This is a genomic window from Collimonas arenae (genome assembly GCF_000786695.1).
Taxonomy (GTDB): domain Bacteria; phylum Pseudomonadota; class Gammaproteobacteria; order Burkholderiales; family Burkholderiaceae_D; genus Collimonas; species Collimonas arenae_A.
The window spans coordinates 2,305,056-2,362,726 of record NZ_CP009962.1 but is presented as its reverse complement, the minus strand read 5'-3'; the positions used below and the strand labels follow the sequence as shown (position 1 = coordinate 2,362,726).

Here is a 57,671-nt window from a genome sequence, read left to right as displayed (position 1 = left end):
ACTAACTGAAAACAGGACAACAGCCGGCTGATATCGTCTGGCTACCGAACTCAGGAACGATCAAGGCGACGCCGCTTAGTCAGAATCTGACTGGCGATCCCGCGCAAGATATTGACCTCCTCGGTTTCCAGCTGGGCGCGGGAAAACAGGCGCTTAAGGCGCGGCATCAGTTTTTTCGGGCTGACAGGATCAAGGAATTCAATCTCGATCAAGGCCTGCTCCAGATGTGCAAACATGCCATCGATATCGCTCAGGCTGGCGGCATTGCCCTGGAAGCCAATTTCACTGCCGACCGGCAAAGGCAAATCCTCGCTGGCAGCTACCCGGCATTCATAAGCCAGCACTTGTACAGCCTGCGCCAGATTCAGCGATGAATATTCAGGATTGGCAGGAATATTCAGTAAGACATTGCACTTTTCGACCACTTCATTCGGCAGACCGTAGCGCTCGCTGCCGAACAGCACCGCAGCGTTCAGGCTGGCATCAGCGGCCAACTGGGCGGCCAACGCGCGCGGGGCAGTCAAAGGCGGGGAAAATTCGCGCAAGCGTGCGCTCAGCGCCGCAGCAAAGTTGCAGCCCTCCAAAGCCTCTTCGACAGTAGCAACGATCCGCGCTGAAGCCAGGATGTCTTGTGCGCCGCTGGCAAATGCAACGGCCTCATCTCTTTGCAACACATCGGGGAAGCGCGGATTGACCAGGACCAGCTCGGAAAAACCCATGGTTTTGATAGCGCGGGCAGCCGCACCAACATTGCCAGGACTACTGGTTTCGACCAGCACAAAGCGCAGGCGGTTGAAAAGAGACGTATTGATTTTGGCCAGCTTCATTTAAAATAGCGCCATAACGCGGATTTCTGCGACTAAAAGCTGCTTATTTATCAAAATATTCATCTGCACGTCCGCATCGTTCATTATTATTAATCATAGTGGTGGTTCTGTTCCCGGTTGGCACAGTGCCGCCATTTTAACGGAACCCTACCTCGATTATGCATCCAATGCTCAATACGGCCATCAAGGCCGCCCGTCGCGGTGCCCAAGTCATTTCGCGCGCCTCTTTCGACCTCGATCTGCTGAAGGTAACGAAGAAACAGCATAACGACTTCGTCACCGAAGTCGACCAGGCTGCCGAAGCGGCGATCATCGACGTCTTGAAGAATGCCTACCCGGATCACGCAATCCTGGCCGAAGAATCTGGCGCCTCCGCCAATCTGCATGACGACAACGAAAACGTCTGGATCATCGATCCGCTGGATGGCACTACCAACTTTATCCACGGCTTCCCACAATACTGCGTCTCGATCGCATTGCAGCACAAGGGCCAGATCACGCAAGCGGTGATCTACGACCCAACCCGCAACGATTTGTTCACCGCCACCAAGGGTTCCGGCGCCTATCTGAACGACAAGCGGATTCGCGTAGGCAAGCGCGACAAGATCGCCGACGCCCTGATTGGTACCGGCTTCCCGTTCCGTGAAACCGAAGGTCCGGCCATGGATGAGTACATGAAGATGTTCCGTATCATGACCCAAAATTGCGCTGGCCTGCGTCGCCCCGGCTCAGCCGCTCTCGACCTGGCCTACCTGGCCGCAGGTCGCCTCGACGGCTTCTTCGAAAAAGGGCTGAAGCCTTGGGATATCGCTGCCGGCTCACTGCTGATCAGCGAATCGGGCGGCATCATTGGCGATTTCAGCGGCGAATCCGACTACCTGTACAAGGGTGACGTACTCGCCGGCAGCCCTAAGGTATTTGCCCAGATGGTTGGTTTGTTGTCACCGTTTGCCAAGAAATAATAGAACGCCGGTTACAGCACGGCCGTTACTGCAGAGCGCTTCCGTCACGGTAATTTTGCGGTAACCGGTAAAACTGTTTTTTGCCATTTCAACTCTGCGGTTGAGAGACTACAATGCATGCGCAGCAGCGCAACTGGGTACTCTCAAGACCATCTCTCAACCCGCAGGAGAGCAATATGGCAGTCAAACCTATCCCCGACGGCTACACCAGTGTCACCGCCTATCTCGCTATTGACGGCGCAGCCGAAGCAATAGCGTTCTATCAAAAAGCTTTCAACGCAGTCGAGATTATGCGCATGGAAGGTCCCGACAAGAGAATCGGCCATGCCGAAATCCAGCTCGGTAACGCGCGCGTCATGCTGGCTGATGAATTTCCCGAAATGATGATACGCAGCCCAAAATCGCTGGGTGGAGCCGGAGTCAGCCTGATACTTTACGTCGACAATGTGGACGTAACATTCCCACAGGCAATTGCCGCCGGCGGCACCGAAATCAGGGCGGTGCAAGATCAGTTTTATGGCGACCGCTCCGGCTCGCTCAAAGATCCGTTCGGTCATACCTGGACCATCAGTACCCACATCGCCGATTATTCTGAAGAAGAGCTCCGCGAGCGTGCCGCAGCCGCGATGAAATAGGCGCGCCTCACCTCTGGTTGCATCCATATCGCCAACAACGCGGCCCACTCTGCTTTCTGGAGCGGGCCGCAGACAGTATTTTGTCCAGCCTAGACTTGAATACAGCAGAAACGCTTGCCTGTAGCCCGTCATTGTTATACTCTGCGGCGACACAGCAAATTCTCCAGTCAAATACTGCTGTCAAGGATGTTATCGGACTCAGGCATCGTTCCTCAGTCAGGGTAGCTCCAACCTCCTCTAATCCCGTTTGCCTGCGACTGGCGCCTTACACAAGGCGACAGGCCGATATTATTCTATTGAGCTGTCATGTCTTTTTCTGAACTCGGCTTGTCCGAAGCCATCGTTCGTGCCGTAACCGAACACGGATACACTACCCCTACCCCAATCCAGACCCAGGCGATTCCTGCCGTGCTGGCAGGCGGCGATTTGCTGGCTGGCGCCCAGACCGGCACCGGCAAAACTGCCGGCTTTACCCTGCCTGTGCTGCACCGCCTGTCAAATTCGGCCACCAACCCGACCGGCAGCCAACGCCCGATTCGCGCCCTGGTGCTGACACCCACCCGCGAACTGGCGGCCCAGGTCGAAGAAAGCGTGCGCCTGTACGGCAAGTATCTGAAACTGACTTCGGCCGTGATCTTCGGCGGCGTCGGCATCAATCCGCAGATTAAAGTGCTCAAGCATGGCGTCGACATTCTAGTGTGCACACCCGGCCGCCTGCTGGACCATATGCAACAAGGTACTGTCAACCTGAACCACGTCGAAATCCTGATTCTCGACGAAGCCGACCGCATGCTGGACATGGGCTTCATCCGCGATATCAAGAAGATTCTCGCAGTGCTGCCGAAGAAGCGCCAGAACCTGCTGTTTTCCGCTACGTTCTCGGACGAGATCAAGATCCTCGCGGACAATTTGCTCAACTCGCCGGCCATGATTGAAGTCGCGCGCCGCAATTCAACCGTGGAAGTGATCCAGCAAAAGATCCATCCGGTTGACCGCGACCGCAAGCACCCGCTGCTGGCCCACCTGATCAAGACCCACCAGTGGTCGCAAGTATTGGTATTCACCCGCACCAAACACGGCGCCAACAAGCTGGTCGAGCAACTGGAAAAAGACGGCATCAGTGGCATGGCAATCCATGGCAACAAGAGCCAATCGGCCCGCACCCGCGCACTGGCTGAGTTCAAAGACGGCAGCCTGCAAGTACTGGTAGCGACCGATATCGCAGCCCGTGGCATCGACATTGATCAGTTGCCGCACGTAGTCAACTACGATTTGCCTAACGTACCAGAAGATTACGTCCACCGCATCGGCCGTACCGGCCGTGCCGGCGCAACCGGCGAAGCTGTATCACTGGTATGCGTAGATGAACATCAGATGTTGAAAGACATCGAAAAACTGATCAAGCGCGAACTGCCGAAAGAAATCATCGCCGGATTTGAACCAGACCCTAACGCCCGTGCCCAGCCAATCCAGCTGCGTAGCGGCGGTGGCGGCGGCAATCGCGCCGGCGGAGGTGGTGGTGGACGCGGCCGCTCGTCTGGCGGTGCGCCAGGCGGCGCCAAACCGGCTCAGGGCCCGTCCCGCGGCCATGGCGGCGGCAATGGTTCGCAAGCACGTCCAGCAGCGCCACGCCGCTCTGGCGGCCGAGGTCGTTAAACGTTAGGCATCTCTAGAACCAGCATGGAGTCGCTACCAGGTTCCATGCTCTCAAGAAGCGTCGATTGATCACGCCAAGCTAAGCCTGTAAGCACGGTCAGTCGGCCACATCATAAGCCTGATCTCAAAACCACCTCGCGCAGACACGCCCAGCCTCCGTGTATCAGAACACGGATTGCTACATGTTCGCGACACGGGAAAATACACTCAAACGTACCTCTGGGTAATCAGGATGTTTGTGCAGCCCGAGATTTTCCGGCATATTCAATATTATTGGCAATGGTCCACAGCCACAGGCCACCGCCTTCTTTACTCTCGTCATTGCTTCTTCAAGCATCCCCATCGACAGTAGTGCCCCTGTATATATGGCGTGAATGCCGGCGTCTTCTTTAGATTCTTTTGAAATAATTTCAAGAGCCCCGGCATGATCTCCGCACCGTGCAAGAATATATGAAATAGCACCGGACGCAAGCGCCCACGTTGCACGAGTTCGCGCAAAATGTCGTGCCGCATGTGCAATTTCAGGTTGCGGATCCTTCGTCGCCAATGTGCATAGCAAATATAAATAAGTTTGCACACTGTCTTTATGAGAAAGGTATGTGGCTCGAGCCAATGCGACAGCCTCGGCCACATCTCCACTGGCTAAAGCACCTGCACGAGCGAGTATTACCGCCAAATGCGGCGAGAAAGGGTTTAACTCAACTGCGGTGCGAAATACGGCTACGGCATCCGAATAAGCACCCTCAATGAGCAGGTGCAATCCATAATTCAAGTTTGCCGTGGCGTCGTCGGGAAACATGGCCAACGCCCTTTTATGCCGAAGGCGGGCTTCGTGAAAATCCCATTTGCAATCCAGCAAACGTCCTATTTGCGATTGCAAGCCAGGTGTTTGAGGCGCTATATCCTCAACCCATTCAAGCATCGTCAAGCCTTCATCTATTACAGATCGCTTTACGTCAGCACCATAGTTTATTTTACTCACTGCGCACTGTGCAAAAAGTAATTTAGCAGCCACGTAATCGGGTGCGCTTGCAATTGTGTTTCGTAAAACCAGTTCAGCTCGATCAATCGCTTCCAGGGAGCGTTGCTCAAGCAATTGCCGGGCGTACGTACACGCTTCAATCAGTGCAGGATCAACTTTTTCGGGATCCAATGGGCGAGCATGGATAGTTGATCGCGAAACGACCGGGGCGCTTGCCATCACCTCTTCAGGCACAATCGTTAATCGATATCCGCCCTTATAAAATGAATCTATATGAGCTAATTTAAACGGCGCCAACGAGTGTCGAAGTCTGGTTATGCAACGAGCAAGGCCACCGTCTGACATGCGTCCTGCCCATATATTCTTAGAAAACTCCGCTTTGGAAACCACATTCGGCCACGCCTCAAGCAACAAGCGGAATGCGCCGCGTTCTTTTGGTGACAGAAAAAGAAAAGCGTCTTTAAAGAAAACAAAGCCATCCTGATCAACTATAAATCCGGCGACGTGTGGACTAATTTCTGAGGTCGCATGTAATTTGATATTCATTTTTACTACTTCAACAACTTATTTTAATTTTGTATTTATCGAAAATAGCACCCTACTCGCCTAATCGTTTTCACAGCGGCTTTCGGGTCAATGTTTTTGACTTCATTAAAAGATTCTGCAACCCGAACCGCAGGCATTCTCTTACTTAGCCGTTTGACGGTATGAATGGCTTCAGCCATTCCGCGATCTGCGGTCGGTACATTGCATGCAAACCGTCGCTAAAGCTGAGAACCCGCAACTCGAAGCGCGCCGCCAGCGCGGTCAACGCCTCCAGCGTATAGAAGGAAATATGGCCGTTGCGAGGCGCGCAATACCACCAGTTGTGCAAGCCTCCATCAACCGCTTGTGGTGTACAGAGCAAAGTGCTGAACAGCACCGCGCCATCAGGGCTGAGGAATCTGTTGATGTCCTTGACGAGGGCTATCGGGTCCTGCACGTGTTCGAATACTTCGAAGCAAGTCACCATGTTGAACTGTCGATCAGGACGCCGGGTGGAGGAGAACGGATCGAAGCTGGCAACGGAGTCAAAGCCGTTTTGTTCGAGAATTTCAGTCATCAAGCCCATGCCTGAACCATAGTCGAGCAAGCTGGTCCGCTCCCTAACGCTCCCCATGTTGTGCATGATTAGATCAGCATTGGAGCGTGGCCTGGCGCCAAGGTAATCCGGATCATGGCGGACGTAGTCGTCGTTGTAAATGTGCGTAGCAAAATCTTCGGCGCTCCAGTTGTCGAGCGCCCGGGTGAAGGTGAAGCCGCAAGCACCGCAGCGGTAAAAGTACACCGGCCAGCCCGCATAGGGATCAACCTTCTTACCCGCATGTACATCCGCGCCGCATCTGGAAAAATCAACCACGCCAACCAGCGTTGAAGTCTGAGCACAACATTTGCACGAGGTGATTTCTGGAACTTTATTGCATGCGTAAGGATTATGATTCATAGGGGAGTGAAATGTGAAAAGACGGCCATTGGGAACGCCATCCCTGGATGGTCATCCTGGTAAACTCTTGTACTTTGACGAGGATTGCTGAGTTGAGCCCCTGAGAAAATTACCCCATCATTGAAGAAAAAAGCATTCCGCTCGCGACAATCTTGACTAGCCTCGTACATATGATGTCACCCAGTTTCACAACAGCCTCTTAATAGCCATTCCAGACGATTGGGAGTATTTGTCCATGGTCGAATTAGACTCTGCTCCAAAATTTCTATCACTGCCAACCTGACTTGTCGTCTTTTACAAGCAATGCCGCGCTCATTTCAGCAATCGTTGGCTGCCAATCTCCCAGCGTGGTTTGGCGGTACAGGCGCATAGAGGAATACCAAGGTGTGAAGCGCAGCCAGTCGCACCATCGATAATCACACGCCTGCGATAACAACAGCCAGACAGGACGATTACGCGCACCAGCCAGATGCGCAGGTGCTGAATCAATCGAAATGAGCAAGTCGAGATGTTCCAACACATGTGCGGCATCTTCGAACGAACGCAGATGTGCTCCCAGGTCGACAACCTTATAACGCTCCATCAAGGCGCTTTCCTGTTCGTTCAGATCGCCCACTTGCATTGAGAAAAACTCTACGGATGCCGTCGCCAGCAGTGGCTCCAATACGCCTAAGTCCAAGGATCGGAACGGCTCGTGACGCACCGTGGTTTCGCTGCGCCATACCAGTCCGATCTTTTGTCTGCCCTCCGTTTTTGTATGCAATTTTTCTTGAATGATGTCCGGCAGTTGATAGCCGCTTGATAGCGCCAGATATTCCTTCGCAAAATTTGGAAAATATGGGCTCTTTTGATAACGGGTAAATAATGCGAAGGGCCACGTGATGAAATCACAATCGCGCATCAGGTCATGCGTGTTGTCAACGATGATGATGGGAAGCCCGCTATTTTCCAACAGGCCGTGAAGTGCTCGCGGCGCCTGGCAATAAATAACCGTAGCCCCCTCTTGCCGCAGATTTTCCATGTATCGAGAAAATTGCAGCAGATCGCCGATACCCCCTTCGCCGGCGACCAAAATACTTTTGCCTGCCACCGATTGATCGCAGAGAACCTTATCCTTGTATGGCAAAAACCAGCTATTGTCCCGGTTGAATGAGATCAGTCGCGTCCAAACTTCACACCATTCAGGCTCATGAAGTGACTTTTGCAGCAAATGAGCTTCATGATATTTTCCCAGACGGTATTTCACAAACGCTAATTCCAATTTGATCTGGTAGTAGGTTTCCGGGTTGGATTCCAACAACGGCAGCACATCTCGCAGCACAACTTCGGCCTGCTCGAACATGCCGAGACAGCTTATGTCGTAGCCAAGCTGGGCGCGACATAGAGGCGTGTCTGCTCTTGCCAGCCATTTATTGGCAAGAACGATGGCTTCATCAACTTTTCGAGCACTGCGCAATTTACGGATAAGTTCCAGCGCGGTGTCAAAATTAGTCTCGCTTTGATAAGCAATGTAAGCGGTAACCAGATCCTGAGTACTCATATTTTTGTGGCTGCAAGGACTCGTTTGTAAAAACGGGCAATCAACCTAAATTCCCCAATTGGCCCTGTATCTCAGCACTAATCTACTAATGACAACCAGTGTAAAGTCGAAACGTCAGTCTCGGAACTGATTTCTTCATTGATAGGAGCCTGGGCGAAACTTGAGTTATAAACTTCCCGATTGGTTTTCCTTAATGCCTTCCGCACTGCACTTACTTTTCTGCAGTTCCCGAAATCAGCGATCTTTTTTATTGCGCCATATAGCTCGTCGTCATCGGCCATATCTTCAACGAGTTGCTGCCAGATGCCACTTTCATTCCAACGCTTAAAGCGCATATAAACGGTATTCCATTTCCCGAATTTCGAGGGCAACTTGCTCCATAATACGCCCGTCCCTCCCAGCACATACCACAGTACTGCATCGATAAATAGACGGTTGTCGCGTCCGCTAGCCCCCGAATCGCCCTGCCTACCTAACAGTAACGGCTCTAGTCTTCTCCATTGATCGTCTCGAAGAACCATGATGAACTCCAATACTAATTTACATATCTAAAAAATCGCCGCATTAAAGTCATGAATGCTTCTTTGCGGCGACACTTCCAATGCCATTCAATTTTTCAAATAATTGTGCTTTAATAAATTCAAAGAACAACTTTCGATCATGATCAGCCCCACACCTGCATTATTACGGTGGGGCATCCATGACAAGCTTCAAAGCGTCAAGACTGACGTCCTGATCACCATGAAAATCCAACGCCGGCGTTAATCAACGTATGGCTGGCAGATGTTGTGCTTACGCCCAATTTGATGACGGTGTTTTGATTCACCCGAGCACTTGCACCAATCGCAAGCGCCGTGTATCCGGCGTAACTTCCCATCCCCGCACCCAACGCGAATGTCTTGCCATAATCTACTTGTGGTATGCCGGCCAGCGCTCCCGCCATCGCCACCCCGCTGTAGGCGATACGTTGAACATTGCCGACCTGATTTTGAACGTTAGTCAATTGCGAGACATTCACAGCATCGGTCGGATTGACGCCAGCGGCCACGTTAGTGATACGACGCTCACTGCCAGGAGCACCTACAGACACCGTATTGTCCTGATCGGCTATGGAACCGGCACCCAGCGCTACGGAATTGGTGCCGGTTGCTTGCGCCCCTGCCCCCATCGCCACAGAGTTATTGCCGGCGGCAAGCGAGTTATAGCCGATTGCCACGGTAGGATCGCCGGTCGCCTGGGCGTTATAACCGAGCGCCACAGCACCAGCCGAGGAGGCCAACGCGCGGAAACCAACCGCAGTGGTATTGGTAGCGGTCGCTTGCGCGTTGGAGCCAAGCGCTGTGGCGCCATCTTTTGTCGCTTGCGCGCACAGGCCTGTTCCAGTTGCATCAATGCCGCTGACGGTAGTACAGGTTGAAGGGGTAACCGTCTTCACGACAGCACCACTGGTGCCGAGGGTCTGGACTGTGCCGTCGCCGTTGGAACCACCCATGATGGTTCCACCCAGCATGGCGCCATTCGCGGCAGCAGCATTCGACGCATCCGCCAGTGGCTTCAGCGCTGCATTTCCAGCCACCGCAGCCACCAGGCCAGTTGACAGAGAGCCAATTTGACTTAGCCCCGTCGACAAGGACAACAATCCCGTCGACAACGACGCCACGTTGCTGTTGGTGCTGCTCAAACCGGTGGACAACGAAGAAATACCACTTGCAGCAGTGCTGAAGCCAGTTGAAGTTGCTGTGGACAGCGATGACATATTACTGTTGGTATTACTCAAACCAGTCGACAGCGATGTCACGTTGCTGTTAGTCGTGCTCAAGCCGGTCGACAAGGAAGCGATGCCGCTTGTCGCCGTACTCAGGCCGCTCGAAGTCGATGTCGACAGAGACGATAACTGACTGAAATTGACCGCATCTGTTGGCTTCACACCAGCCGCAACGTTAGTCAACGTCACCGGTGTAGTCGCGCCGACTCCACCCAATGTAACGCTGGTGTGACCAGGATTGTCGTACTGAACTGAATTTGCAACACCAGTAGACAAGGAAGCGAACCCCGTTGATGTCGACGTCGACAATGAAGTCAAATTGCTATTCGTTGTGTTCAGGCCAGTGGACAAGGAACCGATATTGCTGGCGTTGGTGCTGATGCCGGTCGAGGCAGAAGTCGACAACGAGGTCACGTTGCTGTTGGTCGTGCTCAGGCCAGTGGACAGCGAACCAATGTTGCTGGCGTTGGTGCTGATCCCTGTCGACGTCGACGTCGACAGGGAAATCACATTGCTATTGGTGGTGCTCAAACCAGTCGACAGCGAACCGATGTTACTGGCGTTCGTGCTGATCCCTGTCGACGCCGAAGTCGACAACGAGGTCACGTTGCTGTTCGTTGTACTCAGACCTGTCGACAGCGAACCGATATTGCTGGCGTTAGTGCTGATGCCGGTCGAAGTCGATGTCGACAGCGATGTCACGTTGCTGTTGGTGGTGCTCAAGCCAGTGGACAAGGAACCGATATTGCTGGCGTTGGTGCTGATCCCTGTCGAGGTCGACGTCGACAACGACGTTACGTTGCTGTTGGTGGTGCTCAAGCCAGTCGACAACGAACCGATGTTGCTGGCGTTGGTGCTGATGCCGGTCGAGGTCGACGTGGACAACGACGTCACATTGCTGTTGGTCGTGCTCAGGCCGGTCGACAACGAACCGATATTGCTGGCGTTGGTGCTGATGCCGGTCGAGGTCGACGTGGACAACGACGTCACATTGCTGTTGGTCGTGCTCAGGCCGGTCGACAGCGAACCGATGTTGCTGGCGTTGGTGCTGATTCCGGTCGAGGTCGACGTGGACAACGACGTCACATTGCTGTTGGTCGTGCTCAGGCCGGTCGACAGCGAACCAATGTTACTGGCGTTCGTGCTGATCCCTGTCGACGTCGAAGTCGACAACGAGGTCACGTTGCTGTTGGTCGTGCTCAAGCCTGTTGACAAGGAACCGATGTTGCTGGCATTCGTGCTGATGCCAGTCGAGGCGGACGTCGACAGCGAGGTCACGTTGTTATTGGTCGTGCTCAGGCCCGTGGACAACGAACCGATGTTGCTGGCGTTCGTGCTGATGCCTGTCGATGTCGACGTAGACAACGACGTCACATTGCTATTGGTCGTGCTCAGGCCGGTCGACAACGAACCGATGTTGCTGGCGTTGGTGCTGATGCCGGTCGAAGCCGATGTCGACAGCGACGTCACGTTGCTGTTGGTCGTGCTCAAGCCGGTGGACAGCGAACCAATGTTGCTGGCGTTGGTGCTGATACCGGTTGAGGTCGAGGTCGACAGTGAGGTCACGTTGCTGTTGGTCGTGCTCAAGCCGGTGGACAGCGAACCAATGTTGCTGGCGTTGGTGCTGATCCCCGTCGAGGTGGACGTCGACAGCGAGATCACATTGCTGTTGGTTGTGCTCAGACCGGTCGACAACGAACCAATATTGCTGGCGTTCGTGCTGATGCCTGTCGATGTTGAGGTCGACAGCGACGTCACGTTGCTGTTGGTCGTGCTCAAGCCAGTTGACAACGAGCCGATATTGCTGGCATTGGTGCTGATCCCTGTCGATGTTGAGGTCGACAGCGATGTCACGTTGCTGTTGGTGGTGCTCAGACCTGTCGACAGCGAACCGATATTGCTGGCGTTGGTGCTGATCCCTGTCGAGGTCGAAGTCGACAGCGAGGTCACGTTGCTATTGGTGGTGCTCAAGCCAGTGGACAGCGAGCCAATGTTGCTGGCGTTGGTGCTGATCCCTGTTGATGTCGACGTCGACAGCGAACCAATGTTGCTAGCGTTGGTGCTGATGCCGGTCGAAGCCGATGTCGACAGCGATGTCACATTACTGTTGGTGGTGCTCAGGCCGGTCGATAAGGAGCCGATGTTGCTGGCGTTGGTGCTGATGCCGGTCGAGGTCGAGGTCGACAACGACGTCACGTTGCTGTTGGTCGTGCTCAGACCGGTGGACAAGGAACCGATATTGCTGGCGTTGGTGCTAATCCCTGTCGAGGTTGACGTCGACAGCGAGGTCACATTGCTGTTGGTGGTGCTCAAACCAGTCGACAGCGAACCAATGTTGCTAGCGTTGGTGCTGATCCCTGTCGAGGTCGAAGTCGACAACGACGTCACGTTGCTGTTGGTCGTGCTCAATCCTGTCGACAGCGAACCGATATTGCTGGCGTTGGTGCTGATCCCTGTTGATGTCGACGTCGACAGCGAACCAATATTGCTGGCGTTGGTGCTGATGCCAGTCGAGGCGGACGTCGACAAGGACGTCACATTGCTGTTGGTGGTGCTCAAGCCAGTCGACAACGAGCCGATATTGCTGGCGTTGGTGCTGATCCCTGTTGATGCTGAAGTCGACAGCGACGTCACATTGCTATTGGTGGTGCTCAGACCAGTCAACAAGGAACCGATGTTGCTGGCGTTGGTGCTGATGCCAGTTGACGTAGACGTCGACAGCGAATCAATGTTGCTGGCGTTGGTACTGATCCCTGTCGAGGTCGATGTCGACAGCGAGGTCACGTTACTGTTGGTGGTGCTCAGGCCCGTCGACAACGAACCAATGTTGCTGGCGTTGGTGCTGATGCCGGTCGATGCCGACGTCGACAGCGACGTCACATTGCTATTCGTTGTGTTCAGGCCGGTGGACAGCGAGCCGATATTGCTGGCGTTGGTGCTGATGCCCGTCGAGGTCGATGTCGACAGCGAAGTCACGTTACTGTTGGTGGTGCTCAGGCCAGTCGACAAGGAGCCGATATTGCTGGCATTGGTGCTGATACCGGTCGAAGTTGATGTCGACAGCGACGTCACATTGCTGTTGGTGGTGCTCAGACCTGTCGACAGCGAGCCGATGTTGCTGGCGTTCGTGCTGATGCCGGTCGAGGCAGAAGTCGACAGCGAGCTCACATTACTATTGGTCGTGCTCAGACCAGTCGACAACGAACCGATGTTGCTGGCGTTGGTACTGATCCCGGTCGAGGTTGACGTCGAGAGCGACGTCACATTGCTGTTGGTCGTGCTCAAGCCAGTGGACAAGGAACCGATGTTGCTGGCGTTGGTGCTGATTCCTGTCGAGGTTGACGTCGACAGCGAGGTCACATTGCTGTTAGTCGTGCTCAGGCCAGTCGACAACGAGCCGATGTTGCTGGCGTTGGTGCTAATCCCTGTCGAGGTCGAGGTCGACAGCGAAGTCACATTGCTGTTGGTCGTGCTCAGACCCGTCGACAGCGAACCAATGTTACTGGCGTTGGTGCTGATGCCGGTCGAGGTCGAGGTCGACAGCGAGGTCACGTTGCTGTTGGTCGTGCTCAGGCCAGTGGACAACGAACCGATGTTGCTGGCGTTGGTGCTGATCCCTGTCGAGGTTGACGTCGAGAGCGACGTCACATTGCTGTTGGTCGTGCTCAAGCCAGTGGACAGCGAGCCGATATTGCTGGCGTTCGTGCTGATGCCGGTCGAGGCAGAAGTCGACAGCGAGCTCACATTACTATTGGTCGTGCTCAGACCAGTCGACAGCGAACCGATGTTGCTGGCGTTAGTGCTGATGCCGGTAGAAGTCGAGGTCGAGAGCGATGTCACATTGCTATTGGTCGTACTCAGGCCGGTCGACAACGAGCCGATATTGCTGGCGTTGGTGCTAATGCCGGTCGAGGTCGAGGTCGACAACGAAGTCACATTGCTGTTCGTGGTGCTCAGGCCGGTCGACAACGAGCCGATGTTGCTGGCGTTGGTGCTAATCCCTGTCGAAGTCGATGTCGACAGCGAAGTCACATTGCTGTTGGTCGTGCTCAAACCAGTCGACAAGGAGCCGATGTTGCTGGCGTTGGTGCTGATACCAGTCGAGGTCGAGGTCGACAGCGAAGTCACATTGCTGTTGGTCGTGCTCAGACCCGTCGACAGCGAACCGATGTTGCTGGCGTTCGTGCTGATACCTGTCGAGGCAGAAGTCGACAACGACGTCACATTGCTATTGGTCGTGCTCAGGCCAGTCGACAAGGAACCGATATTGCTGGCGTTGGTGCTGATGCCGGTCGATGTTGACGTCGACAACGACGTCACATTGCTATTGGCCGTGCTCAGACCGGTCGACAGCGAACCGATATTGCTGGCGTTGGTGCTGATGCCGGTCGATGCCGAAGTCGACAGCGAGGCTACGTTGCTGTTTGTTGTGCTCAGGCCAGTGGACAACGAGCCGATGTTGCTGGCGTTAGTGCTGATCCCTGTCGAGGTCGACGTCGACAACGAAGTCACGTTGCTGTTGGTGGTGCTCAACCCCGTTGACAAGGAGCCAATGTTGCTGGCGTTGGTGCTGATCCCGGTCGATGCCGAGGTCGACAGCGACGTCACGTTGCTATTGGTCGTGCTCAGGCCCGTTGAAAGCGAAGTGATACCAGTCGAAGTCGAAGTCGACAACGACGTCACATTGCTATTGGTCGTGCTCAGCCCCGTTGACAGCGAAGTGATACCAGTCGAAGCCGAGGTCGACAACGACGTCACATTGCTGTTGGTCGTGCTCAGACCCGTTGACAGCGAAGTAATACCAGTCGAAGCCGAAGTCGACAGCGAGGTCACATTGCTATTGGTGGCGCTCAAACCAGTGGACAACGAGGTAATGCCCGTCGACGCCGAGGTTGACAGCGACGTCACATTGCTATTGGTCGTGCTCAAGCCAGTAGATAACGAAGTGATGCCAGTCGAAGCCGATGTCGACAGCGAGGTCACATTGCTATTGGTGGCGCTCAAACCAGTGGACAACGAGGTAATGCCCGTCGACGCTGAGGTCGACAACGAGGTCACATTGCTGTTGGTCGTGCTCAGCCCCGTCGACAACGAACCGATGTTGCTAGCGTTGGTGCTGATGCCGCTCGATGTCGAAGTCGATAGCGAGGTTAGTTGGCCAAAATTCACTCCGTCAGTTGCTACCGTGCCGGCGGCGACATTAGTAAGCTTATTTCCTGCCAGACTTGCTCCGCCGTTAAACGTCGCAAGACCACTACTGGAAAATGTCCCGGTCACAGCCGTGTTGCCTTTTAAATTTATACCTGCCGGGCCATAAAGTGTGATGGCTCCAGTAATAGTACTCGTCGTACCAGTCCCCGATTGACCAACCTGCAGATACGCAGTTGTTCCAGTGCCATTTCCACCGGGAGCCTCTGATAAGATCACCCCTGTTGCCGTGGATGCACAAGCCCCTTCACCGACATTAGCTGCCCCGGCGGTCCAGCCGCTACTAACACCCCAGAGTTGCCAAACATTACCGCCGTTTCCTGGGCAATTCGCCATGTAGCCAGCCCACGCCGTATCCGTCAAAATACCTAAAAGAAAGATAGCCGCAATATTTCTAGCTATGACCTTCACAGAAAAATTCCGCTCCACCGCTTCAGATATTTTGCTGGATTGCGACACCGAAATATTACTCTTGCCCTTGCCCCCACTTTTTGCAAATTCACCCACCACGCAATAGTCGCCCGTGATTTTGCTCCAGATAACCCGATAGATCTTGTTCATTTTTACACTCCCGCGATACGCGCAATAAGATTGAAATTCAGACTCAGCCAGCCATGAGAAATGGTGTTTTTGCTGCCGGTAAATTGGTCCAATTTCCTCTATCAACGCTCAAGAAATTGAACCTGCGACACGACGCTTACGGAGCTCCAAGGAATTATTCCCAGGTGAATCGCCCATCGACGGCGCTATGAATGGTTGGAAGTGTAGAGGGGATTTTTAGAAAAAATACACTACTGGACAATGCTTAACCAAATGGTCAACAAGCCGCCAACATTCGTTGCTTTGCTGTTTGCGACCGTCAAAATTTCGCCAACATTCAGTCAGCATTTGTTGCTTTAAATTTACACATTATTGCCGCAGTGACATCTAACTTCACATTGCGCCTACTGAGGAATTGGGAGAAAAACAAAGGAAGAGACGCTGTCGCTGCAGTTTAAATAGCCCAGGAGAAACAACGCCGCACACCTGCATCAGCCGAAATACCTCGTGGCCGCGATGAACCAGATCTGGAGCATGAGTTTCGTCGCGGATGCTCGGTTCGACGGACGATGCCCGATGGCAATGACTGTCGTTGACAATCAATTACAAACGCGAATACCTGGCGATCGAGGTCGGACAAAGTTAAAGGGAGAAGATGTCATCAATGCATTGAATCGCATCGCTGCGCAGCGCGGCTTGCCGGCAACGATCAAGGCCGACAACGGTAGCGCATTCATTTCCAAGGTGATGGACCGATGGCGTATGAACGTGGTGTTGAGCTAGACTTCAGCCACCAGGCACGTCGACCGACAACGCACAGATCGAAAGCTTTAACGGACGGTTCCGTTGGGAGTGCCTGAATACGCATTGGTTTCTGTCGCTTGACGACGTCAGCGACAAGATTGAAGAATGGCGTCAGGACTGTAATGAAAGCCACCCTCACTCTGCATTACAATGGGCGACGCCGGCAGAATTCACCGTCAGGCAAGGAAAAGCACCATGTCTGACGGGGCAATGGAGTCGGAAATTTCTACTAAAAGCTGAGACGGATTCAACCGATCAGTTTCGCCCGTGCGACTTCTCGGTTCAGTATTAATTTAAGGAACAGGTCAATCACGTTGATTTTTCCGATTCGCCCTCCACATCTGCTAGCAAATCATTTCGTCCCTATATGCAGCAATTGTCTGCATGAATGCCTGCAATTCTGGCATCGTGCAAATCCCCTGCTAAACGACGCCAGACGCCACTTCCATTCGATCGCTTGAAGCGCATATAAACGATGTTCTATTTCCCAAACCTAGCAGACAATTTGCGCCAAGCACATTGCTCAACCACTCGCCATAGCACTGCATCGATAAATAGATGCTTGTTACGACCATGAGTCCTACAGCCCTCCCCCTTTTCCCGCCAGGAGTGGTTCCAGCTTTTCACACTGCTTTCCTTGAAGAATTCCGATCATTCTCCAAGGTTGAACTAACTAAATTGATTTCAAACGATTACCTCGACTCAAAAATAACCGTTAGTCGAACTAGTAGCGTTTGCTTGAAAATGTGAATATCGCTGTGCGTAAAATACGTGCGGGCATGGGAGATCACACCCGCACAGATATGCTTCCAATAGAAATTTTTATTTCCACTTGAAACCGAAACCAACGTTGACGCCTACGCCACCGCTGGTAGTCGTACTAATACCGCCGCCCCAGGCACTGTTGCCGCTCTTGCTGACAGCCTTGAACTGCAGAGCCACCGAACTATAGCCTTGGTAGGAGCCAAGACCGACGCCAACACCTTTGTCACCGGCCTCCAGCGTCGGCATGACCGCACCTGACATCGCCATGCTCATGGCAATACCCGAATAAGCGATGCGTTGAACATTGCCGACCTGATTTTGAACGTTAGTCAATTGCGAGACATTCACTGCATCGGTCGGATTGACGCCAGCGGCCACGTTGGTGATACGGCGCTCACTGCCAGGAGCACCTACAGACACCGTATTGTCCTGATCGGCTACGGAACCGGCACCCAGCGCTACGGAATTGGTGCCGGTTGCTTGCGCTCCTGCCCCCATCGCCACAGAGTTATTGCCGGCGGCAAGCGAGTTATAGCCGATTGCCACGGTAGGATCGCCGGTGGCCTGGGCGTTATAACCGAGCGCCACAGCACCCGCCGAGGAGGCCAACGCGCGGAAACCAACCGCAGTGGTATTGGTAGCGGTCGCTTGCGCGTTGGAGCCAAGCGCTGTGGCGCCATCTTTAGTCGCTTGCGCGCACAGGCCTGTTCCAGTTGCATCAATGCCGCTGACGGTGGTACAGGTTGAAGGGGTAACCGTCTTCACGACAGCACCACTGGTGCCGAGGGTCTGGACTGTGCCGTCGCCGTTGGAACCACCCATGATGGTTCCACCCAGCATGGCGCCATTCGCGGCAGCAGCATTCGACGCATCCGCCAACGGCTTCAGCGCTGCATTTCCAGCCACCGCAGCCACCAGGCCAGTTGACAGAGAGCCAATTTGACTTAGCCCCGTCGACAAGGACAACAATCCCGTCGACAACGACGCCACGTTGCTGTTGGTGCTGCTCAAACCGGTGGACAACGAAGAAATACCACTTGCAGCAGTGCTGAAGCCAGTTGAAGTTGCTGTGGACAGCGATGACATATTACTGTTGGTATTACTCAAACCAGTCGACAGCGATGTCACGTTGCTGTTAGTCGTGCTCAGGCCGGTCGACAAGGAAGCGATGCCGCTTGTCGCCGTACTCAGGCCGCTCGAAGTCGATGTCGACAGAGACGATAACTGACTGAAATTGACCGCATCTGTTGGCTTCACGCCAGCCGCAACGTTAGTCAACGTCACCGGTGTAGTCGCGCCCACTCCGCCCAATGTAACGCTGGTGTGACCAGGATTATCGTACTGAACTGAATTTGCAACACCAGTAGACAAGGAAGCGAACCCCGTTGATGTCGACGTCGACAATGAAGTCAAATTGCTATTCGTTGCGTTCAGGCCAGTGGACAAGGAACCGATATTGCTGGCGTTGGTGCTGATGCCGGTCGAGGTCGAGGTCGACAACGACGTCACGTTGCTGTTGGTCGTGCTCAGACCGGTGGACAAGGAACCGATATTGCTGGCGTTGGTGCTAATCCCTGTTGATGTCGAAGTCGACAGCGAACCAATGTTGCTAGCGTTGGTGCTGATCCCTGTCGAGGTAGAAGTCGACAACGACGTCACGTTGCTGTTGGTCGTGCTCAATCCAGTCGACAGCGAGCCGATATTGCTGGCGTTGGTGCTGATCCCTGTTGATGTCGACGTCGACAGCGAACCAATATTGCTGGCGTTGGTGCTGATGCCAGTCGAGGCGGACGTCGACAGCGACGTCACATTGCTATTGGTCGTGCTCAAACCAGTCGACAGCGAACCAATGTTGCTGGCGTTGGTGCTGATGCCTGTCGATGCCGAGGTCGACAGCGACGTCACATTGCTATTGGTCGTGCTCAGGCCAGTCGACAGCGAACCAATGTTGCTGGCGTTCGTGCTGATCCCTGTTGATGTCGAAGTCGACAGCGAAGTCACATTGCTATTGGTTGTGCTCAAACCAGTCGACAGCGAACCGATATTGCTGGCGTTGGTGCTGATGCCGGTCGATGCTGAAGTCGACAACGACGTCACGTTGCTGTTGGTCGTGCTCAGGCCAGTCGACAGCGAACCAATGTTACTGGCGTTCGTGCTGATCCCTGTTGATGTTGAAGTCGACAACGAGGTCACGTTGCTGTTGGTCGTGCTCAGGCCAGTCGACAAGGAACCGATGTTGCTGGCGTTGGTGCTGATGCCTGTCGAGGTCGAGGTCGACAGCGAAGCCACGCTGCTATTGGTCGTGCTCAGGCCAGTCGACAACGAGCCGATATTGCTGGCGTTGGTGCTGATGCCGGTCGAGGTCGACGTCGACAGCGAGGTCACGTTACTGTTGGTGGTGCTCAAGCCAGTCGACAACGAACCGATGTTGCTGGCGTTGGTGCTGATCCCTGTCGAGGCAGAAGTCGACAGCGAAGTCACATTGCTATTGGTCGTGCTCAGACCAGTCGACAGCGAACCGATGTTACTGGCGTTGGTGCTGATGCCTGTCGAGGCAGAAGTCGACAGTGAAGTCACGTTGCTATTGGTCGTGCTCAGGCCAGTTGACAACGAGCCGATATTGCTGGCGTTAGTGCTGATCCCTGTCGATGTCGACGTCGACAACGAAGTCGCGTTGCTGTTGGTGGTGCTCAGGCCAGTCGACAAGGAGCCAATGTTGCTGGCGTTGGTGCTGATCCCTGTCGAGGCCGAGGTCGACAGGAAAGTCACGTTGCTGTTGGTGGTGCTCAAGCCAGTCGACAGCGAACCGATGTTGCTGGCGTTGGTGCTGATGCCGGTTGAGGTCGAGGTCGACAACGAGGTCACGTTGCTGTTGGTGGTGCTCAGCCCCGTCGACAGCGAACCGATGTTGCTGGCGTTGGTACTGATACCTGTCGAGGTCGATGTCGAGAGCGAGCTAATGCTGCTGGTGTTGGTGCTGATCCCTGTCGAGGTCGAGGTCGACAACGATGTCACATTGCTATTGATCGTACTCAGGCCAGTGGACAAGGAACCGATATTGCTGGCGTTGGTGCTGATGCCGGTCGAGGTCGACGTCGACAAGGACGTCACATTGCTATTGGTGGTGCTCAGGCCAGTCGACAAGGAACCGATATTGCTGGCGTTGGTGCTGATGCCGGTCGATGTTGACGTCGACAACGACGTCACATTGCTGTTGGTCGTGCTCAAGCCTGTTGACAGCGAACCAATGTTGCTGGCGTTGGTGCTAATCCCTGTCGACGTTGACGTCGACAGCGAGGTCACATTGCTGTTAGTCGTGCTCAGGCCAGTCGACAACGAGCCGATATTGCTGGCGTTGGTGCTGATGCCGGTCGAGGTCGACGTCGACAAGGACGTCACATTGCTATTGGTGGTGCTCAGGCCAGTCGACAAGGAACCGATATTGCTGGCGTTGGTGCTGATGCCGGTCGATGTTGACGTCGACAACGACGTCACATTGCTGTTGGTCGTGCTCAAGCCTGTTGACAGCGAACCAATGTTGCTGGCGTTGGTGCTAATCCCTGTCGACGTTGACGTCGACAGCGAGGTCACATTGCTGTTAGTCGTGCTCAGGCCAGTCGACAACGAGCCGATATTGCTGGCGTTGGTGCTGATGCCGGTCGAGGTCGAGGTCGACAGCGAGGTCACGTTACTGTTGGTGGTGCTCAAGCCAGTCGACAACGAACCGATGTTGCTGGCGTTCGTGCTGATCCCGGTCGAGGTCGAAGTCGACAGCGAACCAATGTTACTGGCATTGGTGCTGATCCCCGTCGAGGTCGAGGTCGACAGCGAAGTCACATTGCTGTTGGTCGTGCTCAGACCCGTCGACAGCGAACCGATGTTGCTGGCGTTCGTGCTGATACCTGTCGACGTTGAAGTCGACAGCGACGTCACATTGCTGTTGGTCGTGCTTAGGCCAGTCGACAGCGAACCGATGTTGCTGGCGTTCGTGCTGATCCCGGTCGAGGTCGAAGTCGACAGCGAACCAATGTTACTGGCATTGGTGCTGATCCCCGTCGAGGTCGAGGTCGACAGCGAAGTCACATTGCTGTTGGTCGTGCTCAGACCCGTCGACAGCGAACCGATGTTGCTGGCGTTCGTGCTGATACCTGTCGACGTTGAAGTCGACAGCGACGTCACATTGCTGTTGGTCGTGCTTAGGCCAGTCGACAGCGAACCGATGTTGCTGGCGTTGGTGCTGATCCCTGTCGAGGTGGACGTCGACAGCGAGGTCACATTGCTGTTGGTTGTGCTCAGACCGGTCGACAACGAACCAATATTGCTGGCGTTCGTGCTGATGCCTGTCGATGTCGAGGTCGACAGCGAAGTCACGTTGCTGTTGGTCGTGCTCAAGCCAGTTGACAACGAACCGATATTGCTGGCATTGGTGCTGATCCCTGTCGATGTTGAGGTCGACAGCGAAGTCACGTTGCTGTTGGTCGTGCTCAAGCCAGTTGACAACGAGCCGATATTGCTGGCATTGGTGCTGATCCCTGTCGAGGTTGAGGTCGACAGCGATGTCACGTTGCTGTTGGTGGTGCTCAGACCCGTCGACAGCGAACCGATGTTGCTGGCATTCGTGCTGATGCCTGTCGAGGTCGACGTGGACAACGACGTCACATTGCTGTTGGTCGTGCTCAGGCCGGTCGACAGCGAGCCGATGTTGCTGGCGTTGGTACTGATCCCCGTCGAGGTGGACGTCGACAGCGAGATCACATTGCTGTTGGTTGTGCTCAGACCGGTCGACAACGAACCAATATTGCTGGCGTTCGTGCTGATGCCTGTCGATGTCGAGGTCGACAGCGAAGTCACGTTGCTGTTGGTCGTGCTCAAGCCAGTTGACAACGAACCGATATTGCTGGCATTGGTGCTGATCCCTGTCGATGTTGAGGTCGACAACGACGTCACATTGCTGTTGGTCGTGCTCAAGCCAGTTGACAACGAACCGATATTGCTGGCATTGGTGCTGATCCCTGTCGATGTCGAGGTCGACAACGAAGTCACATTGCTGTTGGTCGTGCTCAAGCCTGTTGACAGCGAACCAATGTTGCTGGCGTTGGTGCTAATCCCTGTCGACGTTGACGTCGACAGCGAGGTCACATTGCTGTTAGTCGTGCTCAGGCCAGTCGACAACGAGCCGATATTGCTGGCGTTGGTGCTGATCCCCGTCGAGGTCGAGGTCGACAGCGAAGTCACATTGCTGTTGGTCGTGCTCAGACCCGTCGACAGCGAACCGATGTTGCTGGCGTTCGTGCTGATACCTGTCGACGTTGAAGTCGACAGCGACGTCACATTGCTGTTGGTCGTGCTTAGGCCAGTCGACAGCGAACCGATGTTGCTGGCGTTGGTGCTGATCCCTGTCGAGGTGGACGTCGACAGCGAGGTCACATTGCTGTTGGTTGTGCTCAGACCGGTCGACAACGAACCAATATTGCTGGCGTTCGTGCTGATGCCTGTCGATGTCGAGGTCGACAGCGAAGTCACGTTGCTGTTGGTCGTGCTCAAGCCAGTTGACAACGAACCGATATTGCTGGCATTGGTGCTGATCCCTGTCGATGTTGAGGTCGACAGCGAAGTCACGTTGCTGTTGGTCGTGCTCAAGCCAGTTGACAACGAACCGATATTGCTGGCATTGGTGCTGATCCCTGTCGAGGTTGAGGTCGACAGCGATGTCACGTTGCTGTTGGTGGTGCTCAGACCCGTCGACAGCGAACCGATGTTGCTGGCATTCGTGCTGATGCCTGTCGAGGTCGACGTGGACAACGACGTCACATTGCTGTTGGTCGTGCTCAGGCCGGTCGACAGCGAGCCGATGTTGCTGGCGTTGGTACTGATCCCCGTCGAGGTGGACGTCGACAGCGAGATCACATTGCTGTTGGTTGTGCTCAGACCGGTCGACAACGAACCAATATTGCTGGCGTTCGTGCTGATGCCTGTCGATGTCGAGGTCGACAGCGAAGTCACGTTGCTGTTGGTCGTGCTCAAGCCAGTTGACAACGAACCGATATTGCTGGCATTGGTGCTGATCCCTGTCGATGTTGAGGTCGACAACGACGTCACATTGCTGTTGGTCGTGCTCAAGCCAGTTGACAACGAACCGATATTGCTGGCATTGGTGCTAATCCCTGTCGAGGTCGAGGTCGACAGCGAAGTCACATTGCTGTTGGTCGTGCTCAGACCCGTCGACAGCGAACCAATGTTACTGGCGTTGGTGCTGATGCCGGTCGAGGTCGAGGTCGACAGCGAGGTCACGTTGCTGTTGGTCGTGCTCAGGCCAGTGGACAACGAACCGATATTGCTGGCGTTGGTGCTGATGCCGGTCGAGGTCGAGGTCGACAACGAAGTCACATTGCTGTTCGTGGTGCTCAGTCCAGTCGACAGCGAACCGATGTTACTGGCGTTGGTGCTGATGCCTGTCGAGGCAGAAGTCGACAGTGAAGTCACGTTGCTATTGGTCGTGCTCAGGCCAGTTGACAACGAGCCGATATTGCTGGCGTTAGTGCTGATCCCTGTCGATGTCGACGTCGACAACGAAGTCACGTTGCTGTTGGTGGTGCTCAGGCCAGTCGACAAGGAGCCAATGTTGCTGGCGTTGATGCTGATACCTGTCGAGGCAGAAGTCGACAGCGATGTCACATTGCTATTGGTCGTACTCAGGCCGGTCGACAACGAACCGATATTGCTGGCGTTAGTGCTGATACCTGTCGACGTTGAAGTCGACAGCGAAGTCACGTTGCTGTTGGTCGTGCTCAGGCCAGTGGACAACGAACCGATGTTGCTGGCGTTCGTGCTGATGCCCGTCGAGGTCGAGGTCGACAACGACGCCACGTTGCTGTTGGTTGTGCTCAGACCCGTCGACAGCGAACCGATGTTGCTGGCGTTGGTGCTGATGCCGGTCGAAGTCGAAGTCGACAGCGACGTCACGTTGTTGTTGGTGGTGCTCAGGCCAGTGGACAGCGAGCCAATGTTGCTGGCATTGGTGCTGATCCCTGTCGATGTCGACGTCGACAGCGACGTCACGTTGCTGTTGGTCGTGCTCAAGCCGGTCGATAAGGAGCCGATGTTGCTGGCGTTGGTGCTAATCCCTGTCGAGGTCGACGTCGACAACGACGTTACGTTGCTGTTGGTGGTGCTCAAACCAGTCGACAGCGAACCAATATTGCTGGCGTTGGTGCTGATGCCTGTCGAGGTCGAGGTCGACAACGAGGTCACGTTGCTGTTGGTCGTGCTCAATCCTGTCGACAACGAGCCGATGTTGCTGGCGTTGGTACTGATCCCGGTCGAGGCTGACGTCGACAGCGAAGTCACATTACTGTTGGTCGTGCTTAGGCCAGTCGACAGCGAACCGATGTTGCTGGCGTTAGTGCTGATGCCGGTCGAGGCAGAAGTCGACAGCGAGGTCACATTGCTATTGGTCGTACTCAGGCCGGTGGACAAGGAACCAATGTTGCTGGCGTTGGTGCTGATCCCTGTCGAGGTTGACGTCGACAGCGACGTCACATTGCTGTTGGTCGTGCTTAAGCCGGTCGACAAGGAACCGATGTTGCTGGCGTTCGTGCTGATGCCGGTCGAGGCCGACGTCGACAACGACGTCACATTACTATTAACCGAACTCAGGCCCGTTGACAGCAAAGCGATCCCGGTCGAGGCAGAGGTCGACAACGACGTCACATTGCTGTTGGTGGTGCTCAGACCGGTGGACAAGGAACCGATATTGCTGGCATTGGTACTGATGCCTGTCGAGGCTGAAGTCGACAACGACGTCACATTGCTGTTGGTCGTGCTCAAACCAGTCGACAAGGATCCGATGTTGCTGGCGTTGGTGCTGATCCCGGTCGAGGCTGAAGTCGACAGCGACGTCACATTGCTGTTGGTCGTGCTCAGGCCAGTGGACAACGAACCAATGTTGCTGGCGTTGGTACTGATCCCTGTCGAGGTCGAGGTCGACAGCGACGTCACATTGCTGTTGGTCGTGCTTAAGCCGGTCGACAACGAACCGATATTGCTGGCGTTGGTGCTGATCCCTGTCGAGGTCGAGGTCGACAACGAGGTCACGTTGCTGTTGGTGGTGCTCAGACCTGTCGACAGCGAGCCGATGTTGCTGGCGTTGGTGCTGATCCCGGTCGAGGCTGACGTCGACAGCGAGGTCACATTGCTGTTGGTCGTGCTCAGACCTGTCGACAGCGAACCGATGTTGCTGGCGTTGGTACTGATCCCGGTCGACGTGGACGTCGACAACGACGTCACATTACTATTAACCGAACTCAGGCCCGTTGACAGCAAAGCGATCCCGGTCGAGGCCGAGGTCGACAACGAAGTCACATTGCTGTTGGTCGTGCTCAACCCCGTTAACAACGAGCCGATGTTACTGGCGTTGGTGCTGATCCCGGTCGAGGTCGACGTCGACAGCGAACCAATGTTGCTGGCGTTGGTACTGATCCCTGTCGAGGTCGAGGTCGACAACGAGGTCACGTTGCTGTTGGTCGTGCTCAGGCCAGTCGACAACGAGCCGATGTTGCTGGCGTTGGTGCTGATCCCGGTCGACGTGGACGTCGACAACGACGTCACATTACTATTAACCGAACTCAGGCCCGTTGACAGCAAAGCGATCCCGGTCGAGGCCGAGGTCGACAACGAAGTCACATTGCTGTTGGTCGTGCTCAAGCCACTGGACAACGAAGTGATACCCGTCGAGGCCGAGGTAGATAACGAAGCCACGTTGCTATTGGTCGTACTCAAGCCCGTCGACAACGAGGTGATGCCAGTCGAGGCCGAGGTAGATAACGAAGTCAAGTTGCTATTGGTGGTGCTCAATCCCGTGGACAACGAAGTGATGCCGGTCGAAGCCGAGGTCGACAAGGACGTCACGCTGCTATTGGTGGTACTCAAGCCAGTGGACAACGACGTGATGCCGGTCGAGGCAGATGTCGACAACGAAGTCACATTGCTATTGGTCGTGCTCAAGCCAGTCGACAACGAAGTGATGCCGGTCGACGCCGAGGTCGACAGCGAACCGATTTTGCTGGCGTTGGTGCTGATACCAGTCGAGGCCGAAGTCGACAAGGAAGTCACGTTGCTATTGGTGGTACTCAAGCTAGTGGACAACGACGTGATGCCGGTCGAGGCAGATGTCGACAACGAGGTCACATTACTATTGGTCGTGCTCAGGCCAGTCGAAGTTGAAGTCGATAGCGAGGTTAGTTGGCTAAAATTCACTCCGTCAGTTGCTACCGTACCGGCGGCGACATTTGTAAGCTTATTTCCTGCGAGACTGGCACCGCTGGAAAACGTCGCAAGACCACTGCTGGAAAATGTCCCGGTTACAGCTGTGTTGCCTTTAAAATTTATGCCAGAAGGACCATAAAGCGTAATCACACCTGTGGCATTATTGCCTGTGGCACCAATCCACATATAAGCATCAGAACCAGCTATTCCGCCGTTACCGTTCGTCGCTTCTGAAATAATTACCCCAGTACCAGAGCCGCAATTTCCTTCAGTGCCGCTCCAAGTACCCTGGACCCAGTTCCCTGTACCTACAATGCCCCAAGTATTTACTCCACCGACGTTTCCACTGCAATTGCCTATTGAGCCTGCCCACGCAGTATCGGCTAAAGCTCCCATGAGAAAAATAGCCGCAATGTTCTGAGCGATCTGCCTTATAGCACCTCTTTGTGCTATCGATGCAAACGATTGTGCATTTGATGATACTTCGACGCAGCTTCTCCCTTTGCTCTGACTCTTTGCCAGCTCCCCAACCACACACCATTGACCAGTGGCTTTATTCCAAATAACTCTGAAAATTTTGTTCATTTTTATACTCCCGCAATACGTGCAGCAAGATTGGAAATCGGACTCAGCCCACTAAGAGAAATGGTGTTTTTTTCCCGAAAATCGCTCCAACTTCTGCGATCAACGCCCTAGAAATTGAGCATGCGACGCGACGCTTACGGAATTCCAGAGAGTTATCCCCAGACGGATCAGCCATCGACGGCGCTACAAATGGCTGGAAGTGTAGAGGGGATTTTTAGATTAAAAAAAGTACGAGACAATGCTTAACCAAATAGTCAACAAACCGTCAACATTTGTTGCCTTGCTGTTTATGGCCGCCATAATTCCGCCAACATTGAGCCAGCATTTGTTACTTTAAATTCACATATTTTTGCCACGGTGACATTCGGCATCACATTGCTTCTATTGAAGAATTTGGAGCGACATAAAGGAAGGGGATCAGGTCATATGCATGAGAACATTCCACGCGATGCGAACTCGCCCTCCTTGCTCCCTGCATCACGATTGCACTTGCGCCACTCCATCCAAAACCACACTGCGAGAATCGCTACCGCGACGTTCCGCAACGCTTCAGATTGCCCGACCAAAAAGCCCAAAGCATCCGGTCGCATGATGCCCACAAAGGAAGTGATTGACACCGGCGAAAGTGCGGCCCTACCAAGCACCCGTGTCTCAAGTTGCTTTTCAAGATGGCCCATAAGCAAAAAACCGGCAGAGCCAGGTTGACCAGCGTATTAATTACTTGGATCATCCTTGTTTCTCAAATGGCGGCGCGTCAATGTACCGATGATGTCGGCTTCGTTAATTTCCTTAAAAACCTCATGTGCTGTGACCAGTGCAAATAGGCCCCACTAGAAATTCAATACCAGCATGAACATGCTCGCAGGTAATCGCGAACCAATCGGCCAGCACCGGAGTGATGCGGATGGCGCGTGCCAGGTCGACAGAGAGTTAGATACCAGCAGCGCTTCATTGGAGCCAATAACAGCAGACAGGTAATTCGCCGCAGGAATGTTTTTGGCCATGGCGACCGCAATCTAAATCACCGCGCGATTTTTTTGTAAGGGCATCGGGTTATGCGCCAGGTTGGATGTCTAGTCTGGCTTTTATGTGGAGCAACGGTATTTGAAAAAAATTGAAAACTACATATTTTGACATTGGACAAATTGCTTTGATCTGGACGATGATTTTAGAGGGATAGTGTCTGGAGATCACGATGAAGAAAATCCTGGCGCAGCTGGCCTTGGGAGGCATAGCCGGATTGATTTTTTTCGTACTCGCGCCGTTAGCATTCGCCATATCGCCCGCATTTCACAGCTGGTGTGAAGCTCACTCAGCATTCTCTCAATTTTTCATCTATGTTTCGCTGCTACTCGCTTATACGTGGATGGAGATCAGCACTCGTCAATTTGACTAATCGATATTGAGACAACATCGACAATTCATGAGTTTGATAGGCCGTTATCATTTTTTTTAAATCCATGAAAACATCTTGTTATTTCTTCCCGTGAAACCTCAACTTGACCGCATCGAACACGTTAAAAGATCCACTTATGCCGAGATCTATTGCTTCGAATTCGGGAATACAGGAGATGTCGATCTTGCTCAAGCCGTCGACAATTAAATTGAATTAAGCATTCACGGCTCCAGACGGCATCGCATCCAGTGCGGGCACGTCGCTACGCGTTTTTAACGATGAAATCGTCCCGAGTCCAGCCACTAAGTGACGTTTGCAGAAGCGACCGTGGATCGCCACCGTAGTCTGTCCGAGATTGCAGTTGGGAACGTACCTATCCAATGGCTCACCATGGCTTGCATGTCCTTGGCGGCAATGGAGATTTCATGGCAATGGTGATAGAACCATCGCCAAGGAAGAAAAGAGAGGATGTTCCTCTTATGCGGCTATTTCCCCAGCCAAGATAAATGGGCCGCCTTTTGCTGCAACAGGTCGCAATATTTCCACCAGGAAATCAATACATCAATTACGTAAAAATATAACAATCTGGAGATATCAAATTGAAACGCTTTTGCTATATTGATTATTGTTGCTCTGTTGACTGTCCCATTGTTTAAAACAGCATAAGGAGATAATTTGCCATGCATACTATTCCTGCCACTAGCGCTCCAGGCAACAATGTAATCAACGAGCTAGCAACCTATGATCCAAATCCCTTGCTCGATTCCCTGATCGAAAAATTGCATTTAAAAAACGATGCGGCGCTGGCCCGCGCGCTTGAAGTCGCGCCTCCGGTCGTCAGCAAGATCCGGCATCACCATATGCCTGTTGGCGCATCGCTTCTGGTGCGAATGCAAGAAACCAGTCATCTCACCGTCAGGGAGTTACGCGCCTTGATGGGAGATCATCGGGCTAAATTTCGCACAGGCGACTATTATCTCAAGCAAAAAAATGGCTGACGCCGATTCTGGCTTTTAAGGAATTTTGCGTATAGTGGCATTACTTTGCTGGTACAGGGCCGCCATGATCATCGGCAAATTAATGCTTATCCAGAATAGTTTTCACGCCCGACCAGCTATTTTCCGAACGGATAAATGCTGAAGGCGTCTGCGTGTTACCCGGTGCGCCGGCTGGATACGCTGCTGTCGCTCCGGATAAAAAACTGCCGTGTTAACAAGTCACGACCATGGCGGGTGTCTTCGCCCTCACCTGCGCAAGCCTGTTGTCATCGGCGGCGGCGCACGCACGACGTATATGCTGCCCCTCAGGATGAGGGCGGCAATTGCCCAACAGAATTTACTTTACACATGTTCGAATCCCCTGCCAGTTCACATTTTTAGCAGGGTGAGCGTGCTACATCTCCCCGGCTACGCTTTCAACATCTCAGATGATGCACGTCAAAAAATAACGCGCGAAATCCGACCTGTTCTTGATGAAGACATTCAGATGGGCAATGCTCAGGTGACCTGCCCGGGTATTTGCGCCAGCAATTGCCCCATTTCCGAACATAACATCGGGTTCATCGGGGTAAATCAGCAATATGCTCATGTACTGAGTGTGTATCTGGAGACGCACATTCTTTCCTATTAATGACGAATTTGAAAACTCTTGTGAAATCCCATACAAGCTAATAGACAGGTGGCCTGTCTACTTCTAATATCGTTACAAATTATATCTATGGTACTTCTGCTTTCTGGAGCACGCGATGAGCACTCAGCTCGAAAAAATTTCGATCGATGCATATTTCAAAAAAATTGAAACACTATCTGCACTTTCGCTTTACGGTCAAAACGTCAAAATCGCAACTCATCACATCGTCAAAGATGTTTGTGAGTTCGCCAAGAACAATGCCAACAATCCGAATACGTATTTACTGGCGCTGAAAGAGCAATTGACCGCAATGGCCAATCGTACACATCCCAGCATGCCCGGTTATAAATCGACCATGGAGTACGCAGCTTCGTTGATTGTCATTCATAAACTCTGAGCAGTTGCTGATTGTCGTCATTCCTTCGTCATATCTGCATCGCCAGTGCTTTACGATGCCGCAACAAAAATGAAATGGCACACAATGATTTTTCTGAAGTTTCCAGCGGCAATTTTAATGGCTGGGTCCTTGTTTATCGCCTCTTCATTGCATGCTGAAGAAATCGCGACATTCTCCAATAAAGATTATTGGGAACTGAAATTTTCTCCATATACCTACCATTATCAATACAGCCCCGAGCATAAAAATGTATTTTTAATCGGCATAGAGCACCACCGAGAAGATCAATGGTTCGTCGGAGGAGTGCTGTTCTCGAACTCCTTTGGGCAACCGACAGCGGCTGCGTACGTAGGGTATACGTGGGATCAACTTTTGGGACAGCCTGCCCTTTTTGCAAAAATTGGAGCCGGACTAATGTATGGGTATACGGGGAAATACAAAGATAAAGTTCCGCTTAATTACAACGGCTTATCGCCAATTCTAATACCCGAAGTGGGCTGGAAAATAACGCCAAGGGACGCAATCGATGTTTCTTTACTTGGGACCGCTGGGCTTTTGTTTTCCTACAACCGAAAATTTTAAATCAATCCTTTCTTACTCTTGTGCATATCTCCATCTGTAACGATTCTTTTTTTGCAGCATCAGACGATACACTTCTGAATTCTTCCACGCAGAAGCCACGGGATAATTAAGTTGAAATATATCGTATGCCCCCATTGTCGAAGATTGATCGTACGTGGCGCCGCTGCTTGCCGAGGTTGCAAAGCTGAAGTTGAATACGGCATACCTGTGATCGTATATGGTGTAGTTGCAATATTAAGCTTAATTTTAGGATGCAAAATCTCAGGCATTGCTCCCACTGAACCGGCATTTATCGCCTGGGGTGTAGGGATAGTCGCATTTGTGATCTGCAGCGTTGCCCTCAGAAGAATATTCAAACACCGTGTTTTTATCAAACGGGTTTCAACCAACAAAAATTCTGATCCAACTCACTGATCCTACCCTCTGTTCATGACCCTCTCCAGGGTAGTTATTTCCCCTCTATCCACGACCCACTGGCCGGCACCTTTAATGCACGAGTCCAACATACAAATCTATCCAATATGCAAATCTCTAAAAAGCCCGGCACGGCCAGGAGTCAAGACGGAACGTGGTGCCACGTGGCATTAAAAGCCGAACATGCGACGCTGATAAATTCCGGCAGCATTGCACCTGTCCGGATGCTTGCCAATAGGTATGGCGTTTCTGTAACGACGATAAAGGAAGTGTTAGCTGAAAATGCCGCTGCCAATGCGAGCAACGATCCACCGATTTTTCACAGCCATGATCCGTTTGGGCGTTGCAAAAGCGTAGTTTGAGCATCCGCTTATCAACCGATGACTCAAGGAACTGTAATGTAATGAAAACATCGAAGATGGCACATATATCTACCCCACAGGAATCGGAGCAAGCCACTAACAGGCGCTCATTTATCGCTCCTGAACTGCCTCAATTGTTTTCAATGAACTATACAAGGCCAACTTACAGAAGTGCGGTACAAATCCATTATTTCTGGGCTTCTAGATTAATACCGATGGAACGATCCAAAATATGGCCGATTTGAAATCAACGGATGTAGAAGGAAGCGATAAGCTCATGAAAATATTGACGAAATCATTGCTGTTTCTTTTACTGGCATTTGGCGAGAGTTTGCTAGCATACGCACAAGATGATAGCTGGGGTAGTTTGAATAACCAAGCCGTGGCACTGAGTCAGCAAGGACAATTTTCCGCAGCCATCGCTGCGGAGCAAAAGGCCCTCCAAGTTATTCAAGGAACACCCACTTCCCTCCCTCTGGATATTGCGGGAATAATGAGCAATCTTGCGTGGCTATATTCCACCCAAAAACAATACTCGTTGGCAGAATCGATTCTCAAGCGTGTGCTGAAGATAAAGGAGCAGATACTTGGCCAAGATCATCGTGATGTAGCCAACACGCTCAGTCAGTTGGCCCTAGTATACCGTCAGACCGGACGAGAGGAGAAGGCTGAGCCCCTGGAAAAACGTGCCGCCACTATTCTTGCATCAACATCCCATTGAAGAAAATGACGATTGACGAAGCAAGTACTTCTATGCCAAGTTGAAGCGCATAAGCCGCATTCCAGATCGATAGGAATTTCAGTTCAGTGATGTTTCGACGAATCAAAATATTGAACTCGCCAAGATATACCACCGCCTGGTTACTGGCTGAGCAATAGTACTTTCTTGATGTCAGTTATATATTGAGGCACATTCCGCATACGCGATACAGACAATAATCTGGGAGGAGTTTCTGCGCCGGCTATGGTGATAGACTGTTGATGCTGATCAAATTATATTCGTGCGCGCTTCATTCGTAATCATGCAATTTCAACAATCCCGATTTATTCATCGAGGACTCTCATCGTTCTGAAACGGAGGTTTTGAAATGCATCGAATTCCCGTGTCACCGCTGATATTCGCGGCAGCGTTTACATTTTTGTCAGCTCCGGGTGTCGCTTCAGATGTCCCGGCATGGGTAGCGACCAAAACCCAGGCATTCTTACCGCAAGTTCTAGCCAAAGAAAAAAATGCGACTGGCAGCACCGATACGTCGACACCGGCTGATTCTGCAATCCAGATGGCCCCCGATGAGCCTGTGCATGTGACGGTAAGTTTGAAGTTGCGGGACAAAGCTGGTCTCGACAAATTTTTACGAGAAATAAATACACCTGGCAGTCCCTCCTACGGGAAATTTTTGACGCCGGAACAATTTACTAAACGATTTGCGCCAACGGAAGCGGATGTCGGAAAAGTGGTGGAGCATTTGGAAAAATCCGGCTTCATCAACATTGTTGTCTCGCCGAATCGGCAACTTATATCCGCAGAAGGCACAGCAGCTACAGTGCAAGTCGGTTTTCACACCACATTAAAAAACTTTTATCTAAATGGCGTTAAAGTATTTGCCAATGCCGACGCCGTCCAAGTTCCGTCAGCCTTGGCAGGGATTGTCGATGCGGTGCTTGGTTTGCAAAACGTGGAAACTGCGCATGTCCAAGGCGGTGCGTTGCAGAATACGGAAAGTGGGGAAAAACCGTAAATGTGCTGAGCCAAAAATTTAGTTGTCAATGACTGCGCAGATCACAGCAAATGTTGTGGGTGACAAAAATGATTAATTCATCAAGCGCACTTGCCAATATAGATCCATCATCTGCCGGGTTCGATGTAGACCTGGATGGCTTTATTTTTTACAAAAATTCACTTCTCTTTTTGCCTCCCAAGGAACGCGGGGCCTTCCGTCTGTTGTTGAGTGCCTGGCCGAAAGTAGTTTCAAAAGAAGATTTTTCAAAAAATGTTTGGGCCGGACGTATGTCAGATGATAGTTTGGCGCGATGTATTACACGGCTGCGCCGAGCCCTCTCCTATACCGGTGTAGTACAGATTGACTCCTTCTATGGTCAAGGTTATCGCCTGGCGATTTTGTCGGATAAGGTACGGCGATTAACAGGTGTGCCGGCAACGGTACATGTCCCTGAAAAATCTGATGTGGTAAAGCCTCACGCCGCATTAGTCGAGGCTTGCATCCACGCCCGGCAATTACTGGAAAATCGCTCATTGGATTCCCTGTCCCAAGCGGAATCAATACTCAAAAATGTCATCTCTAAAGCTCCTGGTTATATGCTCGCCAAACTGTTGCTTGCACAATATGTAGCCGACAGGGCATTTTATGACGGGAATATACAGCGCTCACAAATTGACGACGCTCTTAACCAATTAAGGACAGTTGAAGTCGCCGAGCCCTATTTGCAAGGCCTGCAATCACAGAAAGGCTATCTCCTTGATGCCAAATGGCATTTCGATGAAGCCAGGGTCACGCACAGACAAGCATTGCAAATGTTCCCCGACGATGACGCCGCCTATTATCGTTATGGCACTCATCTGATTGACACCAATGCGTCATCCGAGGCCATCCGCGTTTTACGTTCTGCCGTTCAACTCAATCCACACTCGCCGAAGATAGCTGTGGCGTTGGCGCGCGCCTACGCTTGCGAAAATCTGGATCAAGCTGAAGTGCTTGCTCAAGCACGGAGCGCATATTCATCTCATCCGGATAGTCCCGCAGCTTATCTGTATTTACTCTATATACTGGCCTGGATAGATCCGCAGCCGGAGATAGCTCATGCCGTTCGTCATTTTGTACAAAAAGACCGTCATGCACATGCCTTCGCCTCCAGGGCCGTAGCGTATGTGCTTGCACGTTGCGGTGATCATGCAGGAGCGCTGGAAATCATCGAGAAACATAGCAGTATTCATGGAATACATCTGGCGGCTTTAATTGCCATGGGAATGATTGACGAAGCGATGATAAAAGTGAAGGCTGCAGCTGAAACCGGATTTGGCGTTTTGCCTTTTTCACTCATCGTTCCGGAATGTGCAGAGTTGAAACAGCATCCAGACTATCCCGAGGTGTACGCCAAAGTATTTTCCCGAATGCCTTCTGAATAAGTAATAGCGCGACTAAATATAGACTGATAGGTGCCTTGTTGCAGGACACAGAAATTGGCGCAAAACCGTAAATGTGTGGGGCCAAAAACAAAAATTTAGTTGTTAATGATTGCGCAGATCACAGCAAATGTTGTGGGAGACACAAAAATGATTAATTCATCAAGCGCACTTGCCAATATAGATCCATTATCTGCCGGGTTCGGTGTAGACCAGGATGGTTTTATTTTTTACAGGAATTCACTTCTCTTTTTGCCTCCCAAGGAACGGGGGACCTTCCGCCTATTATTGAGTGCTTGGCCGAAAGTGGTTTCAAAGGAAGATTTTTCAAAAAATGTTTGGGCCGGGCGCATGTCAGATGATGGTTTGGCGCGATGTATTACGCGGCTGCGTCGAGCCCTCTCCTATACCGGTGTAGTACAGATCGACTCTTTCTATGGCCAAGGTTATCGCCTGGCGATTTTGTCGGATAAGGTGCGGCGATTATCCCTTGTACCGGCGACGGTTCATGTCTCCGAAAAATCTGATGTGAAAAAGCCTCACGCCGCATTAGTCGAGGCTTGCATCCACGCTCGGCAATTATTTGAACGTCGTTCGCAAGATGCCTTTTCCCAAGCGGAATCAATACTTAAAAATGTCGTCTCCAAGGCTCCCGACTATATGGTGGCTAAACTGTTGCTCGCACAATACGTCGCCGAACGGGGTTTTTTTGATGCGAATATACAGCGGTCGCAAATTGACGACGCCCTTAGCGAGTTAAGAACCGTCCAAGATACCGAACCACATCTGCGAGGTTTGCAATCACTGATCGGCCATCTTCTTGATTGCAAGTGGCATTTCGATGAGGCCAGGGTCGCGCACGAACAAGCGTTGCAAATGTCTCCCGACGATGACGCTGCCTATTATCGTTATGGTTTTCATCTGATCTGCACTAATGCTTTATCCGAGGCAGTCAACGCTTTCCGTTTTGCGGCTAAACTCAATCCGTTCTCGCCGAATATCGCCGCTGGGCTAGTACGTGCCTACGCTTGCGCAGGCATGGATCCTGCCGAACTGTTAGCGCAAGCACGAAGCGCATCTTCATCTTATCCGGATAGTCCCTGGCCCTATGTGGTTCTACTTTATACGTTAGCCCTGGTGGACCCGCAGCCGGAAATCGCCCACGCCGCACGTCATTTCGTGCAAAAGGACCGTTATGCGCACGCCCTCACGTCCAGGGCCGTAGCATTCATACTTGCGCGTTGCGGTGATCATGCAGGTGCTCTGGAAGTCATTGAAAAGCATGGCAGTATTCATGGGATACATCTGGCAGCTTTAATGGCAATGGGAATGATTGACGAAGCGATGATAAAAGTGAAGGCGGCAGCTGAAACCGGATTTGGCGTCTTGCCTTTTTTACTTAACGTTCCTGAAAATGCGGCGCTGAAACAGCATCCTGACTATCCTTCGGTGCATGCAAAAGTATTTGCCCACATGCCTCCTGAATAAGTAACAACGCGACCAAATAAAGACTAATAGGTGCCTTGTTGCAGAACACAGGAATTGGCGCAAAATTGTAAATGCATTGAGCACCCAATTTAGTTGTCAATAATTACAAAGGTCACACGAAATGTTTTGGATGACTGAAAATGCTTAATTCATCAAGCGCACTTGCCAATATAGATCCTTTATCAGCCGGGTTCGATGTAGACCAGGATGGCTTTATTTTTTACAAAAACTCACTTCTCTTTTTGCCTCCCAAGGAACGCGGAACCTTCCGCCTGCTGTTGGGCGCATGGCCAAAAGTGGTTGAAAAAAAAGATTTTTCAAAAAATGTTTGGGCCGGGCGCATGTCAGATGATGGTTTGGCGCGATGTATTACGCGGCTGCGCCGAGCCCTCTCCTATACCGGTGTAGTACAGATCGACTCCTTCTATGGTCAAGGTTATCGCTTGGCGATTTTGTCGGATAAGGTGCGGCGATTATCCCTTGTACCGGCGACGGTTCATGCCCCCGAAAAACCTGATGTAGTAAAGCCTCACGCCGCATTAGTCGAGGCTTGCATCCACGCCCGGCAACTACTGGAAAATCGTTCGCAGGATGCATTTTCCCAAGCGGAGTCAATACTCAAAAATGTCATTTCCAAAGCTCCCGACTATATGCTCGCCAAACTGTTACTTGCACAATACGTCGCCGAGAGAGCATTTTTTGATGGCAATATTCAGCGCTCACAAATTGACGATGCCCTTAGTCAATTAAAGTTAGTTCAAGATGCCGAACCCTATTTGCAAGGCCTGCAATCGCAGAGAGGTTACCTCTTGGATTGTAAATGGCATTTCGATGAAGCCAGGGGTGCACATGAACAAGCATTACAAATGTTTCCAGACGACGACGCCGCCTTTTACCGTTATGGGTTTCATCTATTAAACAGGAATGCTCCATCTGAGGCCATTAGCGCTTTTCGTACCGCTGTTCAACTCAATCCATTCTCGCCGAATATGGCCGGCGCGCTGGTACGTGCCTACGCTTGCGCAAATATTGATCCAGCCGAAGTACTGGCTCAAGCGCGAAGCGCATATTCATCTCATCCGGATAGTCCCTATGTTTATCTGCAACTACTCTACATACTAGCCATGGTTGATCCGCAACCGGAACTCGCCCATGCTGCACGTCATTTCGTACAAAAAAACCGCTACGCACACGCCCAATCGTCGAGGGCCGTGGCATACATACTTGCGCGTTGCGGTAATCATGCTGGGGCGCTGGAAGTCATTGAAAAGCATGGCAGTATCCATGGAATACATCTGGCAGCTTTAGTTGCAATGGGGATGATTGACGAAGCGATGATAAAAGTGAAGGCGGCAGCTGAAACCGGATTTGGCGTCTTGCCTTTTTCACTCAGCATTCCGGAATGTGCAGAGTTGAAACAACATCCAGACTATCCTGAGGTGTACGCCAAAGTGTTTTCCCGCATGCCTCCTGAAATAAGTAACAGCTCAGCGGAAGAAGATTGATTTGATCTGCCGCCGATATTGCCGGGCAACTGAGGTGCGGTATAGATGTGTTCTAAGGACGATGCAGCGTGGATAAATGGCGAACATAACGCTACAGAAGAGCTGGACAAGATTGAGGTAAGTTCGGGGAAATATTCCTCAACTATCTCCAGCAATCATAAAACAAGCATAAGTTATTGATTTTCAACAACATAACTGGTCCGGCCGGAGGGAATCGAACCCCCAACATTTCGGGTAGAAGCCGAATGCTCTATCCAGTTGAGCTACGGCCGGATTCATACACAGTTGATGCCTTGATTCCGATCGTGAGATCGCTTCGTTGCAGTGCTTGATTTTATCAAACGGAAATGAAAAAAGGGGCTGTCCGAAGACAGCCCCTTTTCTACTTATTGGTCGGAGTACAAGGATTCGAACCTTGGACCCCCTGGTCCCAAACCAGGTGCGCTACCGGGCTGCGCTACACTCCGAGAAGCAAGATAATAAACAGTATTCCGATTTTTGTCAAATTTTTATACAGGAAAATTTTTAAATTTTGCTGCAAAAACCAACCCAATTCCGATACCGCCAAAAGCTTATCTGCTGAAAAACTTGAGAGACGGATTAGACCAGATTTAAGAAAAATATGCGACAAAAAAAACGCTTTTTTCGATAAATATTTAAACTTTTTTCGGTTCTGCTTAAAACATCGGCAAAACTGCAAAAAATTTGCTGATGTTTTAAGCAAACCGACATTTCATCAATTATTTAAGAATTTATTTGGCCTGGATTTAATTCGCTTTTAATCCTGCCGCAACGCTAATTGCGCACGCTGAAAAATCACTTTAAAGCGGCTGCCATTGCCATACTCCGAAGAAATTTCAAGGCGACCGCGATGGCGCAATAACACATGCTTCACAATTGCCAGCCCGAGACCTGTTCCCTGTGTCGCGCGTGAACGGGTTTTGTCGACGCGATAGAAACGTTCCGTAAGCCGACTCAAGTGTTCAGCCGCAATGCCTATGCCATCGTCGATCACGGTCAGCGTTGCACCATCGTTTTCCATCGCCCAACTGACATCGATACGACCGCCGTCAGGCGTGTAGCGCACCGCATTCGACAGCAGGTTGACGAACGCGCTTTCCAGTTCATCGCGATTGCCCTTCAGGTCGACATCCTGCACCTCCCGTAAAGTGATGAAGTGCTTGCCGCCGGAGAGCGCTCTCGCCTCCTCCACTATACGGGTTAACAAAGGCTTGATACGCACTGTATCGCCGGAAGGTGGCTGCAACAGTGATTCCAGCCTGGTCAAGGTCAGCATGTCGGCCACCAGCCGCTGCATGCGCTGTCCCTGCTCCGCCATCAAATGCAGCTGGCGCAACCGGGTTTCTTCGCTCATATCGCTACTCAGGGCGTGCTCAAGAAAACCGTTGATGACAGTGAGCGGCGTGCGTAACTCGTGCGATGCATTGGCGATGAAATCGCGCCGCATGGTATCCATTTTTTCATTTTGCGTGACATCGTGCGTCACCAGAATCTGGCGCCGGCTTTCGAAGGAAATCAATTGCACAAGGATTTTCCTGTCGTGATGCATGAACGGCAAAGGCTGTTCAAAACGGCCTGAGAGCATGTAATCGACGAAATCGGGGGAGCGAATCAGGTTGGTTAGCAAACGCCCTTCATCGCGCTTCAGATCCAGCCCAAGATGGGTTTGCGCGGCCGGGTTACACCACTCTAGGTGCATCACGCCGTCGACGATCACCACGCCATCCGGCAGAAGGCTCATGGCTTGACGAAAACGCGCCAGCCACTCCGCCATTTCAGCGCGCGAACGTTCATCTTCATGCCGGATATCGTCCAGCGCAGCGAAGGCATGCGCCCACATGCCCCAGGTTTTCGGCCGAGGACGACCGACCGGAGCATCCAGCCATTGTTCGATTTGATAGAGCGAGCGCATCTGCAGGAACAGCAAGCTCGCCAGCGATAAGCTGTAGAACAGCAAGCCGACGATGGCGCCAAAGGCAGCACCGATAGCCACCGCAATCAAGGACAAAAGACCAAACCAGAGCAGCGCCGGCACCCAGAATTTACGTGCGCTACGCGTACTGGTATCGCGCACGGTCACGCCGCCGGTTCGGCGTTAAGCTTATAACCGACGCCGCGTACGGTTTTGACATAGTCTGCTGCCGCGCCGAGCGATTTGCGCAAGCGCATGATGTGAACGTCGACTGTACGCTCTTCGATGAACGTATGGTCGCCCCAGACTTTATCGAGCAACTGTGCGCGCGAAAAAATCCGATCCGGATGCGCCACCAGGAAACGCAACAATTTGAATTCGGCCTGGTCCAGCTCGACTTCCTGATTATCGACAGTAACCTGATAACGGTCGGTATCGATCCGGATCAAGCCATGTGTCAGCAGGCTTTGCCCTAGCTCGGGTATCTTGCGCCTTAACAGTGCTTGAATCCGTGCGATCAACTCTTTCGGAGAAAACGGTTTGGTGACGTAATCGTCGGCGCCCGCATTCAGGCCTCTGACCTTATCCTCATCCATACCCTTGGCGGTCAGCATGATGACCGGCAGCGTGGCGCTACGCAGCTGTCCGCGCCATTCCTGCAGCAATGCCAGGCCAGATGTATCCGGCAGCATCCAGTCTAGCAACACAGCCTTTGGCAAGACATCGACAATGGCCTGACGCGCCTCGGCGGCGCTATACGCAATCTCACAGGAAAAACCTGCATCGTCGAGCGTGAAACGCAGCAGCTCGGCGATGCCTGGCTCATCTTCGACAATCAAAATGTGGGTTTGATATTTCGACATCAGGCATTAACTCTATTCAATCCAACAATTCAATTCCGGCTCAAGCCGTTACTTTATCCGCAATCCGGCGCGCCATCGCTTGCGCGAGATCAGCGCTCTTGGCTTCGACCATGACCCGAATCAACGGCTCCGTGCCCGAGGCGCGAATCAACACGCGGCCATTATCGCCAAGCTCACGCTCAACAGCTTCCTTTTCTGCCACCATCGCCGGATTTTTCTGCCAGTCGAAGCCCGCGCTCACCTTCACGTTAATCAGGGTTTGCGGATACAGCGCAATATCGGAGGTCAGCTCGGCCAGGGTTTCGCCGGTGCGCCGCAAGGCCGAGAGCACTTGCAATGCCGATACGATGCCGTCGCCGGTAGTGTGCTTGTCCAGGCACAACAGATGGCCGGAGCCCTCGCCACCCAGACTCCAACCGCGTTCTTTCATCACCTCAAGCACGTAGCGATCTCCGACCTTGGCGCGGGCGAATTCCACGCCCATCTGACGGAACGCCACTTCCAGCGCCATATTTGTCATCAAGGTACCGACCGCGCCTTTTACCGCACCGATCTTCATCCGATCCTTAACCATCACATACAGCAGTTCGTCGCCGTTGTAGATGCGACCGGTTGCATCCACCATCAGCAAACGGTCAGCATCGCCATCCAGGGCAATGCCAATGTCCGCGCGGTTAGCGCGCACCGCCAACGACAATGCCTCCGGCGCAGTAGCGCCAAAGCCTTCATTGATATTGAAGCCGTTAGGCTGATTGCCGATGGCGATCACGTCAGCGCCCAGCTCGTGGAATACATGTGATGCAATATGGTAAGCGGCGCCATGGGCGCTATCGACTACGATCGTCAGGCCACGCAAGTCGAGCTCGTTGGGAAAGGTGCTTTTGCAGAATTCGATGTAACGCCCCGGCGCATCATCCAGGCGCTTTGCCTTACCGAGCTTATCGGATACTACGCAATCCATCGGCAATTCCAGCGCCGCTTCAATCGCAGTTTCCACGGCATCCGGCAATTTATTGCCTTGCGCCGAGAAGAATTTGATACCGTTATCTTCATACGGATTATGCGAAGCCGATATCACCACCCCGGCGGATAATCGCAGGGCGCGAGTCAAATAGGCGATCGCCGGCGTCGGCATCGGTCCGGCCAGCATGACGTCTACGCCGGCAGCGGCAAAGCCGGCCTCCAACGCGGCTTCCAGCATGTAGCCGGATACGCGGGTATCTTTACCAATCAGGACCGTCGGCTTGCCACCGCCCGCTTTTGCCTGCGCCAGCACCTTGCCGGCGGCATAGCCGAGTTTCATTACAAAATCTGGCGTAATCGGCGCAACGCCAACACGACCCCGTACACCGTCAGTGCCAAAATATTTTCTTGTCATATCAATCTTCAGTCAATTTTTCTGCTCAAATCCAACCGTGTTATCGCTTATATTCATTTCATTGCTGGGCCGCCTGCCACACCGCGAGGGCGTCGACAGTCTCTGCCACATCATGCACCCGTACGATTTTGGCGCCCTGAGCGACTGCCGCCAAAGCCGCAGCAAGGCTGGCAGCCAAGCGCCTCTCCAGTGGCTTGCCGGTGAGTTCGCCTAGCATCGATTTACGTGACATTCCAGCGAGCAGCGGCAAATCCAGTTTGCGCTGAATATCGCCGATGCTTTGCAACAAAGCAACATTATGCGCCAAGGTCTTGCCAAAGCCAAAGCCTGGATCAATGCTGATGCGATTTCTTGCAACGCCGGCCTGCTCCAGGACAGTAACGCGCTCGCTCAGAAAAGCGCTGACTTCAGCCACCACATCCTGATACTCGGGCTTGAATTGCATGGTTTGCGGATCGGCCTGCATATGCATGACACACAAGCCGCAGTCGCTGTCGCTCACTGCCTCCAAAGCGCCCGAGGCGCGAAAACCATTGATATCGTTGATCAGGTCAGCGCCGGCGGCAATCGCTTCGCGCATGACGCCTGGCTTATATGTATCGATAGAGAGCGGCTTGCCGCAATCGCGCAAGGCATAAATCGCCGGCATGACCCGGTCCAACTCTTCTTCCAGCGACAACGCAGGACTACCAGGACGACTCGATTCGCCGCCGATATCAATGATATCGACGCCGTCAGCAATCATCTGCTCCGCGTGCGACAGGGCGAATTCAAGCGCATGGAATCTGCCGCCGTCGGAAAACGAGTCGGGAGTCACGTTGAGGATTCCCATCACCAGGGGTCTCGCTTGCGGCGTATTGACTGGCAGCCGGTAACGGCCGCATTGAAAATATTGTTGCATATCGGGATTAAATGAATCTGAAATGTGTGAAGACAAATAAAAAGGGCGAGGATCGCTCCTCACCCTTGCTTATACAAGCTTCATTCACTTGCTACGCCGACCAGGCGCTGCGACGGGATCAGGCCGGTGCTGTAGCGTTCGGCGAAACACCGCCGGAAGAACTGTCGCTAGATGCCTTGCGCACCGAGCTGCCGGCTTTCGGCAAACGTGGCTCCAGACCTTCCATGATGTCGTTGATCTGATCGGCGTCAATGGTTTCCCAATCCAGCAAAGCCTTGGTCATGGCTTCGACCTTTTCCTTGTTTTCCTCTAGCAAGCGACGCGACAAAGCGTATTGCTGATCGAGGATGCTGCGAATTTCCGCATCAACCTTTTGTTGCGTCGCTTCGGATACGGTCTTGGACGACATGCGGCCAAAATAAGCATCCTGCTCAGTATCTTCGTAGACCATGGTGCCCAGGCTTTCCGACATGCCGTAACGCGTCACCATCGCACGCGCCAGCTTTGTCGCGCGCTCAAAGTCGTTGGAAGCGCCGGTCGACATCTGGTGCATGAAAATCTCTTCGGAAATACGACCGCCGAACAAGATAGCAATCTCTTCCAGCATCTTGTCCTTATACATGTTGATGCGATCATGTTCCGGCAACTGCCAGGTCAGGCCAAGCGCAAAACCACGCGGCATGATCGTGACCTTGTGCACCGGATCAGCCTTCGGCAACAGTTTCGCAACCACGGCATGGCCGGACTCGTGATACGCAGTATTGCGACGCTCTTCTTCACGCATGACAGCCGATTTACGCTCAGGGCCCATGACGATCTTGTCCTTGGCGTCCTCGAAGTCTTGCATCTCCACCAAGCGCTTTGCACGACGGGCTGCAAACAGAGCGGCTTCATTGACCAGATTGGCCAGATCGGCGCCAGAGAAACCTGGCGTACCGCGAGCCAGTATGTCCGCTTTGACGTCAGTCGAAATCGGTACTTTACGCATATGCACATTCAGGATCTGCTCGCGGCCCCGAATGTCCGGCAAGCCGACGACCACCTGACGGTCGAAACGACCCGGGCGCAAGAGAGCCTTGTCCAGCACATCGGAACGGTTGGTTGCAGCGATCACGATCACGCCGGAATTGGCCTCGAAGCCATCCATCTCGACCAGCATCTGGTTCAGCGTTTGTTCACGCTCATCGTTACCACCGCCCATGCCCGCACCGCGATGACGGCCAACCGCATCGATCTCATCGATGAAAATAATGCAAGGGGCATGCTTCTTGGCGTTTTCAAACATGTCGCGCACACGCGATGCGCCGACACCGACGAACATTTCGACAAAATCGGAACCGGAAATGGTGAAGAACGGTACTTTCGCTTCGCCTGCAATTGCACGCGCCAGCAAAGTCTTACCGGTACCTGGAGGACCAACCATCAGCACACCGTGCGGAATACGACCGCCGAGCTTCTGGAATTTGGTCGGGTCACGCAGGAAATCGACCAGCTCGGAAACTTCTTCCTTGGCCTCATCGCATCCTGCGACGTCAGCAAACGTGACTGAATTGCTGTTCTCGTCCAGCATGCGCGCTTTCGACTTGCCGAATGAGAATGCCCCGCCCTTGCCACCGCCCTGCATCTGGCGCATGAAGAAAATCCAGACGCCCAGCAACAGGATCATCGGGAACCAGGAGATGAAGATCTGCTGCAGGAACGATGGTTCTTCCGGCTGCTTGACTTCGAATTTGACGTTATTGTTGACCAAGTCGCCGACCAGACCGCGGTCCAGCATCGTGATGGCGGTTTTCACTTTCTTGCCGTCCGACGTAGTGGCAACAATACTGCTGCCTTCAATCGTCGCATCGGTGATATGCCCGGCCCGGATTTCCGTAATCAGGTCGGAGTAGGCGATTGGCCCTGCTCCACCGGCCAGCCCACGCCCGTCGAACTGCTTGAATACGGTGAAAAGCACCAGGGCAATAACCACCCAAATGGCGGCTTTGGAAAACATGTTGTTCACTAGAACTCCTTGGACGCGCTGCGCGCCTGACATAGGTACAGCATCGAGATATTCCTTTGATTTTACTCGGAATAGATACAGCTTGCTAGAAGGATGGCCTGAGTTAGGGGGCCTTAGCCGAAAAAATGGCTAAACAAATATTTTTCCGGCCCGACCCTGCCCGCCTTGCGACAGCCCCTCCCGCAAGATATGAGGTTGCACCTATGAAAATCAAGGAATATTTGCCAATTAATATGGATTAGCGTGGATTTTTCAATATCTTTCCCAAGAGGAAAATTTCTGAAGATTTGTCGCGACTGGCCTTGGGCTTTCTCGATGCCACGGTTTTGAATTCCTGGCGAAATTTCATCAGAACTTCATTGTAGCCAGTGCCGTTGAAGCATTTTGCCAGCAAAGCCCCACTTGGTTTCATGTGCAACTGTGCAAACTCAATTGCCAAATCGATAATTTCCTCAACCCGCGCCGCATCGGATATCGCTATGCCAGACAGGTTGGGCGCCATGTCGGACAACACCAGATCAACCTTGCGCCCCTCCAGCAAGCGCTCCAACTGGCGCAGGCTGTCGGCCTCACGGAAGTCGCCCTGGATGAAATAGACGTCGGCAATCGGTTCCATCGGCAGGATGTCGAGGCCGATGATCATGCCGTGGATACCGCCGCCATCCTGCCCCGCCAGCTTGTTGCGGGCGTATTGCGACCAGCTGCCCGGCGTGGACCCAAGATCGACGATGATCTGGCCAGGCTTGATCAGCTTGTCCATTTCATCGATTTCTTTCAGCTTGTAAGCAGCCCGCGCGCGGTAGCCTTCTTTTTGCGCCAACTTCACATAAGGATCGTTAATGTGGTCGTGCAGCCAGTTTTTGTTTAATTTCTTCTTTGCCATTCGCGTAGAATACCGTTTTTAAGGAATTTTTATGTTGAAACTTACATCTGCCGAGCGTAGCGAGCTCCGTTCCCAGGCTCATGGCCTGGACCCTGTGGTCTTGATCAGCGAAGCGGGCTTGAAGCCCACCCTGCTGAAAGAGATCGATTCCAGCCTGAACGCCCACGGCCTGATTAAAGTGCGTGTATTCGGTGATGATCGCGAGGCACGGATTGCCATCTACGAAACTATTTGCGAGAAACTCGGCGCCGCGCCGGTACAACACATCGGCAAGCTGCTGGTCTTGTACCGCCCGCAAAAAGATGCCGCCAAAGAACGCAGCGAAACGCGCGGCCGCGGCATGCGCGAAGTCACTATCGTCAAGCCGAGCCCAAGCGGCACCAAGCGCCCATCGGTGACCAAGGTCATGGTAAAAGGCAATGAGCGCGTGACTCAGGGCGGCAACATCAAACGCGCCAAACCGCGTCAGAAGAGCAGCAAGAAATCAGCATTGGGGAGTTAATGTAATGGCCGCCAGCCTCGGCAGCCACTACACTTCACGATTCAGCAAGGGGGACCGTATCATACGGTGGCGTCGAAATCCAGCCGGATCCGCAAGCGCCTCCCCTCCAATCCGCATTAACTAACCGCTAGCGCAAGCTGCGCAACTTCAAAATCAGCCCGACGCCCAGCAAACTCTGGATCAGGTAAATCCCGCTGGCAATGCCATGCAGGATGCCGAATTGCGTCTTGGCGCCGTCAGCCATGACGCCGCCGGTCAATGCCGCAGCTTCGCGCAAGCTGGCCATGAATGGCTGGATGCAGAAATATCCCACCACAGTACAAGCCAGCATCAGCAGGGTCAGGCGCAGCACGGTTTTGCGCAACGGCGCAGAGTCGTCGTGCGTGCGATAACTGAACAACATGACCAAGAGGATGCCGCAGACTATCGCAAGCCAGGCCTCGATACGAAACAGACTACCAGCGATGGTGCCCGCCAGCATGCGGTCAGGCAAAGTGGCGAACAAGGTCGGCGCGACCAGATAACCTACCGTCCACAGACTACCAACCCACAAGGTAGCGATTAACAATCTGAATCGCACTACGAACATTGCTACTCCCGGTTTTCTGATCGCTGCTTCACAGGTGCCGCTGCTCGGCGTCGCCATCATGGCCACGCCTTATACGTAGCGTACTTCCAGGATTTCGTATTCGCGAATGCCTGAGGGCGCTTGCACGCCAACCACGTCGCCAGCGGTCTTGCCGATCAGCGCACGGGCAATCGGCGACGTCACAGAAACTTTCGACAGCTTGATGTCAGCTTCGTCGGTGCCGACGATCTGATAAGTCACTTTATCGCCCGATTCCAGGTCTTCAAGATCAACCGTGGAGGCAAACACCACGCGTCCGTCCGCATCCAGCGTTGCCGGATCAACCACCAGCGCGGCGCCCAGTTTGCCTTCCAGATCGGCAATGCGGCCCTCGACAAAACCCTGTCGCTCTTTGGCTGCATCATAGTCCGCATTTTCCGAAAGATCGCCATGTGCGCGCGCTTCTGCGATGGCCATGATGACGGCTTGACGCTCTTTGGTTTTCAAAAGATGCAATTCATCTTTCAACAACTGTGCGCCATGTTTGGTAAGAGGTACTGAGCTCATAGAGATGGTATTCAATTAAATAGGGTTTATCACGCACACAATAAAAGGGCACGGAGGCCAAAACGTACCAAAAAATGGTGCGCTTGTGACCTCCGCATGAATTTCCAATTAACTAAATTGTGCGTTTGGCTACCTCCAGGCATCAGATTACAGCCTGAAAGCGATTCAGGATGCGCTTAGGCGCATCCTGATCTGACCTTAGTGTAAGGTTTTATGCAGCCCTTGTAAATCATAGACATGCAACTCGTCCAGGTGACGCATGCCTTCGACCGCTGCCTCTGCACCGGCAATAGTGGTGTAGGTAGTGGCATGTGCCGCCAGCGCCGACGTACGGATTGCCCGCGAATCGACAATCGCGCTGCGCTTTTCCTCGACGGTATTGATCACCAATGAAATTTCATGGTTCTTGATCATGTCGACCACGTGCGGACGCCCTTCGACCACCTTGTTGACGGTTTCCACAGGGACGCCAGCGGCGCTGATGGCTGCCGCCGTACCCTTGGTCGCCACCACGGTGAAGCCGATCGCCACCAGATCCTTGGCGACTTGCACTGCACGCGGCTTGTCGCTGCCCTTGACGCTCAGGAACACCTTGCCCGAAGTCGGCAATTTGATGCCGGCGCCAAGTTGCGACTTGACGAATGCTTCGCCGAAGGTCTTGCCGACGCCCATGACTTCACCGGTGGATTTCATTTCCGGTCCGAGAATCGTGTCGACGCCAGGGAACTTAACGAACGGGAATACCGCTTCCTTAACGCTGAAGTATTTCGGCACGACTTCATTTTTGACGCCCTGGCTGTCCAACGACTGGCCGACCATGCAGCGAGCCGCAATCTTAGCCAGTTGCAGGCCGGTCGCCTTGGAGACGAACGGCACGGTGCGCGAGGCGCGCGGATTGACTTCCAGCACGAACACCACGTCCTGGCCATCGATTTGCTGGATCGCAAACTGTACGTTCATCAGGCCGACCACGTTCAAGCCCTTGGCCATCAGCGAAGTCTGACGCTTGATCTCTTCGATGGTTGCCGGCGCCAGCGAATATGGCGGCAACGAACAGGCCGAATCGCCCGAGTGCACGCCAGCCTGCTCGATATGCTCCATGACGCCGCCGATAAAGGTGCGCTCGCCATCGGACAGACAGTCAACATCGACCTCGATCGCATCGTTCAGGAAACGGTCCAGCAACACCGGCGAATCGTGCGAAACTTTGACCGCTTCACGCATGTAGCGCTCAAGGTCGCGTTGCTCGTGGACGATTTCCATCGCGCGGCCGCCCAGCACATACGATGGACGCACCACCAGTGGATAACCGATTTCCTGCGCCAGGCGCAAGGCATCTTCTTCGGTACGCGCAGTGCGGTTTGGCGGCTGGCGCAAGTTCAGGTCGTGCAGCAGCTTCTGGAAACGTTCACGGTCTTCTGCGGCGTCGATCATGTCCGGCGAAGTGCCGACGATAGGCACGCCGTTGGCTTCCAGATCCAGCGCCAGCTTCAAAGGCGTCTGGCCGCCGTACTGCACGATCACGCCGTACGGCTTTTCCTTGTCGACGATTTCCAGCACGTCTTCCAGGGTCACCGGCTCGAAATACAGGCGATCGGAGGTATCGTAATCGGTCGATACGGTTTCCGGATTGCAGTTGACCATGATGGTCTCGTAGCCGTCTTCGCGCATCGCCAGCGCTGCATGGACGCAGCAATAATCGAACTCGATACCCTGGCCGATACGGTTAGGGCCGCCACCGAGCACCATGATTTTTTTCTTGTCGGTCGGCTGCGATTCGCACTCTTCCTCGTAGGTCGAGTACATATAAGCGGTGTTTGTCGAAAACTCGCCGGCGCAGGTATCCACCCGCTTGTAGACCGGACGGACATTCAGCGCCAGACGCTTGAGGCGCACCGCGGTATCGGTGGTCTTCAGCAGCTTGGCCAGGCGACGGTCGCCGAAGCCTTTTTGTTTCAGACGGAACAAGGTATCGCGATCCAGCGCTTCCAGCGACTGGCTGCTTTCCAGCCACAGTTCGATATCGACGATTTCCTTGATCTGCGACAGGAACCATGGATCGATATGGGTCAGCTGATGCACTTCTTCCAGCGTGAAGCCCTGGGCGAACGCATCGCCGACATACCAGATACGGTCCGGGCCCGGCTCGCCGAGCTCTTCCTCGATGACTTCGCGGTCCTGGGTCTTTTCGTTCATGCCGTCGACGCCGACTTCGAGGCCGCGCAAGGCTTTCTGGAACGATTCCTGGAAGGTGCGACCGATCGCCATCACCTCGCCCACCGATTTCATCTGCGTAGTCAGATGGTTGTCTGCAGTCGGGAATTTTTCAAACGCAAAACGCGGAATCTTGGTGACCACGTAATCGATCGAAGGCTCGAACGATGCCGGTGTAGCGCCGCCGGTGATTTCGTTGCGCAGTTCGTCCAGTGTAAAGCCGACCGCCAGCTTGGCGGCGATCTTGGCGATCGGGAAACCGGTCGCCTTCGACGCCAGTGCGGAAGAACGCGATACGCGCGGATTCATTTCGATCACGATCATGCGGCCATCGGCCGGATTGACCGAGAACTGCACGTTGGAACCGCCTGTGTCGACACCGATCTCGCGCAATACCGCCAGCGAGGCGTTACGCATGATCTGGTATTCCTTGTCCGTCAACGTTTGCGCTGGCGCTACCGTGATCGAGTCGCCGGTATGCACGCCCATCGGATCCAGGTTTTCGATCGAGCAGACGATGATGCAGTTGTCCGCCTTGTCGCGCACCACTTCCATCTCGTACTCTTTCCAGCCGATCAGCGATTCTTCAATCAGCAGTTCTTTGGTCGGCGATGCTTCCAGGCCGCGCTTGCAAATCGTTTCGAATTCTTCAGCGTTGTAAGCAATACCGCCGCCTGTGCCGCCCATGGTGAACGATGGACGGATGATGACTGGGAAGCCGAGTTCTTTCTGCACGCCCCAGGATTCATCCATGGTGTGGGCGACGCCCGAGCGAGCCGAACCGAGACCGATCTTGGTCATCGCCTGCTTGAACTTGGAACGGTCTTCAGCCTTGTCGATGGCTTCCGGCGAAGCGCCGATCAACTCAACCTTGTACTTTTCCAGGATGCCATGACGGTGCAGGTCGAGCGCGCAGTTCAGCGCAGTCTGACCGCCCATGGTCGGCAGGATCGCGTCCGGCTTTTCCTTGGCAATGATGCGTTCCACTGCCTGCCAGGTAATCGGTTCGATGTAAGTCACATCGGCCATTTCCGGATCAGTCATGATGGTCGCAGGATTGCTGTTGACCAGGATGACTTTATAGCCCTCTTCTCGCAGCGCCTTGCAGGCTTGCGCGCCGGAGTAGTCGAACTCGCAGGCCTGGCCGATGATGATCGGACCAGCGCCGATGATCAGAATACTTTTTAAATCACTACGCTTAGGCATTTTTATTTTTCTCCAACATCGTTTGACTCATCAATTGAATGAAACGATCGAACAAAGGGGCGATGTCATGCGGGCCGGGCGACGCTTCCGGATGGCCCTGGAAGCAGAACGCCGGCTTGTCGGTGCGGGCGAAGCCTTGCAGCGAACCGTCGAACAATGAAACGTGCGTCACGCGGCAGTTGGCCGGCAAGGTAGCGCCATCCACTGCAAAACCGTGGTTTTGCGATGTGATCAGTACTTGCTTGCTATCCAGGTCTTGCACCGGATGATTAGCGCCGTGGTGGCCGAACTTCATTTTCAGCGTCTTGGCGCCAGAAGCCAGCGCCATGATCTGGTGGCCAAGGCAGATGCCGAAGGTCGGCACGCCGCGCTCGATCAGTTCTTTGGTAGCGGCAATTGCGTAATCGCACGGCTCCGGATCGCCAGGGCCGTTGGACAGGAAAATCCCGTCCGGATTGAGCGCCAGCGCATCAGCAGCCGTAGCCTGTGCCGGCAACACGGTGATCTTGCAGCCGCGTTGCGCCAACATGCGCAGGATATTGAACTTGACGCCGTAGTCGAACGCCACCACGTGATACTTAGGGGTGATCTGCTTGTCGTAACCGCGGCCGAGACGCCATTCTGTCTCGCTCCAGCTGTAAGCCTTGGTAGTCGAGACCACCTTGGCCAGGTCCATCCCGGCCAGGCCGGGAAAGCCGCGCGCCAGCTCCAGTGCTTTGGCGGTAGCGGCAGCGATGTCGGTTTCACCGGCAACGATGGCGCCGCCCTGCGCGCCTTTTTCGCGCAGAATGCGCGTCAGCTTGCGGGTATCGATGCCAGCGATGGCGACGATATTCGATTCTTGCAGGTAAGCATCGAGTGTTTGGGTAGAACGGAAATTCGATACCAGGCGCGGCAGGTCGCGAATGATCAGGCCGGCAGCATGAATCTGCGAGGATTCGACGTCCTCTTTGTTGACGCCGGTATTGCCGATATGCGGATAAGTAAGGGTGACGATCTGACGGCTGTAGCTTGGATCGGTGAGGATTTCCTGGTAGCCGGTCATGGCGGTGTTGAATACGACTTCACCTGTCGTATGACCAACGGCGCCAATGGAAATACCTTGGAAAATCGTCCCATCTGCTAGCGCGAGGATGGCCGGTACGGTGAGGCCAGAAAAAAATGGCTGCAAGGGGTAACTCCTGATGTTGTTACCGCCGCTGCGCTGCGCCAAACGACCGCTATGAAACCCCAAACAGTGCTGATTTGGCGGCTTTATTAGTCTTTTTGGGACGATATGGAAGGTGGTATGCGCTACGGCGGAGTAAATTGGGCTAAACCCTGCAATTATAGCTGACAACGACCTGCCCGGCAATCTGAACAGATGCCAAGCCGAGGATTTTTGTATAAATAATTACACCGGATGATTGGCGTTAACCGGACGACAACAAGACTGACGAAACAGCGCTCAAAATTTGTCCGGGCTGCCGATAATTGTCAGTCTGCCGGTTTAACGTCGAAAGAACGGCAAATCATAGCCTCGCATCAAAAGCACAGCTGCAGATCGCCAGGGCCGCAGCCCCGATCATCTCCGCAACTGCATTTCTTACAACTTAAGCTTACGCGCCCAGTGCGGCGATACCAGCCTTCGCGATTTGCACGTCTTCAGTCGACTTCACGCCAGAAACGCCGATTGCGCCAAGATATTCGCCGCCAACCACGATAGGCACGCCACCTTCGAGCAGGCCGTCCAGGTTTGGTGCAGTAATGAACGAAAAACGGCCATTATTGATCATGTCTTCGTAAATCTTCGATTCGCGCTGACCCAGAGCGGACGTCTTGGCCTTGGCTGGCGAAATGTGCGCCGAAATCGGCGCTGCACCGTCCATACGCTGCAACCACAGCAGGTGACCGCCGTCGTCGACGATCGAAATTGTCACTGCCCAGTGATTGGCCACCGCTTCCGCTTCTGCTGCGGCGGCAATTTTCTTGACATCATCGAGTGTCAGCACTTGTTTCGTTTTCATTTTTGCTCCTTGTGAAAATAACTGATTATTGTACTTTAGTGCCTGGCAATAGACATCAGCTACGGCCATGCCCACGCATATTATTTCTGGCGCGGTACTTGCTTTATGGAAAGCAGAATTAAACCCAATCTCCGTTGAATATAAGATCCACTCAAATTTAATGGTGAATTTACAATGAAAAAGTAGCGCCTTTTTGACTATCAAATTTGACAGGTGCCTCTAATTCCCTTACATTCATGCGGTCGTAATGTCACAGAGCCCATCTAACACGATGACGATTAAAGAAGCATTCCCACTATTCCAGACCCTGGCCCTAGCCTGCACGCTGATTGCCAGTTTGTGGCTGTGCAGTCCCGCGCGGGCATCCGACATTACCGAATACGATTTCCGGCCCCAACCCCAGCCACTAAGCACGCGCAGCAAACTGCAGCAATTTACCGATCGCGCTTCAGAACTAGCGGTAAGTGCAATGGGCATGATTGGCATTCATTACAAATACGGTGGCAACAACCCGGAAAACGGCCTTGATTGCAGCGGCTTGGTACGCTATGTATTCAAGGACGCCTGGGGCGTCAACGTTCCCCGCACCGCAGCTGAACTAAGCCGTAGCGGCGAAAAAATCGACAAACAGGATTTGCAGCCGGGCGACCTGGTGTTCTATAACACATTGCGCCGCAGCTTTTCCCACGTCGGCATCTACCTCGGCGACAACAAATTCATTCACGCCCCCTCCGCCGGCGGCAAAGTCCGGATCGAGAGCATGGATCTAGCCTACTGGAAATCGCGCTTTAATGGCGCACGCCGCATTAATGACCCTGAACCGGATAGCGATAACCACCAGTAATCTGCAAAACAGCACAAATTACTGTTGAAACAGAAGCCCCTGTCAGTCCTGGACCGACAGGGGCTTTTTGTTTCTGCCACAGGGCTGGCTTTACTCTTCTCGCCGCTCCTTCAGCTTCCTCTTGATGATCGCCATTTGCGCCATGGTCGCTTGCTCACCAGCAAGAATCGCAGTGTTGCGTGCCGCGAAGTCATTGCCCTTCATCGCCCCCAATTCAGGACGAATGACGATATCGGCATCCTGCAATTCATAGCTGTTGATGCTTTGGCCCATGATGGCAAAAGTCTGCAGCAGAACATCGACCGAGCTGGAAGCCGCCTGTGCTTCAGGCGATGCAGAAATGTTCACGGCGATCACGAAATCCGCCCCCATTTCATGCGCAAAACGCACCGGCACCGGCGATACAAGGCCGCCATCCACATACTGATGGCCACCCACATTCACTGACTGGAACACGCCTGGCACCGCAGAAGAGGCACGCACAGCTATCCCGGTATTGCCGCGACGAAACAAGATAGGTGCACCGGTATTTAAATCAGTCGCCACTGCGCCAAACGGAATTTTCAATTTTTCAATCGGCACATTGTGAATGGTCTTGTTAACGTAATTCTGAATCGCCTCGCCCTTCAACACGCCGCTGACCTTGGCGAAAAACGGTATCGACCAGTCTGAAATTGCTGCCTCGTCCATTTGCAAGGCAATCTTTTGCAACGCAAAACCGTTGTTACCGGCTGCGTACAAGGCGCCGACCACGCTGCCGGCGCTGGTGCCAACCACAATATCGGGAACAATCCCTTGCGACTCCAGCGCCTTGATCACGCCGATATGGGCGAAGCCGCGGGCTGCGCCGCCGCCCAGCGCCAGTCCGATCTTGATCGGCTTACTGATTTTTGGCTGCACAGTCGGCACCACCGCTACCGGCGGCACTTGTGGCGCTACCTGTTGCCCCCCGATACAGGCGGACAAAGCAGTGCATAAGGCAAGACTAATGAAAAGACGGGGGGAGGACAGACGCTGAGAAGGCATGGCGATCAACATGGTTGGCGAGACGAAAGGAAGCGCAGACGATGCCAAAATCGACAATCAGTGCGGCCGGCGACAAGCAGTCGCCGCAGAATTGTAGCCGATGTTGAGCACGTCAACCTGCGTCGGCAGTTCTCAATCTTCCGTTTCGGTAACAATGGAAGTGGCCGGCAATCTCACGGTAAACACACTGCCCTCGCCTGGCCGCGACTCCACGCCCAATGTTCCATGATGGCGCAGCAGAACGTGCTTGACGATCGCAAGGCCGAGGCCGGTCCCCTGCGTTTCCCGTGAGCGGCTTTTGTCGACGCGATAAAAACGTTCTGTCAAACGCGAAATATGTTCGCTACTGATGCCGATGCCCGAATCCCGCACCACCAGTTGCGGGCCGGCCTTGCTGTTTTGCCAGGCAATCTGGATCTTGCCGCCGGCCGGTGTGTAGCGCACCGCATTTGAAATCAGATTGCTGAAAGCGCTGCGCAATTCATCGTGGCTACCATTGATGTCAGGACCATCGACCGACAGCGACAATGCGTGCTTGCCGGCTGATAGCACTTCGGCCTCCAACAGCAGGTTATGCAGCATGGCATCGATATTCACTGGTTCCGGCCGCAAGGGATAGTCGACAGATTCCAACCGGGTCAAGGTCAGCATATCGCCGATCAGGTTTTGCATACGATGGCCCTGCTCTGTCATCAGCTGCAGATGCGCCGAGCGGGTTTTCTGGTCTAGGTCGGGCTGCGCCTGTGCGATCTCCAGGAAGCCGTTAATCACAGTCAAGGGAGTGCGCAGTTCATGCGAGGCATTGGCGATGAAATCGCGGCGCATCATGTCGATCCTTTCCGATTCGGTGGCGTCATGCGTCACCAGGATCTGACGGCGGTTTTCAAATGGAATGATCTGCACGATCAATTTGCGTTCGCGCAGACTCAAGGTCAGCGGCTGGTCGTAGCGGCCAAGGATGATGTAATCGATGAAATCCGGGGTGCGGATCAGGTTGGTGACGCGCATACCCTTGTCGCGCCCGTGCTGCAAACCGAGGTGCCGTTCCGCGGCGGGATTGCACCATTCCAGGAACAGGACATCATCCATGATCACGACGCCGTCAGGCAGCAGATGCATGGCCTGGCGAAAACGTGCGAGCCATTCGCTCAATTCGGTCTGATGCTTCTCGTCGTCGCGCCGCAGGCGGTACAGGCGCGAGAAAATATCTGTCCAAGCGCCCCAGCCGTCCGGCAGCTTCTCGCTGCGCGGATTATCCAGCCAGCCGCTGAGGCGAAACAGGTAATGCAGTTGCACCACCACAGCCACCGACATCAAGGCGAGACCCAGCAACAAGCCGGGTGTAGCGCCAAACAGGGCCCATACCACGCCTGAGACGACAAAGATCAACAGGATCCGCAGCAAAGCCGGGATCCAAAACAGCATCTGTGGATTCATAAATGACTAGTTAGCGATGGAAGCATCGATTACACCGGCCGATCCGGCGGCGCAAGCCGACGGCTAGCCCGAGAGCCGCAATGGCATGTATTTTGCGCTATTTTGCCGACAACATATAGCCGACGCTGCGTACTGTGCGAATCAGGTGCTCCGATTCCCTCAGCGCCTTGCGCAAACGCAGCACATGGACATCGACAGTACGTTCTTCGATAACCACGTGATCGCCCCATACCTTGTCGAGTAGCTGGCTACGGGAGAAAACCCGATCAGGATTGGCCATGAAGAATTTCAGCAGGCGATATTCGGCATGGCCAATATCAATCTTCTGGTTCTCCAGGCAGACCGAACAGCTGGCCGGATCCAGCGATACCGCACCGGCCGACATCATACCGGGCGCCTCGTCGCCGCCTTTACGCCGCAACAACGCCTTCACCCGCGAGGTCAGCTCACGCGGCGAGAACGGCTTGGTCATGTAATCGTCAGCGCCGTTGTCCAGCCCCTGGACTTTATCCTCTTCCATGCTTTTCGCGGTCAACATCATCACCAGCATGGATTGCAACTGGCGGTCGGCGCGCATTTGAGACAGCAGGCGCAGGCCACTCTGGTCCGGCAGCATCCAATCCAGCAAGACCAGGTGCGGCATGCGGCGCTGGACGAACTCCCAGCCGTCGGCGGCGGTATGGACGATGGATGGGATCCAACCCGCTTCCTTGATGGTAAAACCAATCAATTCGGCAATCGCCGGCTCATCTTCAATAATCAGAATCGAGGTTTTGTCAGCAGCCATTTTTTGGTGCGTAGTTAACATTGATTAAAATATTAAACTTCGTCGTCAAGCTGACTGGCCGCGTAGTCGGTATGGCGGATATCCTTGCCTTCGACAATGTAAATCACGTATTCGGCAATGTTCTTGGCATGGTCGCCGATACGCTCGACAGCCTTGGCTACCCACAATGTATCCATCGATGCCGAAATCGTGCGCGGATCCTCCATCATGAACGTGATCAGGTTGCGCATGATCGAGCGGAAATCCCTGTCGATCACGGCATCCTGGGCGATCAGCCGCATCGCCTGCTTTTCGTCCAGCCGCGCCAGCGCATCCAGCGCGTCATGCAGCAAATCGGCCGCGCCGCTGGCGATCACACGGACGGTTTCGGTATGGTCGATAGTACCGATGCCTCGCTTGTGCAGATGAATCGCAGTGCGGGCGATCTTCGCAGCTTCGTCGCCGATGCGCTCCAGGTCGGTAATTACCTTGATGGTCGCCATGACAGTGCGCAAATCGTTGGCGGTAGGCTGGCGACGCACGATCAGGTGGCTGCAGGCGTCATCCAGTTCGATTTCCAGGCGATTGACCTGGTCGTCGTCCTTGATCACCCGTTCCGCAGCTTCCAGGTTGCCGTTGCG

38 protein-coding genes, 2 tRNA genes and 4 pseudogenes (2 of these 44 cut by a window edge) are annotated in these 57,671 nt (G+C 53.4%); 18 read left to right on the top strand and 26 right to left on the bottom strand.

All coding sequences use genetic code 11. The annotated features are described in order from the left end of the window. Window positions 1-5, top strand: partial view of a transcriptional repressor LexA gene (gene lexA, locus LT85_RS10565; protein WP_038488328.1) — the 3' end only. Its footprint begins 646 nt before the window's first position; only the last 5 of its 651 coding nucleotides appear in the window; its start codon lies off the left edge, out of view; its stop codon occupies window positions 3-5. 45 nt (window positions 6-50) lie between these two features. Here the strand turns inward: lexA and LT85_RS10560 are convergent, their stop codons facing one another. After that, entirely contained in the window at window positions 51-827 is a 777-nt protein-coding gene (locus LT85_RS10560; RefSeq protein WP_038488325.1) for an RNA methyltransferase, read from the bottom strand. Between the two features lie 158 nt (window positions 828-985). Here LT85_RS10560 and LT85_RS10555 point away from each other — a divergent pair, with 158 nt between their 5' ends. From LT85_RS10555 to LT85_RS10545, 3 genes are all read left to right on the top strand, one after another. Continuing rightward, on the top strand, window positions 986-1,789 hold the full coding sequence (locus tag LT85_RS10555) for an inositol monophosphatase family protein (protein WP_038488322.1): 804 nt from the start codon (window positions 986-988) through the stop codon (window positions 1,787-1,789). Between the two features lie 176 nt (window positions 1,790-1,965). Then, a complete protein-coding gene (locus tag LT85_RS10550; RefSeq protein WP_038488319.1) occupies window positions 1,966-2,424 on the top strand; it encodes a VOC family protein in 459 nt (152 codons plus the stop codon). Window positions 2,425-2,730: 306 nt separating this feature from the next. Then, window positions 2,731-4,080, top strand: coding sequence for a DEAD/DEAH box helicase (locus LT85_RS10545; RefSeq protein WP_038488318.1), 1,350 nt, complete (start codon window positions 2,731-2,733; stop codon window positions 4,078-4,080). Between the two features lie 178 nt (window positions 4,081-4,258). Here the strand turns inward: LT85_RS10545 and LT85_RS10540 are convergent, their stop codons facing one another. The 6 genes and pseudogenes from LT85_RS10540 to LT85_RS27515 all read right to left on the bottom strand — a co-directional run. Further along, window positions 4,259-5,608, bottom strand: a complete 1,350-nt coding sequence (locus tag LT85_RS10540) for a tetratricopeptide repeat protein (RefSeq protein WP_038488315.1) — start codon at window positions 5,606-5,608, stop codon at window positions 4,259-4,261. A gap of 145 nt (window positions 5,609-5,753) precedes the next feature. Continuing rightward, entirely contained in the window at window positions 5,754-6,545 is a 792-nt protein-coding gene (locus LT85_RS10535; protein ID WP_052135047.1) for a class I SAM-dependent methyltransferase, read from the bottom strand. Between the two features lie 268 nt (window positions 6,546-6,813). Further along, a complete protein-coding gene (locus LT85_RS10530; RefSeq protein WP_038488313.1) occupies window positions 6,814-8,085 on the bottom strand; it encodes a hypothetical protein in 1,272 nt (423 codons plus the stop codon). 77 nt (window positions 8,086-8,162) lie between these two features. Next, a complete protein-coding gene (locus tag LT85_RS25385) occupies window positions 8,163-8,606 on the bottom strand; it encodes a transposase (protein ID WP_052135046.1) in 444 nt (147 codons plus the stop codon). A 215-nt stretch (window positions 8,607-8,821) separates the two neighbouring features. Then, window positions 8,822-15,082, bottom strand: a pseudogene (locus LT85_RS27670) (YadA-like family protein); the annotation flags it as partial. A gap of 441 nt (window positions 15,083-15,523) precedes the next feature. Further along, window positions 15,524-15,619: pseudogene (locus LT85_RS27515) on the bottom strand (ESPR domain-containing protein); the annotation flags it as partial. 441 nt (window positions 15,620-16,060) lie between these two features. Here LT85_RS27515 and LT85_RS27140 point away from each other — a divergent pair. Further along, window positions 16,061-16,574, top strand: a pseudogene (locus tag LT85_RS27140) (transposase); the annotation flags it as partial. Window positions 16,575-17,224: 650 nt separating this feature from the next. Here the strand turns inward: LT85_RS27140 and LT85_RS27665 are convergent. Both LT85_RS27665 and LT85_RS27495 read right to left on the bottom strand, forming a co-directional pair. Further along, window positions 17,225-26,074, bottom strand: coding sequence for a YadA-like family protein (locus LT85_RS27665; protein ID WP_437177297.1), 8,850 nt, complete (start codon window positions 26,072-26,074; stop codon window positions 17,225-17,227). 834 nt (window positions 26,075-26,908) lie between these two features. Then, window positions 26,909-27,016: pseudogene (locus LT85_RS27495) on the bottom strand (ESPR domain-containing protein); the annotation flags it as partial. Window positions 27,017-28,211: 1,195 nt separating this feature from the next. On the opposite strand from LT85_RS27495, the gene LT85_RS10485 reads away from it, so the two are divergent. The 11 genes from LT85_RS10485 (at window position 28,212) to LT85_RS10445 (ending at window position 37,931) form a co-directional block, all read left to right on the top strand. Continuing rightward, window positions 28,212-28,412, top strand: a complete 201-nt coding sequence (locus tag LT85_RS10485) for a hypothetical protein (protein ID WP_038488308.1) — start codon at window positions 28,212-28,214, stop codon at window positions 28,410-28,412. A gap of 680 nt (window positions 28,413-29,092) precedes the next feature. Then, complete coding sequence (locus LT85_RS10480) at window positions 29,093-29,410, top strand: hypothetical protein (protein ID WP_038488305.1); 318 nt, start codon at window positions 29,093-29,095, stop codon at window positions 29,408-29,410. 208 nt (window positions 29,411-29,618) lie between these two features. Next, entirely contained in the window at window positions 29,619-30,041 is a 423-nt protein-coding gene (locus tag LT85_RS26525) for a hypothetical protein (protein ID WP_156117491.1), read from the top strand. 115 nt (window positions 30,042-30,156) lie between these two features. Then, entirely contained in the window at window positions 30,157-30,438 is a 282-nt protein-coding gene (locus tag LT85_RS10475; RefSeq protein ID WP_038488302.1) for a hypothetical protein, read from the top strand. Window positions 30,439-30,507: 69 nt separating this feature from the next. Then, entirely contained in the window at window positions 30,508-31,020 is a 513-nt protein-coding gene (locus LT85_RS10470) for a hypothetical protein (RefSeq protein ID WP_156117490.1), read from the top strand. 578 nt (window positions 31,021-31,598) lie between these two features. Next, window positions 31,599-31,796: a hypothetical protein gene (locus LT85_RS26520; RefSeq protein WP_156117489.1), complete on the top strand. Its 198-nt coding sequence runs from the start codon at window positions 31,599-31,601 to the stop codon at window positions 31,794-31,796. 232 nt (window positions 31,797-32,028) lie between these two features. After that, on the top strand, window positions 32,029-32,517 hold the full coding sequence (locus tag LT85_RS10465; protein ID WP_038488299.1) for a tetratricopeptide repeat protein: 489 nt from the start codon (window positions 32,029-32,031) through the stop codon (window positions 32,515-32,517). Window positions 32,518-32,884: 367 nt separating this feature from the next. Beyond that, window positions 32,885-33,535: a protease pro-enzyme activation domain-containing protein gene (locus LT85_RS10460; protein ID WP_038488297.1), complete on the top strand. Its 651-nt coding sequence runs from the start codon at window positions 32,885-32,887 to the stop codon at window positions 33,533-33,535. A gap of 68 nt (window positions 33,536-33,603) precedes the next feature. Further along, window positions 33,604-34,941, top strand: a complete 1,338-nt coding sequence (locus tag LT85_RS10455) for a winged helix-turn-helix domain-containing protein (RefSeq protein ID WP_172656969.1) — start codon at window positions 33,604-33,606, stop codon at window positions 34,939-34,941. Between the two features lie 147 nt (window positions 34,942-35,088). Next, complete coding sequence (locus LT85_RS10450) at window positions 35,089-36,426, top strand: winged helix-turn-helix domain-containing protein (RefSeq protein ID WP_172656968.1); 1,338 nt, start codon at window positions 35,089-35,091, stop codon at window positions 36,424-36,426. Between the two features lie 140 nt (window positions 36,427-36,566). After that, a complete protein-coding gene (locus LT85_RS10445; RefSeq protein ID WP_038488289.1) occupies window positions 36,567-37,931 on the top strand; it encodes a tetratricopeptide repeat protein in 1,365 nt (454 codons plus the stop codon). A 196-nt stretch (window positions 37,932-38,127) separates the two neighbouring features. Here the strand turns inward: LT85_RS10445 and LT85_RS10440 are convergent. The 8 genes from LT85_RS10440 to LT85_RS10405 form a co-directional block, all read right to left on the bottom strand. Further along, a tRNA-Arg gene (locus LT85_RS10440) sits at window positions 38,128-38,204 on the bottom strand. Between the two features lie 117 nt (window positions 38,205-38,321). Further along, window positions 38,322-38,398, bottom strand: a tRNA-Pro gene (locus LT85_RS10435). 311 nt (window positions 38,399-38,709) lie between these two features. Further along, window positions 38,710-40,026, bottom strand: coding sequence for a phosphate regulon sensor histidine kinase PhoR (gene phoR, locus LT85_RS10430; protein WP_038488286.1), 1,317 nt, complete (start codon window positions 40,024-40,026; stop codon window positions 38,710-38,712). A gap of 2 nt (window positions 40,027-40,028) precedes the next feature. Then, window positions 40,029-40,727 carry a winged helix-turn-helix domain-containing protein gene (locus tag LT85_RS10425; protein ID WP_038488283.1) on the bottom strand — a complete coding sequence of 233 codons (699 nt, stop codon included), beginning with the start codon at window positions 40,725-40,727 and terminating at the stop codon, window positions 40,029-40,031. A gap of 40 nt (window positions 40,728-40,767) precedes the next feature. Next, a complete protein-coding gene (glmM, locus tag LT85_RS10420) occupies window positions 40,768-42,105 on the bottom strand; it encodes a phosphoglucosamine mutase (protein ID WP_038488280.1) in 1,338 nt (445 codons plus the stop codon). Between the two features lie 58 nt (window positions 42,106-42,163). Beyond that, window positions 42,164-43,006, bottom strand: coding sequence for a dihydropteroate synthase (folP, locus tag LT85_RS10415; protein ID WP_038488277.1), 843 nt, complete (start codon window positions 43,004-43,006; stop codon window positions 42,164-42,166). A 118-nt stretch (window positions 43,007-43,124) separates the two neighbouring features. Beyond that, window positions 43,125-45,011 (bottom strand): ATP-dependent zinc metalloprotease FtsH, encoded by a 1,887-nt coding sequence (gene ftsH, locus LT85_RS10410; RefSeq protein ID WP_038495799.1) that lies wholly within the window; start codon window positions 45,009-45,011, stop codon window positions 43,125-43,127. Window positions 45,012-45,249: 238 nt separating this feature from the next. Beyond that, complete coding sequence (locus LT85_RS10405) at window positions 45,250-45,894, bottom strand: RlmE family RNA methyltransferase (RefSeq protein WP_038488274.1); 645 nt, start codon at window positions 45,892-45,894, stop codon at window positions 45,250-45,252. A 31-nt stretch (window positions 45,895-45,925) separates the two neighbouring features. Between LT85_RS10405 and LT85_RS10400 the strand changes: the two genes are divergently transcribed. Then, window positions 45,926-46,396 (top strand): YhbY family RNA-binding protein, encoded by a 471-nt coding sequence (locus LT85_RS10400; RefSeq protein ID WP_038488271.1) that lies wholly within the window; start codon window positions 45,926-45,928, stop codon window positions 46,394-46,396. 127 nt (window positions 46,397-46,523) lie between these two features. Here LT85_RS10400 and LT85_RS10395 read toward each other — a convergent pair whose 3' ends face one another. The 5 genes from LT85_RS10395 to LT85_RS10375 all read right to left on the bottom strand — a co-directional run bounded on the left by LT85_RS10395 (window position 46,524) and on the right by LT85_RS10375 (window position 52,957). Further along, entirely contained in the window at window positions 46,524-46,985 is a 462-nt protein-coding gene (locus LT85_RS10395; RefSeq protein ID WP_038495796.1) for a DUF4149 domain-containing protein, read from the bottom strand. A 69-nt stretch (window positions 46,986-47,054) separates the two neighbouring features. Continuing rightward, window positions 47,055-47,531, bottom strand: coding sequence for a transcription elongation factor GreA (greA, locus tag LT85_RS10390; RefSeq protein ID WP_038488268.1), 477 nt, complete (start codon window positions 47,529-47,531; stop codon window positions 47,055-47,057). Window positions 47,532-47,729: 198 nt separating this feature from the next. Next, window positions 47,730-50,951, bottom strand: a complete 3,222-nt coding sequence (gene carB, locus LT85_RS10385) for a carbamoyl-phosphate synthase large subunit (RefSeq protein ID WP_038488265.1) — start codon at window positions 50,949-50,951, stop codon at window positions 47,730-47,732. Next, window positions 50,944-52,122, bottom strand: a complete 1,179-nt coding sequence (gene carA / locus LT85_RS10380) for a glutamine-hydrolyzing carbamoyl-phosphate synthase small subunit (RefSeq protein WP_038488262.1) — start codon at window positions 52,120-52,122, stop codon at window positions 50,944-50,946. Before carA ends, carB begins: the two co-directional genes overlap by 8 nt. Before the next feature lie 427 nt (window positions 52,123-52,549). Then, on the bottom strand, window positions 52,550-52,957 hold the full coding sequence (locus LT85_RS10375; RefSeq protein WP_038488259.1) for a GlcG/HbpS family heme-binding protein: 408 nt from the start codon (window positions 52,955-52,957) through the stop codon (window positions 52,550-52,552). 271 nt (window positions 52,958-53,228) lie between these two features. Between LT85_RS10375 and LT85_RS10370 the strand changes: the two genes are divergently transcribed. Continuing rightward, window positions 53,229-53,801, top strand: coding sequence for a C40 family peptidase (locus tag LT85_RS10370; RefSeq protein ID WP_038488256.1), 573 nt, complete (start codon window positions 53,229-53,231; stop codon window positions 53,799-53,801). Between the two features lie 90 nt (window positions 53,802-53,891). On the opposite strand, the gene LT85_RS10365 is transcribed toward LT85_RS10370, so the two are convergent. From LT85_RS10365 to phoU, 4 genes are all read right to left on the bottom strand, one after another. Continuing rightward, a complete protein-coding gene (locus LT85_RS10365) occupies window positions 53,892-54,767 on the bottom strand; it encodes a patatin-like phospholipase family protein (protein WP_437177288.1) in 876 nt (291 codons plus the stop codon). Window positions 54,768-54,959: 192 nt separating this feature from the next. Then, on the bottom strand, window positions 54,960-56,264 hold the full coding sequence (gene phoR, locus LT85_RS10360; protein WP_038488253.1) for a phosphate regulon sensor histidine kinase PhoR: 1,305 nt from the start codon (window positions 56,262-56,264) through the stop codon (window positions 54,960-54,962). 97 nt (window positions 56,265-56,361) lie between these two features. Next, window positions 56,362-57,051 (bottom strand): winged helix-turn-helix domain-containing protein, encoded by a 690-nt coding sequence (locus LT85_RS10355; RefSeq protein ID WP_038488250.1) that lies wholly within the window; start codon window positions 57,049-57,051, stop codon window positions 56,362-56,364. A 32-nt stretch (window positions 57,052-57,083) separates the two neighbouring features. Beyond that, on the bottom strand, window positions 57,084-57,671 hold the 3' portion of the coding sequence (gene phoU, locus LT85_RS10350; protein WP_038488247.1) for a phosphate signaling complex protein PhoU. The gene runs 117 nt beyond the window's last position; the window shows 588 of its 705 coding nt (coding positions 118-705); its start codon lies off the right edge, out of view; it ends in the stop codon at window positions 57,084-57,086.

What these genes read in the sequence shown, in the direction of transcription:
- LT85_RS10470 (WP_156117490.1), top strand. Translation starts at nt 30,508, where the DNA reads ATGAAATGGCACACAATGATTTTTCTGAAGTTTCCAGCGGCAATTTTA.
- LT85_RS10455 (WP_172656969.1), top strand. Translation starts at nt 33,604, where the DNA reads ATGATTAATTCATCAAGCGCACTTGCCAATATAGATCCATCATCTGCC.
- LT85_RS10560 (WP_038488325.1), bottom strand. Translation starts at nt 827, where the DNA reads ATGAAGCTGGCCAAAATCAATACGTCTCTTTTCAACCGCCTGCGCTTT.
- LT85_RS10545 (WP_038488318.1), top strand. Translation starts at nt 2,731, where the DNA reads ATGTCTTTTTCTGAACTCGGCTTGTCCGAAGCCATCGTTCGTGCCGTA.
- LT85_RS10480 (WP_038488305.1), top strand. Translation starts at nt 29,093, where the DNA reads ATGCATACTATTCCTGCCACTAGCGCTCCAGGCAACAATGTAATCAAC.
- LT85_RS10405 (WP_038488274.1), bottom strand. Translation starts at nt 45,894, where the DNA reads ATGGCAAAGAAGAAATTAAACAAAAACTGGCTGCACGACCACATTAAC.
- LT85_RS10530 (WP_038488313.1), bottom strand. Translation starts at nt 8,085, where the DNA reads ATGAGTACTCAGGATCTGGTTACCGCTTACATTGCTTATCAAAGCGAG.
- glmM (WP_038488280.1), bottom strand. Translation starts at nt 42,105, where the DNA reads ATGACAAGAAAATATTTTGGCACTGACGGTGTACGGGGTCGTGTTGGC.
- LT85_RS10460 (WP_038488297.1), top strand. Translation starts at nt 32,885, where the DNA reads ATGCATCGAATTCCCGTGTCACCGCTGATATTCGCGGCAGCGTTTACA.
- LT85_RS10355 (WP_038488250.1), bottom strand. Translation starts at nt 57,051, where the DNA reads ATGGCTGCTGACAAAACCTCGATTCTGATTATTGAAGATGAGCCGGCG.
- folP (WP_038488277.1), bottom strand. Translation starts at nt 43,006, where the DNA reads ATGCAACAATATTTTCAATGCGGCCGTTACCGGCTGCCAGTCAATACG.
- LT85_RS10450 (WP_172656968.1), top strand. Translation starts at nt 35,089, where the DNA reads ATGATTAATTCATCAAGCGCACTTGCCAATATAGATCCATTATCTGCC.
- LT85_RS10375 (WP_038488259.1), bottom strand. Translation starts at nt 52,957, where the DNA reads ATGAAAACGAAACAAGTGCTGACACTCGATGATGTCAAGAAAATTGCC.
- LT85_RS10485 (WP_038488308.1), top strand. Translation starts at nt 28,212, where the DNA reads ATGAAGAAAATCCTGGCGCAGCTGGCCTTGGGAGGCATAGCCGGATTG.
- LT85_RS25385 (WP_052135046.1), bottom strand. Translation starts at nt 8,606, where the DNA reads ATGGTTCTTCGAGACGATCAATGGAGAAGACTAGAGCCGTTACTGTTA.
- LT85_RS10555 (WP_038488322.1), top strand. Translation starts at nt 986, where the DNA reads ATGCATCCAATGCTCAATACGGCCATCAAGGCCGCCCGTCGCGGTGCC.
- LT85_RS10445 (WP_038488289.1), top strand. Translation starts at nt 36,567, where the DNA reads ATGCTTAATTCATCAAGCGCACTTGCCAATATAGATCCTTTATCAGCC.
- phoR (WP_038488253.1), bottom strand. Translation starts at nt 56,264, where the DNA reads ATGAATCCACAGATGCTGTTTTGGATCCCGGCTTTGCTGCGGATCCTG.
- carB (WP_038488265.1), bottom strand. Translation starts at nt 50,951, where the DNA reads ATGCCTAAGCGTAGTGATTTAAAAAGTATTCTGATCATCGGCGCTGGT.
- LT85_RS10465 (WP_038488299.1), top strand. Translation starts at nt 32,029, where the DNA reads ATGGCCGATTTGAAATCAACGGATGTAGAAGGAAGCGATAAGCTCATG.
- LT85_RS10400 (WP_038488271.1), top strand. Translation starts at nt 45,926, where the DNA reads ATGTTGAAACTTACATCTGCCGAGCGTAGCGAGCTCCGTTCCCAGGCT.
- LT85_RS10550 (WP_038488319.1), top strand. Translation starts at nt 1,966, where the DNA reads ATGGCAGTCAAACCTATCCCCGACGGCTACACCAGTGTCACCGCCTAT.
- LT85_RS10475 (WP_038488302.1), top strand. Translation starts at nt 30,157, where the DNA reads ATGAGCACTCAGCTCGAAAAAATTTCGATCGATGCATATTTCAAAAAA.
- greA (WP_038488268.1), bottom strand. Translation starts at nt 47,531, where the DNA reads ATGAGCTCAGTACCTCTTACCAAACATGGCGCACAGTTGTTGAAAGAT.
- LT85_RS10540 (WP_038488315.1), bottom strand. Translation starts at nt 5,608, where the DNA reads ATGAATATCAAATTACATGCGACCTCAGAAATTAGTCCACACGTCGCC.
- LT85_RS10370 (WP_038488256.1), top strand. Translation starts at nt 53,229, where the DNA reads ATGACGATTAAAGAAGCATTCCCACTATTCCAGACCCTGGCCCTAGCC.
- LT85_RS10535 (WP_052135047.1), bottom strand. Translation starts at nt 6,545, where the DNA reads ATGAATCATAATCCTTACGCATGCAATAAAGTTCCAGAAATCACCTCG.
- LT85_RS10425 (WP_038488283.1), bottom strand. Translation starts at nt 40,727, where the DNA reads ATGTCGAAATATCAAACCCACATTTTGATTGTCGAAGATGAGCCAGGC.
- LT85_RS10395 (WP_038495796.1), bottom strand. Translation starts at nt 46,985, where the DNA reads ATGTTCGTAGTGCGATTCAGATTGTTAATCGCTACCTTGTGGGTTGGT.